Below are 51,985 nucleotides of genomic sequence, written 5' to 3' on the forward strand. Positions count from 1 at the left end.
AGCCGGGACCGGCAACTGCGCGCCTTGGAGCGCAAGGCGCGAAAGTTGGGGTTGCAGCTGGTTAAAGCGGCTTGATTTTTAAGAGCAAAAACAATGGGTTATTTTTTGTTTGATAAGAGCTGGCTTGTCGGGTCGCCGCATCGCTGCAATGCAGGCACCTCGGTGTATCAGGCACACCGAGTTGACGCATTCGCGAGCAAGCCCGCTCCCACATTTTTGATTGCGCAGTGCTTCGAAAACACCGGCAAAACCCCCGTGGCGTTGTGAAATGTTGTGAAGCGCGCGGAATGGCCCTTTGCCCATGCTAACGTCCGCGTCGGGGTATCGTCAGCTTGACGATTTCATTCGTTCCATTGAAGGAGCAGCGCCGATGTCTACTACCGTAACGCCCGCGTCTGGCGGGTCGAATACGCCAAAGTCTTCGCCTTCCACGTTCGACGACAAGTTAAACATTGCCAAGTCCAGCAAGGTGATTGCCGATTACATGCGCCAGACCGGCAAGTCGGCGATTACCAAGCAGGAACTCACGCAACTGGCCAACAACGCATCGGGCAAGGTGCCCACGGACGTGTCCGACGCTGCCAAGTACATGGAGCGCCACCCGGATGTGTTCACTGCGATCGAAACCCACGACGTGGCGGGGGCCGATAACCTCTCCGGCGTGTGGAACTTCGATTGGGCGGCCAAGGGTGGTCTCGATGGCACCTCGACCGACGCCATTGCCAAAATGCAGGACACCTTCGACTTTGCCATCGCCAAGTCCGCGCAGATCACCGAGATCTCCACGGGTAAAAAGGCTGAGCTGGACTCGACCAAGCAGCGGCCACAAAACTGAGGCGTGGGGTTTGTCAGCCACTATCAACGGTTCCCGGCGGGCTCATCGGGAACCGTAGTCGGCCGATAGGCAGTTGTGATGTGTTCAGCGCAGATTCAAGCAAGGTGCGCAACTATACCGATCAGTGAAGCAACCCTCCTCGCCACTGTCGGAGAAACCTTGATGTTTGTGACCCTCGGCGTACTTGCCCTCATTGCCCTGTGGGTGTGGTGGACCTATCCGCGGGTGGGCAATCTGTTGTTCGAGTTGATCGGTTGGGTAGAAGCGCGGCGCTCGCGTTTGAAAGCCATCCGCGTGCCCATCAAAAGCATGACCCTGGCCACCTACCAGGGCGGCGCTGCGCATGCGCCGGCGCTGCTGCTGGTGCACGGTTTCAGCGCGGACAAGGGCGTGTGGCTGGGGTTTGCGCGGCACTTTGTCGACGACTACCGGGTGATCATCCCGGACCTCGCCGGCCATGGCAAAAACACCTTCGTGGCGGGCGGCGACTACAGCATTGCCGCCCAGGCACGGCGAATGGTTGCTTTGCTGGATGCGTGCAAAATCGACAAGGTGCATGTGATCGGCAGCTCCATGGGCGCCTATGTCGCGAGCTGGCTGGCGGCCCACCATCCTGAGCGCGTGCTGTCCTTGGGCCTCATCGGCGCTGCGGGCGTGAACCTGCCGCAACCCAATGAAGTGGAAGCCTTGGTCAACAGCGGCGACAACCCGTTCCTGATGCATAACCGCGCGCAGTTCGACCGGTTTTTTGCCATGACCATGGCCGCGCCACCGTTTATTCCTGAAGTGTTGCTGGCCGCCGAGGCGCAGACCTATATCAAGCGCCGCGAAGAGCTACGCGAGATTTTTGCCGACTTCTCCGGCAGCCCGCGCATGGAACCCTGGTTGCCGCACATCCAGGTGCCGAGCCTGATCCTGTGGGGCCGGCAAGACCGCATGGTGCCGGTGGCGAGTGCACACACCTGGCAGGCCGGCATTCCCCATGCGCGCCTGGAAATTCTTGACGGCATCGGCCATCTGCCGATGGTCGAGGCCACGCAAGCCAGCGCCCTACACTGTCGCGAACTGCTCGATAAAGCCAAAGTGTATGCCTCGATCCGCCCCTAGCTGTACGGGGCGGCCAGGGCTGTAACCCACTACTGTCGCAGGCATACCACCCGTCTGGATGCCGCGCCATGTTCATGTCCACCAGCCTGTTATCCGCCTTTGTGCTGTTTGCCTTTGTGTCCTCGATCACCCCCGGCCCGAACAACACCATGTTGCTCGCCTCGGGGGTGAATTTCGGCTTTCGCCGTTCGATGCCCCATGCGCTGGGGATCAGCATTGGCTTTATGCTGCTGGTGATTTCGGTAGGCCTGGGCCTGGGTGAAGTGTTCAAGCTGTTCCCGTGGGCCTACACGGTACTGCGCTACGTGGGCGCGACCTATTTGCTTTACCTGGCGTGGAAGATCGCCACCGCTGGCGGCATGTCCGAGCACCCTGACGAGCGCGGCAAACCCATGACCTTCCTCGGCGCGGCGGCGTTTCAATGGGTCAACCCCAAAGCGTGGATCATGGCGTTGGGGGCGATCACCACCTACACACCGGCCGAGGGTTATGTGACCAATGTGCTGGTGATTGCGCTGGTGTTTGCCCTGGTCAACCTGCCGAGTGTGTGCGTGTGGGTGGGTTGTGGCAGTGGCTTGCGCAATGTGCTGCGCGAGCCGCGTTGGTTGCGGGTATTCAACGGGTCGATGGCGGGGTTGCTGGTGCTGTCGTTGTACCCGATGCTGTTTGCGTGAGGCGATTGACGGGATTTGGTCAGCTACTGCATGCTCGGCGCTGCATGGCTGGCCTGCTACTGGATGTTGCGGCACGAAGCGATTGAACCGGCCTAGGGTTCGCAGTATCGCTTCACACTCTTTTCAGAGATTCCCACACGTGAAGCGCCCACTTGTCCTTGCTGCATTGCTGGCGACCGCCGTCGCTGCGCACGCCGAAACCCCGGTCGGCATCCGCGCCATTGAAACCACCTATCATCAACTGCTCACCGAACTCGACCACAGCCGTGGTGCCCGCCCGGATGGCGCCACGCGTCAGCACATCGACGCGGCGGCCCAGGCCTTTCTGGCGGCCATGCAGCAAGACGGTGGGGCGCGCGATGACCTCAAGACCGATGTAAAGAACATCGTGGTTTCCCTCGGCGACGGCAGCTACAGCGCCGAGGGCAGCATCCGTGCCCTGCAACGCGACGCCAAGGGCAGTGTGATCGACGCCGGGCCTTGGCAGCCTGCACTGGCCGGCAACCCGCTGCCACCGCCGATCGGCACCCACCTGAACCAGACCAGCGAAGGCGACTGCGTAGGCATTTCAGTGGTCAAGGCGTTTTCCACTACCCAGGCGGGTGCGCGGATTTTGCAGCGCGGCGTCACGCAGAACCCCGATGGCAGCTACAACGTGAGCCTGCCGGGGGCGCCCTCGACGATATTCCACCTGCAAGCCGCTGATCTGGACCAGTACGGCAAGGGTGATGCACCGGCAGCGGCGGTGGTGGGCGCGATGTTCCAGTATTTCCATCTCGACCCGGCCAAGGGCTCGTTGCCGACCAACAAGGTTATGGAATTGCTGGCCGGCCAGTACGGTGATCACCAGCGCCTGGCAGACGCCCACAGCTCAGCCCAGGACATCACGCGCTTTCTGCTCAGCCACGCGAGCAACGTCGGCAGCCGGGCCGCCATCGTGTTCGGTGGCAAACCAGCGCGCAATGGTGATTGGTCCAAGGGTGACGGGCATGCGTTTGCGATTATCCGTATCGACCCGGCCAGCGGCCTGCTCAGCTACACCAACCCCTGGAACGAAGGCGTGCAGGTGCGCAGCATTGCCATCAGCGAATTGGCCGCGCAGGCGGCGGGCACCTCGGCGGACTTTGAAGTGGTGACATTCCGCTGAACCTCACACCGGCGAGATGGTTGCCAGCAAGCCGATGCCGATGGTCAGCACCAGAAAACCGAACAGGAAAAGTGCCATCTTGGTCATAAGGCCTCCGAAGGGAAGGGAGTCGACAGGAGTGTCGGGATGGCGCCCATTGTCCGCTTCGCAGGCGTTTCGATACAGACGCAGATAGCAAAGAAAAAACCGTATCAGATAGGCCCGCAGCAGCCAGGCTACGGGCCTGGGAGGCGGGCACTTTTATAAAGATCAGGCGCTGGGGATCAGCGCGTTCACACGTTCGATACCACGCTGGAACGCCGGACGAGCGCACAAGGCGTCGTACCAGCGTTGAACATGCGGCGCGTTGGAGAAATCGATGTCGGCAAACTCACGTCGCCACATCCAGCCGAAGTGCCCGATATCGGCAATGGAGAACGTGTCACCGACGACAAACTCCGAGTGCGCCAACAGGCCATTCAATAATCCAAGCGTGCGTTGGGCTTCGCTGTGAAACCGCGAGATGGCAACCGTCAAGGGTTCCGGAGCGTGCTTGAGAAAAAATCCGGCGTGGCCGAATGCTGGCCCCAGGGTGGATGCATTGAAGAATAACTGTTCGAGTACCCGCGCGCGGCCTTCACCGTTGGCGGGCAGCAAATGGCCGTATTTTTCGGCCAGGTAAATGAGGATAGCGGCCGATTCGGTCAACACCAGGGGCTGGCCATCGGGGCCGTCGGTGTCGATCAGCACCGGCACTCTGGCATTGGGGTTAAGCGCAGTGAAACTCGGGGATTTTTGTTCACCCCGGCGCACGTTGATCGCCTTCAATTCATATTCCAGGCCCAGCTCTTCCAGAGCGATAGGCACCTTCACACTGTTGGGTGTGGCAAAAGCGAGGACTTGCAGCATGGTGATTTCCTGTTCAAACAGAGGAGCCGCCACTGGCGTGGCGGCCGACGAGGTTTGGCGGATCAGCCACGCAGTGCCGCAAGCAGCTCAGAAGGGTCGGGACGCTGGGTGTAGTCCGGATTGACCTCGGCGTAGGTGATCACGCCGTCCTGGCCGATGACAAAGCGCGCCGGCATCGGCAATACCCACGCCGGGTTGTTGTTGAAGGCCGGCAGGTCGTTGCCGAAGGCTTTGTACAGGTCAATCAGGTAGTCAGGCAGGGTGAAGCGCAGGCCGAAGGCGTCGGCGACCTCGCTCAAGGTGTCGGACAGGATCGGGAAGCTCAGGTGGTTTTCACGCACCGATTTGCGGCTGTTGACGTTGTTCTGCGGCGAGATGGCCAGCAGGTTCGCACCCAGTTCACGGAATTTTGGCAGGGCTTGCTCGAGCGCCTGCAGCTCCATGTTGCAGTAAGGGCACCACACGCCCCGGTAGAAGCTGATGATCAGCGGCCCTTGGGCCAGCAGCTCAGCGGAGGAGACAGGCTTGCCTTCAGGGTTGTTGAGGGTGAACGCCGGGGCTTTGTCGCCGACCTTGAGTGCGCGTTCGGCCTGGCCGGTAGCGATCAGTTCGGCGGTCGCGCGTTTCATCACCACGTGCACCTCGGGTGGCGCGTTGTAGGGTGGTTTGCCGGCGACGAAGTCAGCGTTAAAAGCGTCGAGTTTGGCTTGCAGAGTCATGTTCAGTTCCTGGCGAGTAGGGCGGTTAATAGCGCCAGGCAAGCGTCCTCTATCGTGGCGGTGGCCAGTAGAGAGGCGCGCAGCATAGCAATTATTCTTCGCGGGAATGCGGCACGACAGCCGGCGCATTTGCCCCTAAGATAGCGGCCATTGCATCAACAATAAGAGTGGGCCAACCCTCGATGGAAAGACGCCAGTTCAGCGGTGGCATGAAAGGCAAGAACCTGCGCTACCTGAATGAAAACTTCCAGCAGCCGTCGCCGGTCACCCGCGTCGGTTTTTTGCTGCTCGAACACTTCTCCCTGCCGGCATTCACCCAGACGCTCGACACCCTGATCACCGCCAACCTGTTACGCCCCGACCTGTTTGCCACGCGCACCTTCGGGTGTGACGAGGGCGAAGTCATCAGCGACCTGGGCCTAGTGATCCGCCCGGACGCGCGCCTGGAAGCGTCGGCATTGCCGGACCTGGATTTGCTGGTGGTCTGCGGCGGTTTTCGCACCGAACTCAAAGCCGGCGAAGATTTCATCCAGCTTTTGCGCAGCGCTGCCGAACAGGGCGTGAGCCTCGCCGGCCTGTGGAACGGCGCCTGGTTCCTTGGCCGCGCCGGGTTGTTACAGGGTTACCGCTGCGCGATCCACCCGGAACATCGCCCGGCGCTGTCGGAAGTGTCCAAGGCTGCCCAGGTGACCAGCGAACCCTACGTGATCGACCGCGATCGCCTCACGGCCTCCAGCCCTTCGGGCGCGTTCCACATGGCCCTGGACTGGATAAAAAGCCTGCATGGCAAAGCCTTGGTCGAAGGCATCGAAGACATCCTGGCTTTTGAAGAATCGCGCTACCGGCGTATCAAGCCCACGGAAAACATCAGCGTCAGCGCACCACTGCGTGAAGTGGTGAAACTGATGGACGCCAACCTTGAAGAACCCTTGGAGCTGGACCAATTGGCGGTCTACGCCGGCCGCTCGCGGCGTCAGCTCGAACGCCTGTTCAAGGAGCAACTGGGCACTACGCCGCAACGCTATTACATGGAGTTACGTGTCACCGAGGCGCGGCGCTTGTTGCAGCACACCGAACTGTCACAGGTGGATGTGCTGGTGGCGTGCGGGTTTGTGTCGCCGAGCCATTTCAGTAAGTGCTACAGCGCGTATTTCGGCTATCGGCCGTCCAAAGAGAAGCGCTTGGTCAAGTAGCGTTGAGGGCGAGCACTGCCACTGTGATTGTCACGAAAACACCAAAGACCTTAAAAACGCGCCAGTCGGTAAGGGGCCGGGTCCGGCAGCGCCGTGCATTTATCAGTCGCGGCCAGCTGCGCAATAATCTCCGCCGTCACCGCCGCCTGCGTCAACCCCAAATGCTGATGCCCAAACGCGAGCAATACCTTGCCATCCGCCACCCGATCAATGATCGGCAGCGAGTCCGGCAACGACGGGCGAAAGCCCATCCATGGGGTTGCGTCCCGGGCACTCAAGTCCTGGCGAAACAAGCCCTGGCTCAAGTGGTGCAACTGCCAGGCGCGTTGCATATTGGCGGGGCGCTCCAGGCCTGCGAATTCGACCGTGCCGGCCAGGCGCAAGCCATCGTTCATGGGGGTCATGATAAATTTGCGCTCGAACGAGGTCACGGCAAAGGGCAAGCGCTGGTGTTCGTGGGGCAGCATCAGGTGATAGCCGCGCTCGGTGTCGAGCGGAACCTGCTTGCCGGTGAGTGCAGCGGTGAGTTTGGCCGAATGGGCGCCGCAGGCGATCACTACCTGGCGGGCGGTGAGAGTGCCTTGGTCGGTCAGCATCGATACGCCGTCCGATTCCAGGCGCCCATCGAGCACGCGCTGCTGAAGAAACTGCACACCGCACGCTGTGGCCGCGCTCACCAACGCGCACACCACGTTGTATGGATCAATAAAATGCCCGGTGCCTGGGAAGAACAGGCCACCCTGGATTACATCGCTCAGTTGCGGTGCAGCCTTGCGTATGGCTTCGCCCGACCAGAAATCAACTGGCACATTCTGCTGCTGCATGCGTTGGCGCAACGCGTCGATGGCTTCCCCAGACGCGGCACGCTCAAATACCAGCAACGAACCCTCGGCGTGCAATAACTGCGGCTGTTCAATGGACAGCAGCAAGCGCTGCCACGCGCCCAGGCTGGCCTCATTCAGTGCGCGAATGCCCGCCACCGTGCGCCGGTAGCTTGCCGGGCGCAGGTTGAGCAACAGCCGCGCAAACCAGGGCAGGGCGCGTGGCAGGTATTTCCAGTCCAGGCGCAGTGGCCCCATGGGATCCATCAGCATGGCGGGCAGGCGCTTGAGGATCGACACGTCGGCAATCGGGAACACTTGCTCGGTGGCCAGATGCCCGGCGTTGCCATAGGAGGCGCCCATGCCCGGCGCCTGCGAGTCGATGACCACCACGCGCTGGCCCTGCCGGGCCAATTGCAGGGCGCAGGCCACGCCAATGATGCCGGCGCCGATCACAGCGATATCAGCACGCTTGCTGTCGCTCATCGCTCAAGCCTCTCTCTGGCCGTCGAGCAAGCGCCGCAACAGCAGCGGGTTGGCGTGTTGCAGTGCAGCGGGCAGCAAGCTGTCCGGGAAGCCCTGGTAACACACCGGGCGCAGAAAGCGCAGGATCGCGGCGGTGCCGACCGAGGTGCTGCGTGAGTCGGAAGTGGCCGGGAACGGCCCGCCATGGACCATGGCGTCGCACACTTCCACACCGGTCGGCCAACCGTTGACCAGCAGGCGCCCGGCCTTGCGTTCCAATACCGGCAACAGGGCTTGGGCGCGTGTCAGGTCCGCGTCGTCCAGGTGCAGTGTGGCGGTCAATTGGCCTTCCAAATGTTCGGAAACCTGGCGTACTTCCTCGTCGTTGGCACACACCACGACCAAGGAGGCGGCGCCGAAGACTTCCGCTTGCAGATGCTCATTGTGTAAAAACGCGCTGGCCTGGGTCACAAACAGTTGCGCCTGGCCTTGATTCGGGCCTTGGGCTGCCAAGCCTTTGGCCGCAACGTGTGCGTGTTGGGCCAAGGTGCCGACGCCAGTTTGATACGCCTGGAAGATGCCCGGCGTCAGCATGGTCTGCGCAGCGCACGTGGGGAGCAACTCACTCACCGTGGCAACAAAGCGCTCGAGTGCCGGGCCTGCTACCGCAATCACCAGGCCAGGGTTGGTGCAAAACTGCCCGGCGCCTTGGGTCAACGAGGCGACAAAACCCTGGGCCAACGCCTCTGCACGTGCTTGCAACGCCGCAGCAAACAGGTACACCGGGTTGATCGAACTCATCTCCGCATACACTGGAATCGGCTCCGGCCGCGCTTGCGCCGCCTGGGTCAGGGCGATACCGCCGCTGCGTGAGCCGGTAAACCCCACGGCTTTGATACGCGGGTCGCTGACCAAGGCAATGCCGACTTCGCGCCCTGATCCGTACAACAGCGAAAACACCCCGTCGGGCAAACCACAGTCTTTAACCGCCTTGGCCACTGCACGGCCGACCAATTCACTGGTGCCGGGATGCGCGCCGTGAGCCTTGACCACCACGGGGCAACCGGCAGCGAGTGCAGAGGCGGTGTCGCCGCCCGCCACCGAAAATGCCAAGGGAAAATTGCTCGCACCAAATACCGCCACCGGCCCCAGTGCAATGTGCCGTTGGCGCAGGTCCCCACGCGGCATTGGCTCACGCGCCGGTTGCGCGGTGTCGACGCGCACATCCAGCCATTCACCGGCGCGCACCGTGCGGGCGAAGGTGCGCAATTGCGCGCAAGTACGGCCGCGCTCGCCCTGGATGCGCGGGCGTGGCAGGCCGGTTTCGGCCATGGCGCGTTCGATCAATTCATCGCCGAGGGCTTCAATGTTTTCGGCGATGGTTTCAAGAAACGCCGCGCGCGCTGCCAGCGAAGTTTCGCGATAGGCGTCAAACGACGCCCAGGCCAAGGCACAGGCCTGTTCGACATGCTCGCCATCGCCGCCAAGGTAGGCGGGCGCCAAGGGCTGGTCGGTGGCGGGATTAATGGCCTGGATCGCTTCGCGATGGCCGCAGACTGCGTGCTGACCGATCAGCATCTTGCCCGTCAGAGTCATGGGGAGTCCTTGAAAAAAGAGGGTTGGCCGCTGTGAGCACCACAGCGGCGCGCACAGCCGTCAGTCGACGTTTTGTTCAGCCGACCAGTTGGCGTACCACTGGCGGAACAGCGCGTACTGGTTTTCGGCGTAACGCTGTTGGGCGGTGCTGAGCACGTCGGTTTCGTTGAAGTGCAGGGCGTAGCCCTGGTCGCCGTTCAGCACCATCAAATGCTTGTAATACAGCACCAGGTCGCAACCCTCGTCGAAGGACGACAGCACGGCAAGCGCGGCTTCCAGCTCACGGGCCAGGCGCCGGGCCTTGGCGTCGCCTGTGGCGGCTTTTTTGCTCAGGGCCACCAGTTGCAGCACTTCGCGCGGCAGTGCGTTGCCAATACCGGTGATGGCGCCGGTGGCGTTGCAGTTGACGAAGCCGTGTACCACTTGGGTGTCGACGCCGACCATCAGGGTCACGGCATCGTCCTGGGAGGTGATGTTTTCTGCCGCGTAGCGCAGGTCGGCGCCGCCGCCGAATTCCTTGAAGCCGATCAGGTTGGGGTGTTCACGGCGCAGTTCGAAGAACAAGTCGGCGCGGGTGGCGAAGCCGTAATACGGGCTGTTGTAGATCACTGCCGGCAGGTTCGGCGCGGCCTTGAGGATCGCCGAGAAGTGCGCCTTTTGCGCGGTGGCCGAGGCGCCACGAGAGAGCACGCGCGGGATCACCATCAAGCCGTGGGCGCCGACCTTGGCCGCGTGGGCGGCGTGGGCCACCGCTTCACGGCTGTTGACCGCGCCGGTGCCGACGATGGTCGGCACCCCAGCAGCCACCAGACGGGCCACGCCTTCCTGGCGTTCGGCTTCGGTCAGCAGCGGCCAGTCACCCATGGAACCGCAATACACCACGGCGCTCATGCCGATATCAATCAGTTCACGACCCTTGGCGACCAGGGCGTCGAAGTCCGGCTTGCGCTCAGGCGTGCACGGGGTCATCAGTGCAGGGATGCAACCGGTGAAGATGTTGTCGCTCATTGTTTCTAACTCCAGCGTTCAGTTAAATAAGGCCCGGGCTCAGATGCCCCAGGCAAAAGGGTCCTGCTCGTCAATCAGCAAGGTGCTGTCGGCGGTCATGTAGGCGCGGCCGGTAATGAAGGGGCGAATGCGCTCGCCATCCCATTCATAACGGCCTTCGAATTGGCTACCGGTGATGCTGGCTTGTACCCAGGTGGCGCCGGGCGCGAGTTTGTCGTCAGCCGCCAGGCACGCGAGTTTGGCGCTGGTGCCGGTGCCACACGGCGAGCGGTCGTAGGCTTTGCCGGGGCACATCACGAAGTTGCGGCTGTCGGCGTGGGCGTCGTCGGCGAACAGTTCGATATGGTCGATCAATGCACCGTCCGCACCGTGAATGCCTTGGGTCTCCAGGGCCTTGAGCATCGCCCAGGTGTAGTCGGTGAGGGTGTCGACGTTGTCCATCGCCAGCCGGTGGCCGTGCTGCGACACCAGGAAAAACCAGTTGCCGCCCCAGGCAATATCGCCATGCACCACGCCATAGCCCGGCACGTCCACCGGCACCTGCTGGCGATGCCGGTAGGCGGGCACGTTGCGCAAGGTCACGGCGCCGTCGTCGTGCAAGGTGGCAGCTACCGGGCCGACCGGCGTGTCGATGGTGTGCACGCCGGGCGTTATGCGGCCCAGGTGGTGCAAGGAGGCAACCAGGCCGATGGTGCCGTGGCCGCACATGCCCAGATAGCCGGCATTGTTGAAGAAGATCACCCCGCAGGTGGCGCCGGGGGTGACCGGCGCGCAGTACAGCGCACCGACCAGCACGTCATTGCCACGCGGCTCCAGCAGGCAGGCGCGGCGCCATTGATCGTGTTCGCTGCGCAAGGTGTGCAACTGGTCGGCAATGGTTGCGCCGGCGAGCGCAGGGAAGCCGTCCATTATCAGGCGTGTGGGTTCGCCGCCGGTGTGGGAGTCGATAACATGCAGGCGCTTCATAACAGGCTCCATCAGTGAGTGGCCGGCGACAGTGGTGTGCTGTAATGCGCATCGCTGACGGCTTCGCTTTCGTCGTCTTCGTGTTCCAGGCGCACCCGGTGCGCGGGCACGCCGGTGGCGGCGCCCCAGTAGTAGATGCCCAGGGCGCAGAGGGCGACGACCAGCGTGTCAAACGGGTGGCTGATCACGCCGATGCCGCCGAAACTGCCGAGCTTGGACAGCAGGATGGTCACCGCGTAAAAGCCGATCAGCCAGGCCGACGAGCGCACTTGCTGCTTGATATTCAGGTGCGCGGTCGGCACCCAGCGTGCGCACAACAGGTACACCACAAACATCAGGATTTGCAGACCCAGCAACCACGACACGGTGCTCCAGCCCGACCAGTAAACAATCAGCGCGGCGATGATGAATGACAGCGGGCCCAGTACCGCCATGCCCTTGACCCGAAACGGTCGCACCATGTCCGGTGCATTGCGGCGCAGCGCGGCGACGGTCACCGGGGCCACGGCGTAGCTTAAGATCAGTGCCGCCGACACCACATTGATCAGCGCTTCCCAGGACGGAAACGGCAGGGTCCAGAACACCGACAAACCAAAGGTCAGCCACAGCGCCGGGCGCGGGATGCCGGACTTCTCATCAATGCGCGTGAAGATCTTGAAAAACGTGCCGGTCTGCGCCCAGCCGTACACCACGCGCGGCGTGGCATTCATGTAGATATTGCCGCAGCCGCTGGGCGAGATCACCGCATCGGCCACCACCAGATAGGCCAACCAGCCCACGCCCAGTGCCAGGGCGATATCGCGATACGGCAACGCCAGTTGCTTGCTGATACCGGCCCAGCCATCGGCCAGCATCTCGGTCGGTACACCACCGAGGAAGGCGGTTTGCAGCAGCACATAAATGGCGGTCGACAACAGCACCGAGAGGATCAAGGCAATCGGGATCGTGCGTTGCGGGTTCTTCACTTCACTGGCCACCGAAATGATCGGCGTGAGGCCCAGGTAGGCAAAGATCACACCGCCAGCCGACACCGCCATCTCGATGCCCGACAGGCCGAACGGGGCAAAGCCCTGGGTCTGGAAATTCGCCGGTTTGAAGAAGGTGAACAGCACACCAATCACCAGCAGCGGCACGATGAACTTGAACACGCTCACCAGGTTATTGGCGATGGCGAAAGTCTTCACGCTGCGGTAGTTGAGCACAAAGAACAGGCACAACAGGGCGAACTGCACCAGCCAGCCCAGTGTAGTCGGGTCGCTGGAACCGACCTTGGTCAGTTCGGGAAACCAGGCCGCGGCGTATTGGCGCGAGGCGACCACTTCGATTGCCACCAGGCTTGAGAACGCGATCAGCGTGATAAAGCCCATCAGGTAGCCCAGCAGCGGCCCATGGGAATACACCGGGTAACGCACCACGCCACCGGCGCGGGGCAGCGCGGCGCCGAGTTCGCAGTACACGATGCCCAGCAACAGCACGGCGAACCCGCCGATCAGCCAGGAAATAATTCCCGCCGGGCCAGCGATGGCGGACACATGGCTGGCTGCAAATAACCAGCCTGAACCGAAGATGGCGCCCAACCCGATAAAGGTCAGGTCCATCAGTGAAAGTTGTTTCTTGAACTTGCCTTGAGCAGACATGGCGGCGCCTTCTTGTGAGTTATTGGATAGGCATGCAGTGGCGATATCCTGAACCGATCAAGGGCGCTGCGATTGATGTTTTGCGTTGATGTGAATGACGAATTCGGCACAGTTTGCTGTGTTCGGTCCGGGTGGCTCATTGGACCAAATGTGGGAGCGGGCTTGCTCGCGAATGCGGTATGTCAGTCGCCAGATGTATTGGCTGATCCACCGCATTCGCGAGCAAGTCGAATCGTCGCACCGCCGCTCCCACATTCGACCGAGAAGGCCGCGACGACGTTGTGGATACTCACGCCCGCATAAGGCAATCTGCATAAAAAAACCGGAGCCCAGGCCATGTTGCCCAGTGCATTTGCGAGCTTTCTACAGGCCAGTCGCCCCACCAGCATCGAGCAGCTTTTGGCCGGGGGCGCGCAGTTGTTGCCTTTGCTCGACGTAATCCCCAACGCGGCGATTTTCATCAAGGATATCGACGCCCGCTACGTACTCGCCAACCACACCCTGGTGCAACGCTGCGGACTCAAACAGCTACAGCCGCTGCTAGGCAAGACCAGTGCCGAAGTGTTCCCCGCGCAATTGGGGCCGGGCTACACCGAGCAAGACCGGCGTGTGCTGCAGCAGGGGTTTGTGCTCGAAGACCAGCTAGAGCTGCACCTGTATGGCAGCCGCGAACCGGGCTGGTGCCTGACGCACAAATGGCCGCTGTACAACGACAAGGGCGCGATCATCGGCCTGGCGGGTATTTCGGTGGACCTGCAATCGGCCAGCGAAAAGCACCCGGCCTACCAGCGCCTGGCCGCTGTTGATGAGCACATACGCCAACATTTCAACCGCCGTGTCACCCTCGGCGAGCTGACCCGCATTGCCGGGATCTCCGTGGCGCAACTGGAGCGTTACTGCAAACGCGTGTTTCACCTGACGCCCCGGCAGATGATCCAGAAGGTGCGTCTGGAACATGCACACCGGCTGTTGCACACCGACTTGCCCATCACCGAGGTGGCGCTGCAATGCGGCTACACCGACCACAGCGCGTTTACCCGCCAGTTCAAGGCCTTGACCGGGTTTACACCCAGGCAGTACCGGCAATTGGACTAAATGCAACGAATCACGCCGCGCACTGCTCCTATGCTTACGAATAACCTTTTCACGGCAATAGGAAACAGGCTTATGACGGCGGCGGACAACGATCATGTGAACTGGCTGGTGCAACAATCCATGCTCAACGCGGCGCGCCAGCGGGCCAGGCTCTATAGCGGGCAAGGGCGCCTGTGGCAGCAGCCGTATGCGCAGACCCGGCCGCGTGATGCCACAGCGTTGTCGTCAGTGTGGTTCACCGCCTACCCGGCATCGATTGTGACCCGTGAAAACGGCACGGTGCTCGAAGCCCTGGGCGACGAAAGCCTGTGGCATGCTTTATCGAAGATCGGCATCCAGGGCATTCACAACGGCCCGCTGAAAAAGTCCGGCGGCCTCGACGGTACGCGGCATACGCCGACCATCGACGGCAATTTCGACCGCATCAGCTTCGAGATCGACCCACAGCTGGGCACCGAAGCGCAGTTGCAGGCCCTGACGCGCATGGCCGCCGCGCACAACGCGGTGATCATCGATGATGTGATCCCCTCCCACACGGGCAAGGGCGCGGACTTCCGCCTGGCCGAGATGGCGTATGAGGATTATCCGGGGCTCTACCACATGGTCGAGATCCGCGAGGAAGACTGGCCCTTGCTGCCCGACGTTGCCGAGGGGCGGGATGCACAGAACCTCAGCCCCGCGCAGGTGGATGCGCTGCGTGACAAGCATTACATCGTCGGCCAGTTGCAGCGGGTGATTTTCTTCGAGCCGGGCGTCAAGGAAACCGACTGGAGCGCAACCCCGGTGGTCATTGGCGTGGACGCCAAGCCGCGCCGCTGGGTGTACCTGCATTACTTCAAGGAAGGTCAGCCGTCGCTGAACTGGCTGGACCCCTCGTTTGCCGCGCAGCAGATGATCATCGGCGACGCCCTGCATGCCATTGATGTAATGGGCGCCAAGATCCTGCGCCTGGACGCCAATGGCTTTCTCGGCGTGGAACGCAAGCTGGACGGCACCGCCTGGTCGGAAAGCCACCCGCTGTCGATCACCGGTAACCAGTTGTTGGGCGGGGCGATTCGCAAGGCGGGCGGCTTCAGTTTTCAGGAGTTGAACCTTACCGTCGACGACATCGCCGCCATGTCCCACGGCGGTGCCGACCTGTCCTATGACTTCATCACGCGCCCGGCGTATCAGCATGCCTTGCTGATGGGCGACACCGAGTTATTGCGCCTGATGCTGCGCGAGATGCACAGCCAGGGCATCGACCCCGGTTCCTTGATCCATGCGCTGCAAAACCATGATGAACTGACCCTGGAGCTGGTGCACTTCTGGACCTTGCACGCCCACGACAGCTACCTCTACCAGGGCCAGACGTTCCCCGGCAACAGTCTGCGTGAGCATATCCGCGAGCAAATGTATGAGCGCCTGGCCGGCGAGCATGCGCCGTATAACCTCAAATTCGTCACCAATGGGGTTTCCTGCACCACCGCCAGCATCATCACGGCAGCCTTGGGCATCCGTGACCTGGAGGCGATCACGCCGGCCGATATCGAGCAGATCCGCCGGATCCATGTGCTGCTGGTGATGTACAACGCCATGCAGCCTGGGGTGTTTGCCTTGTCCGGCTGGGACTTGGTGGGCGCGTTGCCGTTGGCGGCCGATGCGGTTTCTCACTTGATGGGCGATGGCGACACCCGCTGGATTCATCGCGGCGCCTATGACCTGGTGGATTTAAACCCGGATGCCGAACTGTCCGCGGGCCAGATGCCACGGGCGAAAACCCTCTACGGCAGCCTCAACAGCCAGTTGCAAGACCCGGACTCGTTCGCGTCCCAATTGCAGAAAATTCTAGCCGTGCGCAACGCCTACGGGATCGCCGCCAGCCGCCAGATCCTGGTGCCGGATGTGGAGCATCCAGGGCTGCTGATCATGGTTCACGAGTTGCCGGCCGGGAAGGGCACGCAAATCACCGCGCTCAACTTCGGCAGTACCGCGCTGACCGAAACCCTGCACCTGCCCGATATTGCGCCAGGGCCGGTGGCGGACATTATCAATGAGCGGGTCGAGGGCGATCTGACTGCGGAGGGTGAGTTCACCATCACGTTGGACGCGTATGAGGGACTGGCGCTGCGGGTGGTCAGCCTGTCGCCGATGCTTTAGGGGCCGAAGGCGCTGATCGGCTCGTCGATCAGCGCTGATTTTGAATTGCCGGGAGCACTGATAACATGCAATTTGCGCATTATTAAATAAATGAATATGCGCTTGATGAATTTTGTCGTTCGAGCTAGCGTAGTCTCAATGGCCACGTTTGAGTACCGGCCACTGACCTGCCGAGGAATTTCCCATGCCTTTAGTTCGAATCGACCTGGCCGCCGACACCTCCACTGAAACCGCCGCTGCGATTGGTGACGTGATCTACGCCGCCATGACCAGCGTGGCCAATGTGCCTGAGCACGACAAATTCCAGATCATCAATCGTCACGCCAAGGATGAGTTGGTGTATCCGGCAGCGGGTTATCTGGGGATTACCTACACGCCGAATATCGTGTTTATCCAGGTGACGTGGAGCGCCGGGCGTAGCATCGAGGTGAAAAAGGCTTTCTATAAATTTATCGCCGACGGTATTCACGCCAGGACTGGGCTGCGCAAAGAAGATGTATGGATCAGCCTGGTGGACGTGAAGCGCGAAGATTGGTCGTTTGGCAACGGTGAGATGCAGTACGTGCCTGACGAGTGAGGCAAGCCCGCAAGCAGGCGGCGACTCAGCGATGAGTCGCCGCCTTTTTTATTGGGCGCTCAACGCCTGTAGAAACTGGGTGTGTTTCAGCGTTTGCGAGAACATCGGCAGGGTGAAATTCTCGGCGGCGTGTTGTTGCTCATCACTGAAGGTGGCGGTGCAGTCGGTCAACGTCACCACGTCGTAGCCTTTCTCATAGCCTGAACGAACCGTGCCTTCGACACAGCAATTGGTCAGAAAGCCTGCGACGACCAGGTTCTGGATGCCGTTGTTGCGCAGCACCAGGTCCAGGCCGGTGGTGGCAAACGCATCGAGGCCGCGTTTGCCCTCTACCAGGATGTCAGCCGGCTCACGGCTCAGCGCCTCGGTGATTTCGGCGCCCCAGCTGCCGGCCTGGAAGGCGCTGCCGTCTGCCACACCCTTGAGAATGCCGTAGGAGCGGTGCGTCAGTTCGGGGTAGCCATCGGCGAACTGGATCGGCATATGGATGATCGTTACGCCCAGCTTGCGCGCCTGTTGCACGGTGGTTGCAGTGTTCGCCAGCATATCGGTGCTGTGCATGACGCCTTTGACTGCGTCGTGAAACACACCACCCGCAGTGGTGAAGTCGTTTTGGAATTCAATCAGGACCAATGCGGTTTTCGTCGGGTTCATAGTGATGCTCCGTCAGGTGGTTTTTTCACTACAGCAGTTATAGGCGCCAAATCCAAGGGCTGCTCCCACATAAAAGCAGAATTGCGACCCAATGACCGCACTCATTTGGCATCGTGAAAAATGATCCCCAGCGTGTGGCGCTCTCCGCGATGCAGGCGGCTCACCCCATGACGCACGCTGACTTTGCAAAAACCACGCGCGGAACTTGCCGGGCGGCTGTTGACGGCAAAGATCAGCGCTTGGCCTTGTTCGAGGGGGACCACCTCAGCCCGTGCGGGTTTGCTGGAACCGGTGTGCGTGAGGACGAACTCACCGCCTTCGAAGTCCAGGCCCGGCTGGTCCAGCAGGAATACCACCTGGAATGGAAACACCTGCTCGCCATACAAATCCTGATGCAGGCAGGTGTAGTCATCTTGCCGATAGCGAAGCATCAGTGGCGTGGGCCGGCATTGGCCGGCCTGGTGACATAGCGCTTTGAATTGGGCATGGGTGTCTGGGAATCGTTGATTGATCTTCAACGCCGCGTGCCAGCGATTGGCGACCGGTGCGAGGCGCTCGTACAGGCGCGAGCGCAGGTTGTCGACGAGCGCCGGCAGCGGGTAGCGAAAGTATTGGTATTCACCACGCCCGAAAGCGTAACGCTCCATGACGATGCGGCTGCGAAAGTGGCTTTGATCGGCATAGAGCGCCGCCAGTTGCTGACAGGTTTGCCGAGTCAACAGTCTTGGCAGCAGCGCGAAGCCGTCGTTCATCAGGGCCGCTTCTATCGTTGGCCAATCGAGGTGTTCCAGGTGCGTGTTCATAAAGGCTGCTGACGTTTCCATTGGTGATACTCGGCCGGCATGCACACGGCGCAAGGGCGATAGCCCGCTGCAATGGCGCTGGCTTGATTGAGGAAAAACACCCGGTGCTGCACATAACCACCACGGGCGATGGCGTGCAGCGCCGCGCGGCAGTCCAGCAGGCCGTAGCGTTTGCCGCGTCGATGGCCACCCAGCGTGCCCGGTTCGGCGCTTGAGTAGGCTTGACCATCGCTGCCCAACAGCCGCCACAGGCGCTCAGCAGTCATGGGCCGCCCCAACACCTAAGTGAATGCCTAAGTGAAAACTGAGCAAAAAACCGTGCCGTTCGCCGCTTCGGACCCTGCTGATCGCATGCTTCATATTCACCCGGTAGTAACCCTTGCTGCCCTTGAACGGGCGGTGCGCCGTGGTGATGACCGCCAGATCACCGGGCTGCAACGGCACCACCATCGGCCGCGATTGCATTCTGGGGCGTTGCTCGGTGAGGATAAATTCACCGCCGCTGAAATCCTCGCCGGGTGCAGACAGCACGCCGGCCAGTTGAAACGGAAATAGGTACTCGCCCTCGGCATCTTGCCCCAGCGCCAAGTGTTCATCTTTGCGCAGGCATGTCAGCTGGGGCAGTGCTTGCTGCTGCCCGACGGCCCGACACTGAGCGTGAAAGTCAGTGAGCTGGGGAGGGAAGCGGCAGGGCAGTTGCAGGGTGTCGTTCCACTGGTTGGCAACCTGTGCCAGTGGAGGGTAAAACCCGTTCAGAAGGTGGGCGAACAAGCCTGGGACCTCCAACTCGAAGATGCCGGGAAGCACGATGAAACCTTCTCGGTCGAGTTCCAGGCCGATGGTTTGCCAATCCAGGCGTGCCAGGGCGGTGGCAAGTGGGGTCATGAAAACCTCGGTCATTGTGCTTTTGCGCCAGTGTAGGCAGGCGCCAAGTCGCCGAAACTCCGGTTCTTGCGCTGCAATTCACCCTTGGCTGACCGAAGATTGATCTCGATCAGGTAGTCCGCCTGGCAGGCCTTCTAACCTTGTGCTTCCATCAAAGGCCAGGGACGGCTCAATGCGAGCCTGTGGCCGTGCACCTCAAGGAAGAGTCTGCCATGCGATCATTGAAGATCATCTTGTTGTCCTCAGCATTCAACGGCTTGACCCAGCGGGCCTGGCTGGACTTGCGCCAGTCGGGGTTTGACCCCAGCGTGGTGCTGTTCACCGATGAAGCCACGGTGTGCCGGCAAATCGAGGAGTCCGACGCCGATCTGGTGATCTGCCCTTTCCTCAAGGACCGCGTGCCGCAGCAACTGTGGAGCAACCTCGACCGCCCGCTGGTGATCATTCATCCGGGGATTGTCGGTGACCGTGGCGCCAGCGCGCTGGACTGGGCCATCACCCAGCAGGCCCGTCGCTGGGGCGTCACCGCATTGCAGGCGGTGGAGGAGATGGACGCGGGGCCGGTGTGGTCGACCTGTGAGTTCGACATGCCCGCCGAGGTGCGCAAGTCCGAGTTGTATAACGGCCTGGTGAGTGATGCGGCGATCACTTGCATCCGCGAGGTGGTGGAGAAATTCACCCGTGGTGTGCTCCCCACGCCGCTGGATTACACGCAACCCATCGTCATCGGGCGCTTGCAGCCGAACATGAAGCAGGTTGACCGTGCTTTCAGCTGGCACGACTGCGCACGCTTCATCAAGCGCAGCATCGACGCCGCCGACGGCCAGCCGGGTGTGTTGGCCAGTATCCACGGCGAGCAGTATTACCTGTACGACGCGCATCTGGACGCACGCCGGGGCATGCCAGGCGAGATCCTCGCGGTACAGGATGATGCGGTATTGGTTGCGGCCGGCGATCAAAGCGTGTGGGTCGGCTCGCTTAAACCCATGGCCCCGCCAGGCGAGGAGACCTTCAAGTTACCGGCCCGTCACGTGTTGACCGGGCGCCTGGCGGGTGTGCCCGTGCTGGAAAGCTCAATTGCCCAGCAAGCCTTCAATGAACAGGCGTATCAACCGATTCGCTACCGTGAGTGCGGCCCTGTCGGCGAATTGACCTTTGAGTTCTATAACGGCGCCATGAGCACCGAACAGTGCCAGCGGCTGGTCGCTGCACTGCGCTGGGCCAAGGCGCGCAACACTCAGGTGCTGCTGATCAAGGGCGGGCGCGGCAGCTTTTCCAATGGCGTACACCTCAACGTCATCCAGGCCGCACCCGTGCCGGGGCTGGAGGCGTGGGCGAATATCCAGGCGATCGATGATGTGTGCCAGGAACTGCTGACCGCCCGGCAACTGGTGGTCAGCGGCCTGACCGGCAGCGCCGGCGCTGGCGGGGTAATGCTGGCGTTGGCGGCCGATATCGTCTTCGCCCGTGCCGGCGTAGTGCTCAACCCGCATTACAAGAGCATGGGCCTGTATGGCTCCGAATATTGGACCTTCAGCCTGCCGCGTGCGGTGGGCAGCGAAATTGCCCATAAGCTCACCGAAGAGTGCCTGCCGATCAGCGCCATTCAGGCACAGCAGTGGGGCATGGTGCAGGACATTGGCCCACGTTGCCCGAATGAGTTCAGTGCCTGGTTGCTGCAAGCGGCCAAAGGCGCGCTGAGTGATGAGAAATACGCCGCGCAACACGTGCGCAAAGCGAATATCGACCTTGAACCAATGGATCGCTGCCGCCAAAACGAGTTGGCCCAGATGGAACTGGACATGGTGCACAACCGCCAGCAGTTTGCCGAGAAGTGTCGCAACTTCGTGTTCAAGCGCAAAACCTGCCAGACGCCGCAACGGTTGATTGCGCCGTGGGCAGTGGAGTTTGCTGCTGGTGATCGGCCGTGGCAGCAGCGCGATGGTGCGCTGGTCTCGTTACTACGACCTTAGTGAGGCACAGCGCGAAGTGGCGACTTGAGCGGCCGGGCCAATGGATAACTCCAACGCTTGATGCTCAAGCACGCCTTTCATTCGGTCGAGACCGGCGTCCACAACATTCTCTCGCAACAAGTCATGGCGAAAATAGGGGGCAGTTCTGGTAATCCACAGCGACGTTGCGTGCGCCGATGTAAAGGGCTGTTGCGAACAGTGGGCTCAGTCATGTGAAATTAGAAAGGGGCGTAGCTCATTTAAAGCAGTGATTGCAATGAGCGTCAGCGCATCGGTAACGCCGCCATTCGCTATATGCCCCGAGAGTTCAGAAAATGTCAGCGAGTCTGTAGAAATCAATTCGCCTTCGCGCATCAGCAGTGGTGCCTTGGCGCTTGAAGTGACAATGGCACACCAGAGATGCATCGTTTCGGTAGATAACGTCGGCGCAGGGTAATACGACAGCAAGGGAAAGAGTCTCTGCGGTGTAAGACCCGTTTCCTCTTTTAACTCTCTTAATGCTGCTTCTCTCGGTGTTTCACCGCTATCGATATAACCAGCGATGATCTCAAGCGTTGAATGCCTGCCCGTGGCGAGAAAGTGCGGGACGCGAAATTGCCGAACCATCACCAGCGTATCATCGGCAGGGTCATAGCACACGACGGACACGGCATCCGGCCGCTCGATAATTGAAGATGTGAACTCGGTCGACGCGCCCTCGGCGTTGAGGTGCGCGTGTAAAGTCACAAGCCTTAAATCACCCACTGTCATTTCGTTGCGACGGATGACATTGCATTCAATAGGTGATGCGTTGAATGGCGTAGCGGCGGTCGGACGCGTCAGGCGCTGAGCATTTAACCAGCTGTCCATTTTAAGCAGTTGTCCGATAAACTCCGGCGCAAGCTTAATATCGCCTTTGTTGTAGTAGGTAATTATTTTTTGCAGTTCGGCAAACACTTTGAGTTTGAAGCTATCGTGATGCATCCAATTGCTTTGATCGACCTCGTGCAGGTCTAGATGATGAACGCGTGCTTTCCAATCAGGGAATACAGATTTGAAGGTGTTGAGTACCCGAGGTGAGGCGTAGCGCTTCATTAACAGATGAATACTGGGGGTGGGGCAAAAACGCTCAATCAAGGTTCTACTGTTTGTGATATTTTCCAGCGTGTTACTCGCTTGCGTTTCCAGGTGTATCCCGGCCAGTGGCACCCCCAAACGATGGATCGCCGCGCCAAGCTTTTCGGCTTCCCCGTTATAACCACTTATTATTATGTGGCGCAGGCCTTGTGCATGCCAGACCTCAACGGCTTTAACCGCAAGTTGGAAGGTGTGGTGGGGGCTGCCAAAAACAAGTAGGGTCGCCGCATCGACAGCGTCGCCATGACTAAAAATCCAACGGGTGATCGTATTAAAGTTAGTCATGCGTCATCCTTCGACCAGCAGGTTGTGTTTAGGCGCTGTGTGCGCCATTAAATATTGACCCAGTGCCATGAATTGAGATGTGAATCCGTCATACCCCATTGTCAAGACCAGCGTCTGAGGGGCCGTTAAATACTGAGCGATATCTGCAGGTTCATCATAGATGACGCCATGTCCGCCGCCGGCGTTGATGGCGTTACACAGGAGAAGGTCTGCGCCCACGGGTTCCAGTCCGCCGTTCACTGTTTCAAAGCCACTGGACGGCATGACAAACACAACATCGCACTTCGCCACGGCCCCGGCATAGGCAACAAGGTTTCTCTTGTTGAGCATTCCCCAAATGCCGAGTACACCGATGAGTTTGCCTCCCGAACGCATAATCCCTTTAGCTGCAGAGACGGTCATCTCCACCTGTTGAGGTAAACGCGCGTTATCATCGATCATGGTGAGGCGCTCTGATTCAATGACCCGTTCAAACCGGCGAGCGAGCGGGGTATGAACGCTCAACGCGTTACCTATGTCCGTACTACTAAAACCGAGCGTGTGACACAAGCCTAGTACAGGCGCCAGATTCCTGATGGTATGACGGCCGATCAAACCTGTTGTGTACTCTGCGACCTTCACCCCGTGGTGATAGAGCGCCACCTCACTCATTTCACTGTGCGTGTTGTACGTGCACTCGGTATACCATTCAGACGTAGGCAAGCCATAGGTCTTAATATTCGGATGCCCCGTGCGGAGCAACGGCAGGCTGCCGATATCGTCTTCAGGCAACCAAAGCGTCTCGAGTGCATGATAGTTTTGAGCGATCAAACATTCGAATGAGTGAGTCAGTTTAATTCTGTCGTATCCAAAAAAGTCCTCATGGTTGATGTGCAGGTTCAAAACGATAAGGTGCCTGGGTTTGAGCAATAAAAATTCGTTCTTGTATTCACACGCTTCGACAATTGCGTAGTCGCTATCGCCTTTTCGCGCGCCGAGGCCATAGTGGCGGGAGCGTGCACCAAGGTAAACAGTCGGTTCGGCACCGCTGGCCATGAAGCAATCGGACAGAACAGACGTGGTACTTGATTTTCCAAAGCTGCCTGTCACAGCGATCAGGTTTTTGCCCGTCAAGAGAAAGCCCAAGCATTCGGTTCTTGTCCACACCGGAATAGAGCGTTTATGAGCCTCTTGAATTTCAATATTGTCAGCGGGTACGGCAAGTGATGTAACCACCACATCAGCCCCCCAAACATTCTCCTGGCGGTGGGTATCGTATAGCTGCGTGGTTATCTCTTTGATTGCGTCTAATCGATATGATTTCGACGTGTCAGAACCGCTGACCGCCAGTCCCATGTTTGACGCAAGCACAGCGAGGCTCGCCATGCCGGAACCACCGATGCCGCAAAAATGTAACTTCATCAAATCGCCATTAATGGAAGATTAGGTTGGCAGCCGCTTGAGTAGCTAACTGCCATGCAGTGATTACAAGGTGGTGTCCCAAGACAGCGGGTCGAAGTCACCCAAAATCAACATCGAGTCGCCGTGGATACCAAATCGCATTTCAGACTTCGCAGCCTGTTCGCACGCTTCGATGACAAGCTCGCGCCCTCCAAATGCACAGGCCATGATGACGTGAGTGCCCATGGGGTTGTGCAGGTTAGTAAGTAATGAAGAGCAATATTTAAACTTGAAACCTGGCGAGATAAATATGTCTGTACGTTTTGTTTCGGCGACTGGGGGCAAGGCAAGGCTTTCCAATACCCGTGCTCCGCTCGTACCGATGCTTACAATTCGCTTTCTTTGGTTTGACGCTGACTTCAGTTGTTCAATCGAGGCGTCAGGTATAACGTACTCTTCGGCATTCATTCGATAGTCTGACAGGTTGGTATCGGGCTTTGATTGTTGCCAGCTGAAACACATAGCGAGTGAAAAATCTAATGTCGTAATTCCACGCTCCCGATACCCTTGATACATCTCGCCGGTTATCCGCCTGGCAGGTTCCGAAACATGCACAGCATTGTTTATAACCGTATTTTCGGGATTCAGTTTTTTTACGTCGAGTTTATTAAGGTCGGTATACCATGGGTGCATGAGTTTGCCACGTCCCGCCAAAACCTCCGCCAGTTCGGCCGGGCTTTGTTCAATTGTGACCAGCCCCCGAAAGCCAACATACCTGTCCCGTTCGATCCAATAGGGGCCATCAAAGTCTTGTGTTTTTCCGAGGATCTCTCCAGAAATCGAACCGTCCGCCAAGGTAAACTTGCCGAGTGTGGGGGGCCAGGATTCAGCGAGGATTACCACATCCCACAACAGACTTGTTGTCTGTGGTGAGTCGAGCATGAGAAAACACACATCAATCTCTAACCCAGTATGGGTCGTGCCGTTGAGCCGGGAAGGGCCCATGCCCACATTATTGACCGCGAGTACATCGGAGTCGTCGAAATAACTACCCACATTGCTGAACGTATCCTCGATGATCGTTTGTTTGCGGGCGTCTACCACTAACAACCTGACCTGTTCTGCACTTCTGTGTTCACCTTTGAACGAATCGGGCGTCGCACTGAAATTGTACTGCGAGAAAGTATCGCTCATGTTCTGTCCTTGATAGCTGATGGTGGTGAGGGTGGCTCGGTTTATCGCTTAAATTGACATTCCTCTGGGGCCTAACAAGTGCAGGTACACCTCTTCTAGGTTTGGCTTGGATGTATTAAGCACTGTGACCCCTTGTGAAACCAAAAAAAGCAATATCGTTTTTACCGCTGCCGAATTTGAAAGGTGGGCGCGATAGTGCCCGACCTGTATTTCATCTAATGTCGTAACGTCGGCCATGCTTCGAAGGTGGGCTGCGGTGATGGGGGTGCCGACAAAGTCAATACGGTTGGCGACGAATAGAGTATTAACCAGGCTCGCGGGACTTTCGACGGTTAATAAAACTCCCTGATTGATAAACACAACTTCGTCGCACACCGATTCTGCTTCGGCCATGTCATGTGTCGTCAGTAATATTGTTATCCCGCTCCTTTTGAGCTCATGCACGATGGTACGGAATTCACGCGCGGCCACCGGGTCCATGCCCAGTGTGGGCTCATCTAAAAATAACAATTCGGGCTGGCCGATCAATCCACGTGCAAGGTGTAACCTCTGCTTCATGCCGCGTGAATAGGTGTTGCATTTGGAGTCGCCGACATCCATGAGCCCAAATTTATCGAGCAGCGTATCGACCGTATGCTTTCGCTTGCGTCCATAGAGCCCGTAGAGTGCAGCCCAAAACAGTAGATTTTCTTTGCCTGATAAATGTGGGTACAGCCCCCGATCGCCCCCCAGTACCAGACCGATTTTAGTTCTGATTTTTGCGCTTTCAGTTTTAAGGTCGTGCCCCAGGACGCAAGCAGTTCCACTGGTTGGCGACAGAATGGTGGCCAGGACTTTAGTCAGGGTGGTTTTGCCAGCTCCGTTTGGCCCAAGCAGGCCTTTGGTTTCTCCACGTTTTACGCCAAGGTTCAAACCATGGATGCCGCGGGGAAGGCCGAGCTTGCTGGATTTTGCATACACCCGGGTCAGCAACTTTGTATTAATGGCGTCCATGGTGTGTCCCTTTGATTATAGCGACCCGACGTCGCCGACTTTCCTACCGTAGGAGTTAATTGCCAGATACATCAAATAGCTTGCTAATAACCACACACAACCGGTGCCCAGCTCAAGTGCAATGTGCTGCGCTATAACCGATGTGGGCGCGTTCGCGTAAACAGCTCTAATGGCTTCCAGCCCGTGAACCAGAGGAAATAGCTGCACGTAGGTTACGAGCGGTTCGGGCCAAAAGGTAATGGGCACACTCACGCCGCAAAATGTCATAAATATGATGTGTGCTAAGTTGCTGAGTATAATTCTTAGTCGGTAGTAAACAGTTGCAATTACTCCAATGCTTAGTGCCAGGGCATAGACACTTGCGCACGTGATGGCGAGGCACACGGCCAGCAGCAGAACCCGGTCGAACGCTGGATATACATCAAACAGCACTCCGAGCATGATAAAGGCCATCAAGGTCGTAGCCAGGCCGTTTATTAACCATACACTGGTGCGTCCGAGCATTACGCCCCAAATATTGGTGGGCGCTCCCATCAATAATACATACGTACCATCTATGCGTTCCCATGTAGCAGCGGCGATTGTCCACGTGATAGCGATTGGACCCGCCAGCGTAGCGTTGCCAATTAACAAATAGGTCGTCGTCTCATTGGACCCGAGCAATTTCCCAAGGAAAATCCAGACTGAAGCATTAGCGAGGATTCGAACGGACCAGCCAAATATCCAGGTAGGCGCTGTCCAGGCGCGTGAGAAATCAGAGACGCCTATCTTGAATCCAGCACGGATGGCCGCCCCAATCATTCGAGCCCCTTACTGCCGTCAACTAGATACTGGGTACGGCGCCTGTACATAACGCAAGCCAGCGCACCACTTATCAACGCAATAACCACGAGCGCGAAGAGGTTTTCTTTGTAACTGCTCGGCAGTTCGGCTGCATAGCACATCCTTAACAAGTCGCTGGCCCATGATAGGAATACCAACGGTGAAAAAAATTGATCCAGTCAGGCAGGTAAGTGGTAGGGACCAATATGCCCCCGACTAAAAATAGCGGGCCACTGATAACATTCTGATAGGTTCTGGGCGTCACGGTTGTGCTCAGCGCGGCACTGAGCAACAGGCCGTGATGAGCGGCACATAAAAGTGTCAACATAAGTGTCAGAAAGAATACTGCCGGATGCTGGATTGGAATATTCAAATCAAACACAGTGCTTGCGAGGGTATGGCTCTCGATAAGCCCGATGAGGCTGATGATCGAAATGACCACTGAACGTAGGTAGACGACGACCACATAGCTAGAGGGGGCTGCGAGGTGAAGTTCAAGTAAGCCAGCTTCATATTCATTGTATAGAATGTCCCCAGCGACAAACAGGATCATCTGTGTGACAGTCATCAAAAATGACGCGATCAGCGCGTAAGGCGCTAAATCCGCTCTTCCTGCGTTCAATAATATTGCCAGAGATGCGAGCGAATAAAGGGGTATCACCAGAATCGGCATGAGCTCTTCGATATTTGCCAATGCCGACTGTATTTGTAGTCGAGCCACCGCCGAGGCCATAGATACTTTCGACACTAATGAGGTAAGGCCACGACTCATGCGAATATCCATATAGGCCATCGATTCCGAGGCTGCCAAATCTAAAGGTGTTTAATGAATGCAGCTAATATTTTTAATTCATATGCTAATAAGGTATTGCATCGCCGCTTTCTGCACCACCGTGTAAAGAATAACCATAGATCAAAATATTCTTTCAATCTCAGGTTGCCAGTCGGTAGTGTGCTGTTGCTGCTGTCAAACCACATCAAGAATGGATACGTGATGAACAATCTTTCGGCACTTCGGGATGCACTTGCATTTAATAATATTGATAGCGCCAATGTCGTTCCGTTGATTGCCATCACAGAGCACACCCCAATAGTTTTGTTTGTTGGTTCTTTGCAACAAGGTTTCGGAACGCCCACATCGGACATTGATTTTTTAGTCGTTTATCCGCACGGTTGCAGTATTGTTGGGCTTGAAAGCCCATCCGTTGATGGCGCCGACTATCTGGTTGATATTTCAGCCGAAGGGGATTCTTCTTTTCCAACGGATTATTCACTGATCATCAATCGCCGCACGATCGAAAATTATAAGGTTCAGCTGACGTTGACGACGGCGACGCACATCGAGGCCATTCAACGCGTCGTGTCTGAACGCAATCAAAGTATCCTTCGCAGGGTCAATGGTGTGGCGTCGGAGCGGCAGCGTCGAGGGAAAATGCTTGACCGCCCAGCACAACTTTTGCTTCACCGTTTTTACACCGGGCTGGCATTGCAAAATGCGGAGGCGCTGCAGGTGATTCGAAATAAAGTTCCGTATCAGGTATTTATCGACAATATAGGTATACGTGAAACGTCCGCCGTACGCAGTTGGATTTCAGATGTTCATGGGTTGGCAGAGGCCAATGTTCCTTGCAAGAGAGAAACACTGGTTTTTATCACCTATCGCGTCTTGATTCATCTCAGTTCACTCGTGTTGTCTTCTGTAGGTGAAATCGCCCCGCAGGAAAAACTGCTTTTCCGTTTATTGGATCGCCATCGACAAACGATAGGCGCCGGAATTGTCGATACGTTGTTGACGGCTGCCAACGATGTTGGGGCGGTGGTCGACTCAGGTACCGATAAAATTATCGAGTTGGCCACCCAGCTCCCTCTGCTGCTCTCAGGTCTGAGCCCGTTGGTTAAACAGGAAATTGTTGATTGGGAGCAGGAGACGACCTTTAAGAAATTTGAATGACGCTTACATAACGTTGGATTTTGAAAGGATTCTGCATGCGGGCAATCATACTGGCTGCGGGGAGAGGGGCGCGGATGGGTCAGCTGACAAGCATCTTGCCTAAACCGTTAACGCTCTACTATGGAGAAACGCTTCTGGCCCGTGCTGTCAGGCATCTGAGACTGGCCGGCATTGATCGTATTGCCGTTGTAACAGGCTACAGGCAGGAACACCTGGCAAGTTATGGTACTGATCATTTTCACAACCCCGACTGGGCCGAAACCGGAATATTCTGGTCATGCCAGCAGGCGGATAGCTGGTTGAAGGCCCATGAGTGTTTGGTTGTTTACGCAGACATAGTTTTTACGCATATGGATATCCTCAGGCTTTGTAGCGATAACCATCCCATCGCACTCGGATATGATTCAAACGGCGTGGCGCTTTGGCAACAGCGCTTTGCTGATCCCTTGGAGGACATTGAGAGATTAAAACTTAGTGACGATGGCACCTTATGTGTTATTGGAGGTAAGCCTCACGATGTCAGTGAAGTCGAGGGTCAGTGGACCGGTATTTTCAAAACTACCCCAGAGGGCTGGGGCCGGCTCTTATCGGCAGCAAAGACTTTTCCTGAGTCGGAGCGTAAGCAACTGGATATGACGTCTTTATTCGGTGCAGCTATAGACGCCGGAGAGCATCTTTACGCTATTTCTTTCATTCACCCTTGGGGGGAAATCGACCGAGCCGAGGATCTGGAGGTCATGCATCGCCTTTATGATGAATGTGCATTCTTTGATAAGCCATAACGTAATCGCCAGGTGGCAGTATTGCACCGTGCTGAGGAACTGGATGCCATGCCGGAAGTGCGTTTGAACTGGGAGTATGGGTTGTCGTACAACCCTGATCGCGAGGTGGGAAGTAAGACACAGTTGGAGCTTAAAAAATCAGTAGCGTTGGGCCGATATATTGTCGCTCTGAATGAGAAATCCACGTTTATCAAGATATACGACCGTCAGCTCAGGCCGATTTTTAGTTGGCGTACAAAGCAGATTATTATTGATATTTTTTTAGCGGATAATATGCACTTATGTATTTTGACGGCTGAAAGAATATTGTTGGTCAACACGTGCTTTAGAACAATCAATATACTTGACCTTCCTGTCGGTGTGGTGCCGATACTGGGTTGCCCGTTTGAAACCGGTCATATCGCCCTGGTCCATGATGGCGGTATTCTGGCCATCAACACCCAGTCGGGCGTCAGCGCACGTCTGGCTGTTGCTTCAATGGCGTTTAAGCAGGTGACAGGTATTGATTATCACCGTGAAAAGAAAGTGTTTGGGGTAACACACGCGGCTGATAATGTTGCATTCTTGGTCTCGCCTCATGGAGAACGAGCTACTAAAGTTTTAGGTGGAGGTTTTAGTGAAGGCTCCACACAGTTGATATTACATTCCCCGCGCGGTGGTTATTTTCGAGGGGATGAGTTTTGGGTGGCCGATGCCAATAATAATCGACTGACGTGTTTTAACCTCACGCACGGCAAGATCACACAGGTGTCTATGCTTCGCGCGCGCTACGATGCGCGAAGGATCGATGCGCTATGGCGGCCGACGTCTGTCTGCAGCGTTGATAATAATGGATTACTTATTTGTGATAGCAAAAACAGAAGATTGTTGATAGTCGAGCCAGACGGTGAGCTTCGACACATGTCTTCTGCACCTGTGGTTCTAGAGAGGAAGTTAAACCTGCCGAGAGGTCTCACCGTTATCGGAGATAAACTGCTGATTGCCGACAGTCATAATAACCGTCTGCTTGAACTGAACATTAAAGATGGCGTTGAAGTGGCGACTGTTGATGGGGAAATACCCTGGCCCAGGCAGGTAGTCGATATTGCCGGTGCACGTTATGTTGTGAGCGCCTTGCTACCTTATATTCCTCGGTTACCGGGGGGCGCTGCGTCGGCTTCTACCTCTGCCGCCACTGATGAAATCGCCGCAGGATACGCACTAGCGGACCCCCATCAGTTGGTGGTCGATCCGATACATGGCTGTATCGTCGTGGACTCAGGAAATGCCCAAATTCTTGTTTTCAAACAACCGACGGATTCCGGAATCATAATAAGTGAAGTCAACAATGTGCCATTTGGAGACCCACACTCCGCAGACTTTACGTATGAGGGGGGAGTGGCTATAGCCGACACTCGAAATAACCGTTTACTATTTTCAGACAAAACGCTGAGGCGTTGGAGCGTCCTCAGAGAAGTGCATACTGCACTGAGGCGATTCACTATCAGGCAGCCGCGGTTCATTACAAAAGAGAGGGACGGCAGATACTTGTTTATTGACACTGGTTCAAGATCGGTATACTGCATTGATGTTACTGGATTTGTTTTCTGGTCCGTCGGGGCGCCTGAAGATTTGTCTGATGCCAGACTCGGGAGTTACTACTTCTGGCAGGACACTCTTTTTCACGATCCGCGATGGGTCATATCACCGAGAGAAGGTCTGTTAATTGTTGCAGATACGGGCAATAGTAGAATTGTGTCTTTATCGCTGCACGCGCACTCAATAAATTAAATCAGCGAGGCCCTGGAAGTGGATAGTTTAACTGTCTTGGAGGCACCTATTTTATTCGCTTCTAAAGCGCAGACACTCGATTATATTTCACGTGTGTTATACGGCGTCCGAGTACTCCCGATGGTGTATTTTACGGTGCGCGAGTGGGCGAGTGAACCCGATCTTGTACTGCAACGTGTGCGCTTGAGTTTTGGCGTAGAACGCTTACTGATCGTCCGGTCAAGTTCCGTATTTGAAGACACATCGTCATCATCGATGGCGGGTTGCTTTCGCAGTATCCTTGATGTTCAGGGAAACGCAGCGCTGCGAGCTGCGATAGAAGAGGTTATTGCCTCGTACGGTCACTATGCTTGCAGTACTAATGAAGTACTGATTCAGCCCATGGCCAATTCAATACGTGTCAGCGGTGTGATTACAACACCGAAGCGCTCAGACAGCCCTCAATACTGGGTGGCAAGTACGTCGACGGTGTCGACGTTTGATGTTACCAGCGGCAGTAATGTAAACGCGAACGCCGTGTTTACACGGGGTTATCGTCCGGACAAATCGCATATCCTAGGCTTGGTTTTTGAGATGGCCGATACCATTTGCACCTTGTTCGCAGAGGCATCACTGGATATCGAGTTTGGCGTTGACTCACATGGGCCGATTTTATTTCAGGTCCGGCCATTGGTCGAGAAGCACACGTGGACGACGGCTGCCAGCAGCGAAGGGCAGAAGGCGTTGGATCAGGCGAGCCTTGATGTAATGCACGCGTCTGCTGTGTACCCTCAGGAAAAAATCGCCTTCGGCGTGATGCCCGACTGGAACCCGGCTGAGATGATAGGGATAAAACCCAGGCCGTTAAGCTTTGATCTGTATTGCCTATTCATGACCGATTCCAGCTGGGCACAAGGGCGTACAAAGTTGGGCTACAGGGACCTCAGCTCGCGTAAATTAATGCATCAGTTCGCGGGCAGCCCCTACATAGATTTGAATGCCAGTTTGCTGTCGTTGCTTCCAGCTTCACTTTCCGACGACACGGCGCGCTCCATCGTTTTAAATTGCTTGAAGACACTTGAGCGAGCGCCTCATTTGCATGACAAGGTCGAGTTTGCATTGGTTCCAAACGTACTCACGCCTTTAATGATCTCTGATCCATGCAACAGTACCTTGGGCGTCGTTGATTGGCAGCACCGGTCCTCTTTGGTAGAGGCCCTACGGTTGATAAATTCTAATATATTTGATGCTGAAAGTGAGGTTGATCGCGCGATATTAGCGGTCAAGGGTTATCAGTCGATGTTGGAGGGGCTGAATGCTGGAGGCATCAATCTGGGCATTGAAGGCGTCGTAACCTTTGTCCAAAAAAATATTTCCTGGCGATTTAGTTTGATCGCACGTGCGGCCTTTGCGGCGACTGCAATTCTACGTGAGCTGGAACGGCTCGGATGCGTCCCCTCTGGTTTTTTTGATCGATTTATCTCACGCATTGAATCTATTTCTCACGCATTGGCTACCGACCATGTGGAAATGGGAGGCGAAAAATTTCTGCTGCGTTACGGTCACGTGCGCCCAGGAACTTACGATATTCGTAACTTCAGCTACAAAGAAGGTTACGAGCGTTATTTTGTCCTAGCCAACCCGCAAAGATCGGCACCACCGTCGGTGACGTCCAACGCTTGCGACAAGCCTGTGGACTCTTCAACATTGCATAACATTTTGCGGAGCATAGGGATTGAATTGCCATGGCCCGATTTTTTGGCCAAGTGTGCGGAAATGATAAAGCAGCGCGAATTCTCAAAATATATTTACAGCGGCTTCGTTTCCCATTCGTTAGATTGGATATTGCAATGGGGCAGGGGGTTTGGGTTAGACAGAGAGCAGATATCCTATCTGCAAGTCTCGGACATTATCGCTGCAGGTGAGCGTGCGTCAATGAGACCCTGGCTGATGGAGCGCATAGCGGCAAACAAGTTGCTGTGGGAGCATAACTCGAGCGTGCGCGCACCCTACTTATTATTTCGGCCTTCTGATTTATATGGGTTTGAGGAGTTTATTTCTCAACCTAGTTTTATTACCAAGGGCGAGGTTAAAGCACCCGCTGTCCAACTTGGCGTTGTCCATGGTACTGAGGTGATAGAGCTGTCTGGGCGGATTGTGCTAATAGAATCAGCCGACCCTGGCTACGACTGGATCTTTGCCCGAGGGATAGCGGGCTTTGTAACCGCTTTTGGTGGGGAGAATTCTCACATGGCAATCCGCGCAAGGGAGTTCGAGCTCCCGGCGGTGATCGGAGTGGGGGAAAGTAAGTATCGATGGCTCACTAGCGCTTCCTTTATACATATAGACTGTAGCGAGTTAAAAGTAGAACCGTGCTAATGAAAATGCTATGTATCACCATGCGCGAGGCATCGCCTGATCCTTTTGGGTATACCTATGACATGCTTGATCTGCAGTGGTATACGTTCTTTCAGCACCTCAATATCCTGTGTGTGCCACTCCCGAATGTATCCCGGGTTGTGGCGAGTTACCTCGACAGTATAAAACCCTCGGCGGTAGTTTTGAGCGGGGGAGGCGATCCTTATTGCCTTTCAGGTATCACCACTGAACGCGACAGGACTGAGAGGGCGGCCGTGAATTGGTGCGCATCTAATAGCGTCCCCGTTATCGGTGTCTGCCGTGGCATGCAAGTACTTTTATCATTGCACGGTGTTCGCTTGGTTCCAGTTGAACAGCATGTCGATTTGGATCACTTGGTGTTTGGAAGTACCAGTCGCAGCGTCAATTCTTACCATCGGTACGGAGCATACGAGGCGGGGGATTTTGAAATTTTGTCGACAAGTTCCGACGGCGTAGTTGAACAGATACAGGACTGTAGTCGCCTGCATTTTGGAATGATGTGGCATCCCGAACGAAATAGTCCTCCACATCCGCAAGACTTGGAACAGTTCGCGGCATGGATTCAACTCGCTGTCGCTGTCAGGCACCAAAGCCAGGGCTGATGTCGAAGACGCTTTGTAGGCTACTGATCTATCGAACTTTTTTCGCCTAGTACGCGTGCGGAAAACCGTGCTTTCAGCTTGCATCAAGACGCCTGGGTCTATATATTCCCAACCCTGCAACACCGCGCTACCGCCCGAATGGCGAAACTGGTAGACGCATGGGACTTAAAATCCCCCGCTCGTAAGGGCGTCCCGGTTCGATTCCGGGTTCGGGCACCATAGATATCAAGGGCTTGCATGATTCTTCATGCGAGCCCTTTTTCGTTTGTGCTCCCCAAAATTAGAAAACTCCACCGCTCGTTTTGTCGGCATGACCTGTTTGCCGATCCCTTTGCGTGTGTAGCCATCCTGACATTCCCCTGATCCTTCGCGACCTTTGCTTTTACTCAGAGCAAAGCGGCAACGCGTTGATTCTTTGCTCGGTTTTTGTAACAGATTGTTTGCGGCAAGCGCAGAAACCTATAAAGTTAACCTTTCGGTCAGCTTTGCACTGTCAATTCAAGCCTTTTGCTTCCGGCGAAAGCGCTCCTGCAAGGATCGAGATCCCCAGTACATAACTAAAAGGGCGGACCCATAACCGCCCAGAGGATGATCCATGTCCAACCGTGATATCTCCCGGCGCTCGTTCCTTCAGGGCGGGCTGGTGGCGGGTGTGAGCGTGACGCTTACACCGCTCAGCAGCCAGGCGCTGGCTGCCTTGATGGAAAACAGTGTGACCGTGCCGTCCGAGCAATGGCTCGGTAACAACGGCAAGGCGCGCTCGCGTAACGACGCCTTGTCCAAGGTCTGCGGGAGCAAGGTCTTTGCCCGCGACATCCGCGCCAAGGACATGCCGGGCTGGCCGCAGCAGCAGGGCCATGCCATGTTGCTGAAAACAACCAAGGCCGATCGCATTTACGCCGGCTACGATTTGTCGTGGCTTGGTGCCGACTTGCAACCTGACCGCATCGTCACTGCCGCCGACCTGGACAAGGACGGTATCGTCTTCCCGGAAGAACACGCGCCGGATCCGCTGCTGCCGGAAGGCAAGGTGCCGATGTTCATCGGGCACCCTGTGGCGATCCTGATCTGGAACGACTTCGAGCGTTTCCGTCAGGCCAAGGCCAAACTCAAATTCAATGACAAAGCCATCCGTTACGGCGCCCAGGTGCCGTACTACGAACGTGATCCGTACGGCAGCTTCCGCTACGTGCGCGTCGGCGGTGCGACCTCGGCGGACGAAGATGAGTTTGCCAGTCTCAAGGATTCGATCCTGTTTCCCATGCTGAAAAACCGTCGCCCAGTGTGGAATTCCCAGCCGGACCTGCACGGCAACCTGACCGAGCGCGGGCTGTTTTACGCCGACCGGATGCAGCAGCAAATCGACGCGCCGCCAGACAACTGGCTGGTGTTCGACGAGCGCTACAAAACCCCGTCGATTGAACCGGCGGCGATGGAGCCGGACAACGGCAATGGCTGGTACGACCCGGCCACCAAGACTTTGCACTTTGTGGTCGCGACCCAGTGCCCGCTGGAAGCCGCCACCGACACCGCGAAGATGATCGCGCCATCGCGCTTCGGCCTGGCGAACCTGAACATGCACCCGGGTTACACCGTCGGTTACGGCTCCAAGGACCACAACATTTTTGTCTACTACGCAGCCCTCGCCGCGTTGTACGGCGCCGGTGTCCCGGTGCGCCTGGCTAACGACCGCTATGAGCAGTTCCAGAGCGGCATCAAGCGTCACCCGTTCGACATCCGCTACCAATTGGCGGTGGACAAAAACGATCACAGTTTCCAGATTTTTCGCGCCGAGATGAACGTCGATGGCGGCGGGCGGATCAACTACAGCCCTTCGGTGGCGGCGGTTGGGGCCACGGCGGCGCAGTCGATCTACTACATGCCGCAGAACGATTTGCAGGTCACGGCCTACCATTCCCGCGCGGTTGAAGCGGGTTCGATGCGCGGTTACGGCACCCTGCAAAGCATGGCCTCGACTGAGATGATGGTCGACGAAATCGCCGGGCGTCTGGGCATCGACGCCATCGACCTGCGCAAGAAAAACGCCATGCTCTCGGGCATGAAAAACACCCAGGGCGCGGTGCCTGCCGGGGCGTTGCGCTTACACGAGATTCTCGACAAAGCGGCTGCCCACGACATTTGGAAAAACCGCGACCAGATCAAAAAGACCCGCGAAGCCGCTGACCCGGATAACTGGTATGGCGTGGGTTTTGCCATCTGCCAAAAAGACTTCGGCACCGGTTCCGAGGCGCCAATGGCCAGCATCGAGTTCACCGCCGAAGGCCACGTGACGTTGCGCCATATCGGCATTGAAATCGGCACCGGCATGTCCACCTCGCAAGCCTTGGTGGTGGCGGATTTCATTGGCATCCCGGCCACGCAAGTGAAGACCGGCGAAACCGAATGGCAAGAGTTGCAACTGATCACGGGCGGCAACCCTTACGTCATGAGCCAGGCCGAACAGGATGGTTTTCTGCGTAACCCGCGTTGGGTCGGCAAATTGGCGTCGGCCTCGTCGGCGACCAACTCGGCGTACTACTTCAGCCACGCCACCCGTGAAGCCTCCCGGGTGCTGTTCAACCACGGCTTGTGGCCGGCAGCGTTGCAGATCTGGGGCCAAGGCCCTTACGGCGGCCAGGCCAACCCGTACGTGGTGCGCCGCGAAGACGCGCATTGGGTTGACGGCAAGCTCACCGCCAACGGCATGCAGCCGCTGAGTTTTGCGCAATTGGCCAAACACGCCCACGAAAAAGGCTTGGTAACCGGCGCCACCGTGCACGGCTTCAACCGTTGGAGCTGGGCCGAGGCCGACTACAGCATCGACGGCGTGCGCGAGCGCCTGCCGCTGGACGGTCTGGCCGTGAAGTACGGCGACGGCGCGCCAAACGCGAAGAAAGCCCAGATGACCAGCAACGGTTTCCACCTGCTGGATCGCCAGAACGTCCACTACCCGGACACCCAGTTGAACAACGCGGCGGTGACTTACTACAGCCCGGTCGCGACGCTGGTGGAATTGAAAGTGAGCAAGGGCTCCGCCGACGTGCAAGTGCTCAGCCATCACTCGTGGGTCGAGTGCGGTCGGGTGCTGGTGGAAGAACTGGTCAAGGGCCAGCTTGAAGGCGGGATCGCCATGGGCATTGGCCATGCGTTGATGGAAGAGATGCCGCTGTACGAAGGCGGGCCGGGGGAGGGCGACTGGAACTTCAACCGTTACCGTCTGCCGATGGCTCGACACGTTGCGGTGTGGAACCAGACGGCTGAAATCCTGCCGCCGCTGTCGCCGAGCGACCCGTCCAAGGGCATTGCCGAAGTGGTGATGATCCCGATTGTCGGCGCCATCGGTAACGCCGTGGCCCACGCCATCGGCAAACGTGTCCGCGACCTGCCAATCACTTCTGCGCGCATCAAGGAGGCCCTCAATGGCTAACCGTCCGTTTCAACTGACCCTCAACGGTCAATCCGTCGGCCCGGTGGACATCCCTGATGACCTGCCGATGATCGACTACCTGCACGAATACAAAAACCTCACCGGCTCGCGGCTCGGCTGCGGCCAGGGCATCTGCCACGCCTGTGTGGTGATCGTCGACAACCCGGACGGCACCAGCGAAGAAGTACGCACCTGCATCACGGGGGCACACTATTTCGAAGGCAAAAAAGTCCGCACCATCGAAGGCCACGCGACTCGCGACGAGCAGGGCAAAGTCACTGAGCTGAACCCGATCCAGCAGCGCTTCGTCGATGAATTCGCCTTCCAGTGCAGCTACTGCGCGCCGGGGTTCGTCAATGCCGCGACTGTGCTGGTGGAGAAACTGCAGCGTCAGCCGATCGTCAAAAGTCAGCTGGAAAAGGTCATCGAGGACAGCCTCGGCCACCACATCTGCCGTTGCACCGGCTACGTGCGTTACTACAACGCGACCCGCAACGTGCTGACCGATCTCGGCCTGGTCAAGGAGGGTTAAGCATGAAGCAACTACTTTCCCGCCTTGCGCTGGCGGTTGGCCTGGCTGCGCCTATGTTGTTGGCGCACGCGGACGATCAAGTCAAACGCGGCGAATACCTCGCGCGTGCCGCCGACTGCATGGCCTGCCACACCGCACCGGGTGGCGCGCCGTTTGCGGGCGGTCTGCCGATTGTCTCGCCGTTCGGCACCATTTATGGCACCAACATCACTCCGAGCAAAGAGCACGGCATTGGCCTGTACACCGATGACGAATTCTTCGCCGCGCTCACCGAAGGCAAACGCCGGGATGGCGCGAATCTGTACCCGGCGATGCCGTACACCTCGTACCACCTGATGCCCCGTGCAGATTCGGACGCGATTCATGCGTACCTGAAAACCGTCGAGCCCATCGAGCGTGCGGCGCCGGTTACCCGCCTGAGCTTTCCGTTCAACGTGCGTCTGGGCCTGATGGGCTGGAACATGCTCTACGGCAAGGATGTGAAACTTGCCCCGACCGAGGGCAAAAGTGAAGCATTCCAGCGTGGCCAATACATGGTCGAGGTGCTCGGCCACTGCGGCGAATGCCACACGCCTCGGGGCTTGCCCGGCGCAATGCAGCAGGATAAACGCCTGACCGGCGGCCTGCTCAATGGCTATCTGGCACCCAGCCTGTTGGCCAATGACCTGGCCGCTCGCGGCTGGAATCATCAGGACCTGAGCACCTTTCTCAAGCACGGCATGAGTGCCCAGGGCACGATGTTCAACGAGATGTTCCCGGTGTTCCACAACAGCACCCAGGGCCTTAGCGATCCGGACCTGGCCGCCATGGCGACCTTTCTGCTGGGCGATCAACCACCGGTGGCCAAGGTGCTGAGCGAGACTTCGCTGGACGCCATGAGCCCAAGCGCCCAGCGCGGCCGCCAGGACTACCTGAACGTGTGCGCCGGTTGCCACGCGCCGAACGGCGAGGGCAAGCCGCACATCGCGGTGGCCATGCGCGGCAACACCACATTGCGCCTGGAAGATCCGCGCAACCTGTTGCGGGTGATCGAGGACGGCATCGGCGAGCAGCAATTCACTGGGTTCGAACGCATGCAACCGATGCCGGGTTTTGCCGACAAGCTCAATCACCAACAACTGACCGACCTGCTCAACTATCTGCGCCAGGGTTGGGGCGGTCAGTCGGGTGAGCTGGCGGTCAGCGACGTGCATAAGCTTAAGGCCGATGCGCCCCCCACCGAGCACAAGGCACACTGACGTGCAGCATCTGTTGCAGGATGCCGATGGGGGCCGGGTGAGTTTGTTTTGGAAACCTGTACAGGTCAGACAAATGGCTGCCCGCTGAAACCCCGTGGCAGACGCTGCAACCCTGGCAGGTCGGTGAGGCGTTGTGTCCAGGCACTGCGCCAGTCAACGGCGGTATGGGCTTTGGCCTGGCGCGCAGAGCGGCGGGCGGCATTGCGCTGGGTGCGGCGCGCTTCTTTGTAGGCGTCGGTATTGCGGCAGGTGCGGCATTTTACTCGGTTCAGCTCGGTGCTGGACGTGAGGTTGGTGCCGTGATGGCCGCAAGCCAAATGCCCGGCGACCTTGAAGTGAGTGACCATGTAAGCGTCTCCTTCTTATGGGGGTACGCGCGGCCATAAAGCAGCGGCGGCGCGTGGGCAGGGCGCGGGCAAACAACCCGAGCCCTCAGGGTTGTGACCTCGCCCGCGGCGCGGCGTTCGGTTTTATTCCACGGCGGGTTCACGCTACCCTGTGGAGCCAACAATCATTAAAAGGAGTGAGTGATGAGCGTCGAAACCTTGCCGCTGGAAGGCAGTTGCCGTTGTAACCGGGTGCGTTTCAGTGTGAGTTTGCCGCCGGTGATCACCATGGCGTGCCATTGCAGCGGCTGCCAGAAGATGACCGCCAGCGCGTTTTCCCTTAGCGCATTGATTCCGGCCGCTGGCTTTACCGTGATTCAAGGTTGCCCGGTGATGGGGGGCTTGCACGGCGTGGACCGCCATTATTGCTGCCCGCACTGCATGAGCTGGTTGTTTACACGCCCCCATGGCATCGATGAGTTCGTCAACGTGCGCGCCACCTTGCTGGATAACGCCCGCGACTACGTGCCGTTCATGGAAACCTGGACCAGCGAAAAACTGCCGTGGGCCGCCACGCCGGCGGTCGAAAGCTTTGCGCAGTTGCCCGAGCCGCAGGACTTCCCGCGCTTGATGCAGGCTTACGCCACGTTCAGTGCCGGCTGAGTTCAATCAATCAGGGCCAGCAGGTCGGTATCACCGACGTCCACGCCCGCCTGGGTCAGCAACGTAGTTGCCTGGCCCCGGTGGTGAGTCTGGTGGTTGAAAAAATGCACCAACAGCGCGAAGAACGGCTTGTGGTGCGCCACGCCGCGCATGTTGTGGTACTGCAAGCGCTGGTCCAGATCGGGCTCGCGCAGGCTGTTGGCCCAGTCGATGATCAACTGGTCCAGCCAGGCGCGGCGGGCCGCCAGTTCGCGCAGATCGGCGAAAGCCAGTTGCCTCAAGTCAGAGGGCATGGCAATCGACGTTAATGGCGCCAACTGGGCAAAGCCTGCCGGGTGCTCGGCAAATCGCTTGAGCCATACCGTATCACCCAGCGTCAGGTGGTTCAGTGTGCCAAGGATCGAGCCGAAGAAAGCCTGTCGATCCGCCGTCAACTCTGCGTCTGTAAGCCGGCCTGCGGCGTCATAGACCTTGCGGTTCATCCACTGGTTGTAGCGGGCCATCAACGTAATGTGCTCAAGACGGTTCACGTGGTTTCTCCTTCAACGTGGTGAGCCCATCATAAGGCGTGCCCGCCCGGCGGTCTTGGTGTTCCTGCGGTAGCGGGCTATGGTTGTTGAACGCTAATACTACGCTGCGGGAGAGTGACACCATGAATACCAGCAATTTACTTGAACAGCTGCTGCGCGCCAGCCAGCAAGGCGGCTCAGGCGGTGTGCAGGGCGGTGGGCTGGGTGGCCTGGGTGGTTTGCTGGGAGGTTTGTTGAACAGCTCCGGCAGCGGCAGCAACGCTGCGGCAGGTGGTGGGCTGGGTGGTTTGTTAGGTGGTCTGGGCGGATTGTTGGGCGGTGCGCCCGCCAGCGGCACTTCCCAAACACGCTCCGGCGGGATGAACTATGCGGCATTGGCCTCCTTGGGGATGGCGGCTTTCCAGGCGTACCAGGCCTGGCAACGCCAGCAGGCCAGCGCACCGCAGCAAGCCATCCAGACGGTTGACCAGCTTGACGGGCAGGAAGCTGAGGCCCATAGCCATGCGGTGTTACGCGCTCTGATTGCGGCAGCCAAAGCCGATGGCAGGATTGATGAAAACGAGCAGCAAATGATCTCAACCGAGATAGGCCGCCATACCGATGAGCCGCAGTTGAAGCAATGGCTCGACGACGAAGTCGCCAAACCGCTGAATGCCGCCGATTTCGCCGAATATGCCGCTGATCCAGGGTTGGCGACCGAGGTCTACCTGGCCAGCTTGATGATGGTCAATGACCAGGCGCCAAAAGAACGCAGCTACCTGGACGATCTGGCGGCGCAGTTGCAACTCGCACCAGAGTTGCAACTGCACCTGGAGCAGCAAGTTAAAAAAGCTTAAAACCGCACAGTTGCGCCGGTGGTCAGCCATTGGTTGTGATCACCGGTAAGGCTCTGCCCAACCACCACATCCACATCCACCAGCTTGCCCACATGGAAGCGCGGCCCAGCCTGCCACGCCTGGTCACCGCCTTCCTGGCCATAGCGTTCACCGATCAGCGTGAGCGCGTCTGCCAACTGGTACTCAAAACCGGTGCCCCAAGTGAGCCGGTGGTTTTGCTCGCCGCCGTTGTAGGCATGGGTCCAGCCGCCATTGAGGCTCAGGCGCAATGCCTGCACCGGTTGCCAGGTCAACGGCACATTAAAGTCCGCGCCGTCGAATGCATGCTGGCGGTCCAGGGCAAAGTGGCTGGTGGCAGACACCGCGATTTGCAGCCCCAATGCTTCTTGCGACCACACTTGGGCTTTTACCTGCGGGCTGATCTGCGTCTCGGCTTCACCTGCATTGCTGGCGCGCGACAGTGCTGCGCTCCATTCCACGGCAGGTAGCGCGCTGAAGGTACACGCCGGGTTAAGCGTCTGGTTATGAATATTGCCTTGATGCCGGTTGGCGGTGTACCAGGCGTCGACGCTGCACTCGCCCGGATCGTTGATCCCGCCGTCGTCGACCACATAGGAACCGCCGGCCGCCTGGGCTTTGGAAAACAGTGCGATGAGTAAGATAAGGCCCAGTGTAGTACCGATAAAGATCAGGTTACGTTGCAGCGCACGGCGTTTGGCCGGTGGCAGCAGCAACAGGGTATGGCGAGCGCCCCGGTAGTGACGTTCGCGGTATTTGGCAAACCCGTCCGGACGCTGTGGGCTGTGTTTTTTGTGCATGATGCACCTCGCTTGAATTCAGCTTTCTACGGTCAGCACCGAAATGCCGCTGGCTTTGGCCTGGCAGACCAGCTCCGAGGTGTCGTCACCACCCGGCAGGGCGATAATCACGTCGGGGCGGCTGTCGGCGAGCATGAAATGGTTGCGCTGGCGTTCGGCCTGCTTGCCGTGGCGTTGCCAGTTGGGCGGGTAGCGCACCACGTCGATGCGCATTTCCCGCGCCCATTCCTCGATGTCGCTGCCGAGGAACTGGTTGCCGCCGTGTATCAAAACCTGCACGGGGCGCAGGCGGTGGTAGGCGTCCAGCACTTGGCGGGACTTTTTGGTGTCAGCGTAATGACGACCTGCACAGATAAGCACGCGCATAGTCAGGGTCCTTGTGATGCACGGTGGCGGCCGGGCGACCGCCACCGTTTAAACGGCGGGGGTGATCAGTACCACTGCTTGAAGCGGCGGATGTAGATCGTTTTCATCAGTTGTGCCACGCAGCAGTAGGCGAGCAGGGTGCCGACCAGCCATGGGAAGTACGCCAGCGGCAACGGTTCCAGGCCGACCAGGCTGCCCAGCGGCGAGAACGGTACGTAGATCCCCAGCCCGATGACGATGGCGGTCATCATCAACACCGGCCAGGCGGCCGTGCTCTGGAAGAACGGGATCTTGCGGGTGCGCAACATGTGCACCACCAGGGTTTGCGAGAGCAGGCCCTCGATAAACCAGCCGGACTGGAACAGTGTCTGCATTTCCACACTGTTGGCGCTGAACACGTACCACATCAGCGCAAAGGTGGTGATGTCGAAGATCGACGAGGTCGGCCCGATCCAGATCATGAAGCGGCCGATGTTCTTCGCATCCCACTTGCGCGGTTTGGCCAGGTATTCCTTGTCCATCTTGTCCCACGGCAAAGCCAGCTGGGAGATGTCGTACATCAGGTTTTGCAGCAGCAGGTGAATCGCCAGCATCGGCATGAACGGGATGAACGCACTGGCCACCAGCACCGAGAACACGTTGCCGAAGTTGGAGCTGGCGGTCATGTTCAGGTACTTCATGATGTTGCCGAAGGTTTCGCGGCCCTTGAGCACGCCTTCTTCCAGCACCATCAGGCTCTTTTCCAGCAGGATGATATCGGCCGATTCCTTGGCGATATCGGTGCCGCTGTCTACCGAGATACCCACGTCGGCATCACGCAGCGCCGGGGCGTCGTTGATGCCGTCGCCGAGGAAGCCCACGGTGTGGCCGTTGGCTTGCAGGGCCTTGAGTACGCGGGATTTCTGCAGCGGCGTGAGCTTGGCGAACACTGTGCGCTCTTCCACACGGCGCAGCAGCGTGGCGTCGTCCATCGCTTCGATTTCCACGCCCAGCAGCGGCTGGCCGGGTTCGAGGCCGACTTGGCGGCAGATCTTGCTGGTGACCACTGCGTTGTCGCCGGTCAACACTTTTACCGCTACGCCGATCTGTTGCAGCGCGGCAATCGCCGGGCCTGCGGTTTCCTTGGGTGGATCAAGGAAGGTCAGGAAGCCCTGGATCACCAGGTTGCGCTCATCGGCGGTGGTGTACTGCTGGCGCGCCATGGATTTAGGGATATTGCGCGTCGCCACCACGAGGACGCGGAAGCCGTCCTCGTTATAGTCGTTGGCCAATGCCAACAGTTTTTCGCGGCGTTGATCATCCAGCGGCACGGCGGTGCCACCTTCGAGCATGTGCGTGGAGATGCTCAACATCTCTTCCACGGCGCCCTTGCACACCAGCAATTGGTCGCCGGCCGTGTCGCGCACCACAATCGACAGGCGCCGGCGCACAAAATCAAATGGCAGTTCATCGACCTTGCTGTAGGCCAGCGGCAACTGGAACTTGGGGTTCTGCTCCGAGAACTGCACCACGGCCTGGTCCATCAGGTTTTTCATGCCGCTCTGGTGGAAGCTGTTGAGCCAGGCCAGGGACAGCACTGCGTCATCACGCTGGCCGAAGGCGTTGACGTGATGCTCCAGGATGATCTTGTCCTGGGTCAGGGTGCCGGTCTTATCGGTGCACAGCACGTCCATCGAACCGAAGTTCTGGATCGCATTGAGGCGCTTGACCACCACTTTGCGCTTGGCCATGGCCGTGGCGCCCTTGGCCAGGTTGGCGCTGACGATCATCGGCAGCATTTCCGGGGTCAGGCCCACGGCAACCGCCAGGGCGAACAGGAACGCATCGCCCCAGTCACCTTTGGAGAAGCCGTTGAGGAAGAACACGATCGGCACCATCACCAGCATGAAACGGATCAACAGCCAGCTGACGCTGTTCACGCCACGGTCGAAGGCGGTTTGCACGCGGGAGCCGACAATCGCCTTGGCCAGGGAACCGAAGTAAGTGCGCGGCCCGGTGGCAACCACCACGGCCCTGGCGCGGCCGCTGACCACGTTGGTGCCCATAAAGCAGATGTTCGGCAGGTCCAGCAGGTTGCCTTGGTCGGCCGCCAGTGTAGAGGCGGATTTTTGCGTGACATCGCCGAGGGTGTCGTACTTCTCCACCGGCAAGGCTTCGCCGGTCAGCACGGCCTGGCTGATAAACAGGTCGCGGGACTCGATCAGGCGGATATCGGCCGGGATCATGTCGCCGGCAGACAGCTGCACGATGTCACCGGCGACCAGGTCGCGCATCGGCACTTCGCGCAGGATCGGCTGGCTGCCGACTTGCTCGCGGCGCAGCACCGTTGCGGTGGTGCGCACCATGGCTTTGAGGGCTTCGGCGGATTTGGCTGAGCGGTGCTCCTGCCAGAAACGCAGCAGGCTGCTGAGCAGGACCATGGTCATGATGATGATGACCTTGGTCAAATCCACTTCTTCACCGGCCTGCAATGGCAACCAGTAGTCAGTGACAAAGCTGATCCCGGCGAGGGTCAACAGTACGTAGATGAACGGGTTGTTCAGTGCCTGCAGGAACTGGATGATGGCGTGAGGTGGCTTGTCGTGGGCCACTTCGTTGTAGCCTTCGCGTTGCAGACGTGCCGAGGCGTCCAGTTCGGTCAGGCCGTCCTGGGTGGCACGTACATTGGCGAGGGTGGCCGACAGGCCGTTCTGGGCTTCACGGGCGGCACGCATCGACAGTTTGGTGTCGGGTGCGGTGCCATTTTTCTTGTGCAGAGGCGTGTTTTTTACGGCGCTCATTGTCTGTACTCCTGTCGCCAATTCTCGACAAAACATACCCGGTACTTACCTGAATACAGGCGAGCGAAAGCATGCCGAGCCGCGGACTTCGCGATCGGTTTAAATAGGCTGTTCACATAACTTCTACAGTGCCCGCTTAGTGCGCGTTAGTTAACTGGCGCGCAGCGGGCTACTACTGGATATGTTCATAACGAACTCCAGAATAATCATCAGGAAGTTGCTGTTTCCAGCTGGTTTAAGCGGCGCGGTTGCTCAGGTAAAACTCGAGCAACAGGCTGGCTTGAGCCAGGGTGGAAACCTGGGGTCTCTGCGGGTCTTGAGGGTCGGCGTGGTCCCAGTGCTGCAGCAATTGGCCGCTGGCAGGGCAGATACGCCAATGCGCCAGCGGGGGAGCTGGGCGCAGCTGATCTTTACTGGCTAGGGGAGAGGGTGCAGCAAAGGTTGAGCGCGCAGGTGAAAAGCCTACAGGCTCGCGGCACAGCTTGGCGCGCAGGGCTGCGGCCAGCGTGCGAATGTCAGGCAAAACAATCAGTTGAAAGGTCATAACACACCTCGGGACCGGACGGGCGACCGGTGAGGCAGTTACGGTGGAGCATCAAGCTCTAGCGCAGCTTACCGGACCAGGAAGGCGAGTCCTGTCATATTCTGGGTTTGGCGCCCGATGCCCGCCAATGCGGTGCTCGGACAGCGACTAGATACTGTGTCCATTGGCTTCTTTTGTGAGGTTTAAAAAAGGCCCCAGTTGTGGGCAGGGGCAATCTACTCAGCTGAATACAAAATGTCAACGCATGATTAATTAAATTACCCCGCGTTCAGAGTTTATTCAGATAAAGACCTCGGCAAGTTGCGCGATATATAACTTCATATCCCTTGGGCCGCCAGAACTGCCAGATATAACAACACTACACCGCAGGTGCCATAACTGATGCGTTGGCATACCGGTGATGCATTCTTTCGCAGCAGATTGACCAGTGCGGCAATCAGAAAGCATGACAGTACCGACGCGAGCATGAACCCTGCAAAAAACATAAAGGTTTGGCCATGGCTCGGCGTCGCGCCGACGATGCCGGACAAGGCACTGCCCAGCGCGCCCCAATAGACAATGTTCTTTGGGTTGGCGAGAGAAATCGCGGCCCCTACCGCCAGCGCATTCTGACGGGAGCTGGCCGGTGCATTATACGCTTCGGGCAAGTGCCAGGCATCGATCAGGCTGCGCACCCCCAGCCAAGCCAGGTACAGCGCACACACGACCGTCAGCGGAATGCGTACGGCGTCATGTTGCATCAGCAACGCGATGCCGGTAAGGCCGATCACCGCCCATACAGCGTCGCCTACCAGAGAACCGATTTGCACCAGCAGGGCCGGGGTAAAACCATGAAGCAAGCCACGGCGCAACGTCTCTGCCAGCACCGCGCCGGGTGAGAGGCAAAACACAAAACCGAATACCAGTGCATAAAAGAAAATCGCCAGCATGCCCGCGTCCTTTCGAGAAAGTGCGTGAGCATACGCCGAAGGGCTCGATCAAATCGACTGTTGGTTGACGCGCTGTGACAGTTCATCCGCGCTTTCCTTGCGCTCCGAGTAGCGGTCGACCAAGTCCGGGCGGTCGCGCAGCAACACGGTGAACTTCACCAGTTCTTCCATCACATCGACCACGCGATCGTAGAGCGCCGAAGGCTTCATGCGGTCCTGGTCATCAAACTCCATAAATGCCTTGGGTACCGAGGACTGGTTGGGGATGGTGAACATACGCATCCAGCGTCCGAGTACGCGCAGTTGGTTAACGGTATTGAAAGATTGCGAACCGCCCGACACCTGCATCACGGCCAAGGTCTTGCCCTGGGTGGGGCGGACGGCGCCGAGGGCCAGCGGCACCCAATCGAGTTGCGCCTTGAACACCGCCGACATCGAGCCGTGACGTTCAGGCGAGCACCACACCTGGCCTTCGGACCATTGCATCAACTCCAGCAGTTCGCGGACCTTGGGGTGATCGCTGGGCGCATCGTCAGGCAGCGGCAAACCGGACGGGTTGAAAATGCGTGTGTCGGCACCGAAGTGGCGCAGCAGGCGTGCAGCTTCTTCCACCAGCAATCGGCTGAATGAGCGCGCACGCGTGGAGCCGTAAAGCAGCAGGATGCGCGGCGGGTGGCCTGGGCCGGCAGGCAGCGGGCCTGCAAGGGCGCTGTTGAGGTTTGGCAGCGTGGTCATTGCGGTCTCCGACTACAGTTCTGCGATGCGTGCGAGTTCAGCTTTCAACTCGGCAGCGCTGAGTTGGGCGTAGGGCAAGGCCAGGAACGCCTTGCAACGCCTTTCGATGGTGCTGAGCGTGGCCTTGAACGCGGCGTCCACACGGGCCTCATCACCCTGAACATCCGACGGGTCTTCCAACCCCCAATGCGCCTTCACCGCCGGCCCGAAATACACCGGGCAAGCTTCGCCTGCGGCCTTGTCGCACACCGTAATCACCACATCCGGCGGGCTGCCCTCAAAGGCGTCATTGCCCTTGCTGTACAAACCTGCGGTGCTGATGCCCGCTGCCTGCAACGTGCTGAGGCTGCGCGGCAGCACCTGGCCCTTGGGGAAGCTGCCGGAGCTGATCGCCTCGAAACCTGGCGGCGCCAGGTGATTGAACATCGCCTCGGACAAGATGCTGCGGCAGCTGTTGGCGGTACACATAAACAGGACTTTCATAGCGGTATCTCCTTCAGAGACTCAGGCGCAAGGCGAGGGCGGCGAGGGTGATCAACAGCACCGGCAAGGTCAGCACAATGCCGACCTTGAAGTAGTAACCCCACGTGATGGTGATGCCTTTGCGCGCCAGGATATGCAGCCACAGCAAGGTGGCCAGGCTGCCGATCGGGGTAATTTTGGGCCCCAGATCGCTGCCGATCACGTTGGCGTAGATCATCGCGTCCTTGACCACGCCCGCGGCGTGGCTGGACTCGATCGACAGAGCGCCGATCAATACCGTCGGCAGGTTGTTCATCGCCGATGACAACAGCGCTGTCAGCACCCCGGTGCCCATGGCCGCGCCCCACACGCCGTAGGTGGCAAAGGTGTCGAGCCAGGTGGCGAGGTAGGTGGTGAGGCCGGCGTTACGCAGGCCATAGACCACCAGATACATGCCCAGGGAAAACACCACGATCTGCCACGGCGCTTCTTTCAACACTTTGCGTGTGGAGATCTTGTGGCCCTTGGCGGCGATCACCAGCAGCAACACGGCGCATACGGCGGAAATCGCACTGATGGGGATGCCCAAAGGCTCTAACGCGAAACAGCCCACCAGCAAGATGCCCAACACCCACCAGCCGGCGCGAAAGGTCGCACGATCATGGATGGCGCTGGCGGGGTCTTCGAGGTCGGCCGGGTCGTAGGCCTGGGGAATATCGCGGCGAAAGAACCACAGCAGTACCGCAAGGGTGGCGGCGACACTGACGAAGTTCACCGGCACCATCACCGCCGCATATTCGTTGAAACCGATCTTGAAGTAATCCGCCGAGACGATATTCACCAGGTTCGACACCACCAGCGGCAGGCTCGCGGTATCCGCGATAAACCCCGCGCCCATGACAAACGCCAGGGTCGCCGCCGGGGAAAAGCGCAAGGCCAGCAGCATCGACATGACGATGGGCGTGAGGATCAACGCCGCGCCGTCGTTGGCAAACAGCGCCGAGACCAGCGCACCGAGCAACACCATATAGGCAAACAGCCGCCGGCCACGCCCGCGCCCCCAGCGCGCCACGTGCAGGGCGGTCCAGGCAAAGAAGCCGGCTTCGTCGAGCAACAGGCTGATGATGATCAGCGCAACAAAGGTGCCGGTGGCGTTCCAGATGATGTGCCACACCACCGGGATATCCGCCAGGCTGATTACCCCGCAGGCCAGGGCCAGAATGGCGCCCATGCTCGCACTCCAGCCGACCCCGAGGCCCTTGGGCTGCCAGATGACCAGAACGATGGTGAAGATAAAAATGCCAATTGCGACAAGCATGGAATTAACGCTCCGATGGCTCAGCAGCAGGTGCTGGCCCGTTGTGGTCGGTCGCCCATGGCATCAAGACGCTGCGCGTCGTGGTGCAACCAGGGTTGGTTGGCTTGCAAGGTGGTGTCCAGCACTTGAGTGACCCAGGCGGGCAGTGCCGGGTTGATGCGGTAGTAGATCCATTGGCCCTGACGACGATCCAGCAGCAACCCGCAGCTGCGCAGTTGCGCCAGGTGACGGGAGATCTTTGGCTGGCTGTCGTCCAGAGCATGGATCAGTTCGCACACGCAAAGTTCGCCTTCGCGCAGGATCAATAACGTCAGGCGCGCGCGGGTGGCGTCGGCCAGGCATTTGAACAGGGTGGGCGGGGAGAAGAAGTCCGACATGATCAGGGGTCTTTTGCATATATGTGTATTCGAATATACGGATATTCGAATATGTAGGTCAATTCCTGAATTCGATTGATGTGGATCAAATCCTGCGCAATGCACCACAAGTGACTGAAATTAAAATGAAACACGAATGTCCTAAAGTGCCTGCCCATTGCTGATGAAGGATGAACCCGCGTGCCCCGTGCCACTCGCAACCTGCGCAAGACCCTCGATTCCGTCGCGGACAATAACGAAACCGCGGCGTTTGACCTGATGCGCGCCGTCGAAAAACTCGGCGATGAAGTGCTGCGCCAACGTCTGCTCAATACCATTCACCGACTCAATCAGGACGCCCATGAACTGCGTGAGGCGCGCGACTCGGTGGAGCAGGTGTCGGTCAAGCTCGCCTGAGTGCGCAAGATCGTTCAAGACAACCGGCTTTAAACGCTGGCATGCTTGTCGACTGTCTGTCGATGAGCCGTCTCCATGCCCACTGCCTTAGCGCATTACGCCTTCGCCCGCGGCGCCATCGCCGTCATTCCGTTATCCCTGGCCTGTGCGCCGTGGGGGCTGCTCGCCGGCTCCATGGCCATTGACGCGCAATTTACCCCGCTGCAGGCCCAGGGGTTGTCCGCCATCGTGTTTGCAGGTGCTGCGCAGTTGGTGGCCATCGGTATGGTCAAGAGCGGCGCCAGCCTGATCTCGATCGTGCTGACCACGCTGCTGCTGACTTCCCAGCATTTGCTGTATGGCATGCACATGCGCCCGACACTCTCGTCACTCAACGCCCGCTGGCGTATGAGCCTGGGCTTTCTGCTCACTGATGAGTTCTTCGCGCTGGTCAACCACTATGACCGCGAGACGTTCAATCGTTGGTACGCGTTGGGGGTGGGGCTGACGTTTTACATCGCCTGGAATCTCTTTACCCTGGCCGGCATTGTGCTCGGCAAAAGTATTCCCGGGCTTGATCAGTTGGGGCTGGAGTTTTCGATTGCCGCCACCTTCATTGCGTTGATTACGCCGGTGGTGCGTGATGTGCCGACGGTGGTGTGTGTGGCGGTGTCGTTGCTGTTTTCGGTGTGGCTGAGCTTTTTGCACTGGGAATCTGCGGTGGTGGTGTCCGGGGTGTTGGGCATGACGGCGGGGTTTGCCTGCAAGCGGCTGGGGGTAGGGCAGAAGTGATCTACATCATGATTGTGGCCATGGGCCTGGTAGTTTTCCTTAACCGTTACCTGTTTATCGAGCCGCGTTTGCCGGTGCGCCTTAACCGGGGGGCGCGGGAGTTTCTGGGGTTTGCAGTGCCGGGGATGCTGACGGCGATTTGCGGGCCGATCATTTTTCTTGCCGACCATAAGTTGAATCTGAGCCTGGGTAATCCTTACTTGTTGGCGGGTGTCTGTGCGGTGGCGTTGATGTTCTGGACCCGTAGCGTGTTGATTACGGTGCTGTTGAGCATGGGGTTGTTCTATTTGTTTCGCTGGTGGGTTTTGAGGGGCTGATAGGGGGGGCATATCCGTTGCTGCGGTAACGGCGGCCTAAGCCAGATCAAGTACAAGGTAAAAGCCTGTCTACCTGGTGTAACTCGGTCTAAATGTGGGAGCGGGCTTGCTCGCGAAGGCGGTGGGTCAGTCAATTCATCTGTCACTGACCCACCGCATTCGCG

The 51,985-nt window shown here is 58.3% G+C and carries 50 protein-coding genes and 1 tRNA gene; 23 read left to right on the plus strand and 28 right to left on the minus strand.

The window, feature by feature from the left end:
* Positions 1-370: 370 nt before the first annotated feature.
* The 4 genes from ACTD9P_RS14615 to ACTD9P_RS14630 all read left to right on the plus strand — a co-directional run bounded on the left by ACTD9P_RS14615 (position 371) and on the right by ACTD9P_RS14630 (position 3,763).
* A complete protein-coding gene (locus tag ACTD9P_RS14615; protein ID WP_017138878.1) occupies positions 371-835 on the plus strand; it encodes a hypothetical protein in 465 nt (154 codons plus the stop codon).
* 162 nt (positions 836-997) lie between these two features.
* A complete protein-coding gene (locus ACTD9P_RS14620) occupies positions 998-1,942 on the plus strand; it encodes an alpha/beta fold hydrolase (RefSeq protein ID WP_438868207.1) in 945 nt (314 codons plus the stop codon).
* A 68-nt stretch (positions 1,943-2,010) separates the two neighbouring features.
* Positions 2,011-2,616, plus strand: a complete 606-nt coding sequence (locus ACTD9P_RS14625; RefSeq protein ID WP_438868208.1) for a LysE family translocator — start codon at positions 2,011-2,013, stop codon at positions 2,614-2,616.
* Between the two features lie 139 nt (positions 2,617-2,755).
* Complete coding sequence (locus ACTD9P_RS14630) at positions 2,756-3,763, plus strand: hypothetical protein (protein WP_438868209.1); 1,008 nt, start codon at positions 2,756-2,758, stop codon at positions 3,761-3,763.
* Positions 3,764-4,012: 249 nt separating this feature from the next.
* Here the strand turns inward: ACTD9P_RS14630 and ACTD9P_RS14635 are convergent, their stop codons facing one another.
* Together ACTD9P_RS14635 and ACTD9P_RS14640 are read right to left on the minus strand one after the other, a co-directional pair.
* On the minus strand, positions 4,013-4,651 hold the full coding sequence (locus ACTD9P_RS14635) for a glutathione S-transferase family protein (protein ID WP_438868210.1): 639 nt from the start codon (positions 4,649-4,651) through the stop codon (positions 4,013-4,015).
* Positions 4,652-4,713: 62 nt separating this feature from the next.
* A complete protein-coding gene (locus tag ACTD9P_RS14640; RefSeq protein ID WP_438868211.1) occupies positions 4,714-5,370 on the minus strand; it encodes a peroxiredoxin-like family protein in 657 nt (218 codons plus the stop codon).
* A gap of 209 nt (positions 5,371-5,579) precedes the next feature.
* On the opposite strand from ACTD9P_RS14640, the gene ACTD9P_RS14645 reads away from it, so the two are divergent.
* Positions 5,580-6,563 (plus strand): GlxA family transcriptional regulator, encoded by a 984-nt coding sequence (locus ACTD9P_RS14645; protein WP_438868252.1) that lies wholly within the window; start codon positions 5,580-5,582, stop codon positions 6,561-6,563.
* Positions 6,564-6,613: 50 nt separating this feature from the next.
* On the opposite strand, the gene ACTD9P_RS14650 is transcribed toward ACTD9P_RS14645, so the two are convergent.
* Genes ACTD9P_RS14650 through ACTD9P_RS14670 form a run of 5 tightly spaced genes read right to left on the minus strand, consistent with a single transcriptional unit; the run spans position 6,614 to position 13,056 of the window.
* Entirely contained in the window at positions 6,614-7,870 is a 1,257-nt protein-coding gene (locus ACTD9P_RS14650; RefSeq protein ID WP_438868212.1) for an NAD(P)/FAD-dependent oxidoreductase, read from the minus strand.
* A gap of 3 nt (positions 7,871-7,873) precedes the next feature.
* Entirely contained in the window at positions 7,874-9,445 is a 1,572-nt protein-coding gene (locus ACTD9P_RS14655) for an aldehyde dehydrogenase (NADP(+)) (protein WP_438868213.1), read from the minus strand.
* Positions 9,446-9,505: 60 nt separating this feature from the next.
* Positions 9,506-10,453 (minus strand): dihydrodipicolinate synthase family protein, encoded by a 948-nt coding sequence (locus tag ACTD9P_RS14660; protein ID WP_438868214.1) that lies wholly within the window; start codon positions 10,451-10,453, stop codon positions 9,506-9,508.
* A gap of 39 nt (positions 10,454-10,492) precedes the next feature.
* Positions 10,493-11,419, minus strand: coding sequence for a 4-hydroxyproline epimerase (locus ACTD9P_RS14665; protein WP_438868215.1), 927 nt, complete (start codon positions 11,417-11,419; stop codon positions 10,493-10,495).
* Between the two features lie 11 nt (positions 11,420-11,430).
* Entirely contained in the window at positions 11,431-13,056 is a 1,626-nt protein-coding gene (locus tag ACTD9P_RS14670; RefSeq protein WP_438868216.1) for an APC family permease, read from the minus strand.
* A gap of 336 nt (positions 13,057-13,392) precedes the next feature.
* Between ACTD9P_RS14670 and ACTD9P_RS14675 the strand changes: the two genes are divergently transcribed.
* The 3 genes from ACTD9P_RS14675 to ACTD9P_RS14685 all read left to right on the plus strand — a co-directional run bounded on the left by ACTD9P_RS14675 (position 13,393) and on the right by ACTD9P_RS14685 (position 16,867).
* The gene (locus ACTD9P_RS14675; RefSeq protein WP_438868217.1) at positions 13,393-14,151 is read left to right on the plus strand and encodes a helix-turn-helix domain-containing protein; all 759 of its coding nucleotides are present in this window, start codon (positions 13,393-13,395) and stop codon (positions 14,149-14,151) included.
* Between the two features lie 72 nt (positions 14,152-14,223).
* On the plus strand, positions 14,224-16,290 hold the full coding sequence (gene treS / locus ACTD9P_RS14680; protein WP_438868218.1) for a maltose alpha-D-glucosyltransferase: 2,067 nt from the start codon (positions 14,224-14,226) through the stop codon (positions 16,288-16,290).
* 184 nt (positions 16,291-16,474) lie between these two features.
* A complete protein-coding gene (locus ACTD9P_RS14685; RefSeq protein WP_438868220.1) occupies positions 16,475-16,867 on the plus strand; it encodes a tautomerase family protein in 393 nt (130 codons plus the stop codon).
* Positions 16,868-16,915: 48 nt separating this feature from the next.
* On the opposite strand, the gene ACTD9P_RS14690 is transcribed toward ACTD9P_RS14685, so the two are convergent.
* The 4 genes from ACTD9P_RS14690 to ACTD9P_RS14705 all read right to left on the minus strand — a co-directional run bounded on the left by ACTD9P_RS14690 (position 16,916) and on the right by ACTD9P_RS14705 (position 19,209).
* Entirely contained in the window at positions 16,916-17,521 is a 606-nt protein-coding gene (locus ACTD9P_RS14690) for a cysteine hydrolase family protein (protein ID WP_438868221.1), read from the minus strand.
* 101 nt (positions 17,522-17,622) lie between these two features.
* Positions 17,623-18,324 carry a 2OG-Fe(II) oxygenase gene (locus tag ACTD9P_RS14695; protein ID WP_438868222.1) on the minus strand — a complete coding sequence of 234 codons (702 nt, stop codon included), beginning with the start codon at positions 18,322-18,324 and terminating at the stop codon, positions 17,623-17,625.
* Positions 18,321-18,590, minus strand: coding sequence for an Ada metal-binding domain-containing protein (locus ACTD9P_RS14700; protein WP_438868223.1), 270 nt, complete (start codon positions 18,588-18,590; stop codon positions 18,321-18,323). Before ACTD9P_RS14700 ends, ACTD9P_RS14695 begins: the two co-directional genes overlap by 4 nt.
* Positions 18,580-19,209, minus strand: coding sequence for a 2OG-Fe(II) oxygenase (locus ACTD9P_RS14705; protein WP_438868224.1), 630 nt, complete (start codon positions 19,207-19,209; stop codon positions 18,580-18,582). The genes ACTD9P_RS14700 and ACTD9P_RS14705 overlap by 11 nt, the downstream gene beginning before the upstream one ends.
* 212 nt (positions 19,210-19,421) lie before the next feature.
* Here ACTD9P_RS14705 and ACTD9P_RS14710 point away from each other — a divergent pair, with 212 nt between their 5' ends.
* Positions 19,422-21,182, plus strand: a complete 1,761-nt coding sequence (locus ACTD9P_RS14710; protein ID WP_438868226.1) for a hydrogenase maturation protein — start codon at positions 19,422-19,424, stop codon at positions 21,180-21,182.
* 204 nt (positions 21,183-21,386) lie between these two features.
* On the opposite strand, the gene ACTD9P_RS14715 is transcribed toward ACTD9P_RS14710, so the two are convergent.
* The 6 genes from ACTD9P_RS14715 to ACTD9P_RS14740 form a co-directional block, all read right to left on the minus strand.
* Positions 21,387-22,583, minus strand: coding sequence for an NUDIX domain-containing protein (locus tag ACTD9P_RS14715; RefSeq protein ID WP_438868227.1), 1,197 nt, complete (start codon positions 22,581-22,583; stop codon positions 21,387-21,389).
* A 3-nt stretch (positions 22,584-22,586) separates the two neighbouring features.
* On the minus strand, positions 22,587-23,984 hold the full coding sequence (locus ACTD9P_RS14720) for a Mur ligase domain-containing protein (protein WP_438868228.1): 1,398 nt from the start codon (positions 23,982-23,984) through the stop codon (positions 22,587-22,589).
* Positions 23,985-24,047: 63 nt separating this feature from the next.
* Positions 24,048-25,157: an S-adenosylmethionine:tRNA ribosyltransferase-isomerase gene (locus ACTD9P_RS14725; protein WP_438868229.1), complete on the minus strand. Its 1,110-nt coding sequence runs from the start codon at positions 25,155-25,157 to the stop codon at positions 24,048-24,050.
* 48 nt (positions 25,158-25,205) lie between these two features.
* Positions 25,206-26,150 carry an ABC transporter ATP-binding protein gene (locus tag ACTD9P_RS14730; RefSeq protein ID WP_438868230.1) on the minus strand — a complete coding sequence of 315 codons (945 nt, stop codon included), beginning with the start codon at positions 26,148-26,150 and terminating at the stop codon, positions 25,206-25,208.
* Positions 26,151-26,165: 15 nt separating this feature from the next.
* Entirely contained in the window at positions 26,166-26,951 is a 786-nt protein-coding gene (locus tag ACTD9P_RS14735; protein ID WP_438868231.1) for an ABC transporter permease, read from the minus strand.
* A 145-nt stretch (positions 26,952-27,096) separates the two neighbouring features.
* Positions 27,097-27,744: an ABC transporter permease gene (locus ACTD9P_RS14740; RefSeq protein WP_438868232.1), complete on the minus strand. Its 648-nt coding sequence runs from the start codon at positions 27,742-27,744 to the stop codon at positions 27,097-27,099.
* A 54-nt stretch (positions 27,745-27,798) separates the two neighbouring features.
* On the opposite strand from ACTD9P_RS14740, the gene ACTD9P_RS14745 reads away from it, so the two are divergent.
* The 9 genes from ACTD9P_RS14745 (at position 27,799) to ACTD9P_RS14785 (ending at position 39,653) form a co-directional block, all read left to right on the plus strand.
* Positions 27,799-28,923 carry a nucleotidyltransferase domain-containing protein gene (locus ACTD9P_RS14745; protein WP_438868233.1) on the plus strand — a complete coding sequence of 375 codons (1,125 nt, stop codon included), beginning with the start codon at positions 27,799-27,801 and terminating at the stop codon, positions 28,921-28,923.
* A 35-nt stretch (positions 28,924-28,958) separates the two neighbouring features.
* On the plus strand, positions 28,959-29,705 hold the full coding sequence (locus ACTD9P_RS14750; protein WP_438868234.1) for a phosphocholine cytidylyltransferase family protein: 747 nt from the start codon (positions 28,959-28,961) through the stop codon (positions 29,703-29,705).
* 48 nt (positions 29,706-29,753) lie between these two features.
* On the plus strand, positions 29,754-31,475 hold the full coding sequence (locus tag ACTD9P_RS14755) for an NHL repeat-containing protein (RefSeq protein WP_438868235.1): 1,722 nt from the start codon (positions 29,754-29,756) through the stop codon (positions 31,473-31,475).
* A gap of 18 nt (positions 31,476-31,493) precedes the next feature.
* A complete protein-coding gene (locus ACTD9P_RS14760; protein ID WP_438868236.1) occupies positions 31,494-33,833 on the plus strand; it encodes a PEP-utilizing enzyme in 2,340 nt (779 codons plus the stop codon).
* 62 nt (positions 33,834-33,895) lie between these two features.
* Positions 33,896-34,456 (plus strand): gamma-glutamyl-gamma-aminobutyrate hydrolase family protein, encoded by a 561-nt coding sequence (locus tag ACTD9P_RS14765; protein ID WP_438868253.1) that lies wholly within the window; start codon positions 33,896-33,898, stop codon positions 34,454-34,456.
* Positions 34,457-34,588: 132 nt separating this feature from the next.
* Positions 34,589-34,675 (plus strand) — tRNA-Leu (locus tag ACTD9P_RS14770).
* 376 nt (positions 34,676-35,051) lie between these two features.
* Entirely contained in the window at positions 35,052-37,883 is a 2,832-nt protein-coding gene (locus tag ACTD9P_RS14775; RefSeq protein ID WP_438868237.1) for a xanthine dehydrogenase family protein molybdopterin-binding subunit, read from the plus strand.
* The gene (locus tag ACTD9P_RS14780) at positions 37,876-38,415 is read left to right on the plus strand and encodes a (2Fe-2S)-binding protein (RefSeq protein ID WP_138817807.1); all 540 of its coding nucleotides are present in this window, start codon (positions 37,876-37,878) and stop codon (positions 38,413-38,415) included. The genes ACTD9P_RS14775 and ACTD9P_RS14780 overlap by 8 nt, the downstream gene beginning before the upstream one ends.
* A gap of 2 nt (positions 38,416-38,417) precedes the next feature.
* Entirely contained in the window at positions 38,418-39,653 is a 1,236-nt protein-coding gene (locus ACTD9P_RS14785; protein WP_438868238.1) for a c-type cytochrome, read from the plus strand.
* Positions 39,654-39,718: 65 nt separating this feature from the next.
* On the opposite strand, the gene ACTD9P_RS14790 is transcribed toward ACTD9P_RS14785, so the two are convergent.
* Positions 39,719-40,000, minus strand: coding sequence for a hypothetical protein (locus ACTD9P_RS14790; protein ID WP_438868239.1), 282 nt, complete (start codon positions 39,998-40,000; stop codon positions 39,719-39,721).
* 183 nt (positions 40,001-40,183) lie between these two features.
* Here ACTD9P_RS14790 and ACTD9P_RS14795 point away from each other — a divergent pair, with 183 nt between their 5' ends.
* The gene (locus tag ACTD9P_RS14795; RefSeq protein WP_438868240.1) at positions 40,184-40,642 is read left to right on the plus strand and encodes a GFA family protein; all 459 of its coding nucleotides are present in this window, start codon (positions 40,184-40,186) and stop codon (positions 40,640-40,642) included.
* A 2-nt stretch (positions 40,643-40,644) separates the two neighbouring features.
* Here ACTD9P_RS14795 and ACTD9P_RS14800 read toward each other — a convergent pair whose 3' ends face one another.
* Positions 40,645-41,172 (minus strand): DinB family protein, encoded by a 528-nt coding sequence (locus ACTD9P_RS14800; RefSeq protein ID WP_438868241.1) that lies wholly within the window; start codon positions 41,170-41,172, stop codon positions 40,645-40,647.
* Positions 41,173-41,294: 122 nt separating this feature from the next.
* On the opposite strand from ACTD9P_RS14800, the gene ACTD9P_RS14805 reads away from it, so the two are divergent.
* Positions 41,295-42,008: a tellurite resistance TerB family protein gene (locus tag ACTD9P_RS14805; RefSeq protein WP_438868242.1), complete on the plus strand. Its 714-nt coding sequence runs from the start codon at positions 41,295-41,297 to the stop codon at positions 42,006-42,008.
* On the opposite strand, the gene ACTD9P_RS14810 is transcribed toward ACTD9P_RS14805, so the two are convergent.
* The 9 genes from ACTD9P_RS14810 to ACTD9P_RS14850 all read right to left on the minus strand — a co-directional run bounded on the left by ACTD9P_RS14810 (position 42,005) and on the right by ACTD9P_RS14850 (position 50,337).
* A complete protein-coding gene (locus ACTD9P_RS14810) occupies positions 42,005-42,826 on the minus strand; it encodes a PA4824 family protein (protein WP_200432129.1) in 822 nt (273 codons plus the stop codon). The two genes, ACTD9P_RS14805 and ACTD9P_RS14810, sit on opposite strands and share 4 nt — an antisense overlap.
* Before the next feature lie 18 nt (positions 42,827-42,844).
* Positions 42,845-43,192, minus strand: a complete 348-nt coding sequence (locus ACTD9P_RS14815; RefSeq protein ID WP_058420367.1) for a DUF2493 domain-containing protein — start codon at positions 43,190-43,192, stop codon at positions 42,845-42,847.
* A 65-nt stretch (positions 43,193-43,257) separates the two neighbouring features.
* Positions 43,258-45,972: a magnesium-translocating P-type ATPase gene (gene mgtA, locus ACTD9P_RS14820; protein ID WP_438868243.1), complete on the minus strand. Its 2,715-nt coding sequence runs from the start codon at positions 45,970-45,972 to the stop codon at positions 43,258-43,260.
* Between the two features lie 235 nt (positions 45,973-46,207).
* Positions 46,208-46,516, minus strand: a complete 309-nt coding sequence (locus ACTD9P_RS14825; RefSeq protein WP_438868244.1) for a hypothetical protein — start codon at positions 46,514-46,516, stop codon at positions 46,208-46,210.
* A 317-nt stretch (positions 46,517-46,833) separates the two neighbouring features.
* On the minus strand, positions 46,834-47,445 hold the full coding sequence (locus ACTD9P_RS14830) for a LysE family transporter (protein ID WP_438868245.1): 612 nt from the start codon (positions 47,443-47,445) through the stop codon (positions 46,834-46,836).
* Between the two features lie 48 nt (positions 47,446-47,493).
* Entirely contained in the window at positions 47,494-48,180 is a 687-nt protein-coding gene (gene arsH / locus ACTD9P_RS14835) for an arsenical resistance protein ArsH (protein WP_438868246.1), read from the minus strand.
* A gap of 12 nt (positions 48,181-48,192) precedes the next feature.
* Entirely contained in the window at positions 48,193-48,663 is a 471-nt protein-coding gene (locus ACTD9P_RS14840; RefSeq protein WP_438868247.1) for an arsenate reductase ArsC, read from the minus strand.
* Between the two features lie 13 nt (positions 48,664-48,676).
* Positions 48,677-49,960: an arsenic transporter gene (locus ACTD9P_RS14845; protein WP_438868248.1), complete on the minus strand. Its 1,284-nt coding sequence runs from the start codon at positions 49,958-49,960 to the stop codon at positions 48,677-48,679.
* 20 nt (positions 49,961-49,980) lie between these two features.
* Positions 49,981-50,337, minus strand: a complete 357-nt coding sequence (locus tag ACTD9P_RS14850) for a metalloregulator ArsR/SmtB family transcription factor (protein WP_438868249.1) — start codon at positions 50,335-50,337, stop codon at positions 49,981-49,983.
* A gap of 180 nt (positions 50,338-50,517) precedes the next feature.
* Here ACTD9P_RS14850 and ACTD9P_RS14855 point away from each other — a divergent pair, with 180 nt between their 5' ends.
* The 3 genes from ACTD9P_RS14855 (at position 50,518) to ACTD9P_RS14865 (ending at position 51,821) form a co-directional block, all read left to right on the plus strand.
* Complete coding sequence (locus tag ACTD9P_RS14855) at positions 50,518-50,733, plus strand: hypothetical protein (protein ID WP_438868250.1); 216 nt, start codon at positions 50,518-50,520, stop codon at positions 50,731-50,733.
* A 75-nt stretch (positions 50,734-50,808) separates the two neighbouring features.
* Complete coding sequence (locus ACTD9P_RS14860) at positions 50,809-51,504, plus strand: AzlC family ABC transporter permease (RefSeq protein WP_219267822.1); 696 nt, start codon at positions 50,809-50,811, stop codon at positions 51,502-51,504.
* Positions 51,501-51,821, plus strand: a complete 321-nt coding sequence (locus ACTD9P_RS14865) for an AzlD domain-containing protein (RefSeq protein ID WP_438868251.1) — start codon at positions 51,501-51,503, stop codon at positions 51,819-51,821. Before ACTD9P_RS14860 ends, ACTD9P_RS14865 begins: the two co-directional genes overlap by 4 nt.
* The last annotated feature ends 164 nt before the right edge of the window (positions 51,822-51,985 follow it).

The sequence above is a fragment of the Pseudomonas onubensis genome (assembly GCF_965653655.1).
In the GTDB taxonomy this organism is placed as follows: Bacteria; Pseudomonadota; Gammaproteobacteria; order Pseudomonadales; family Pseudomonadaceae; genus Aquipseudomonas.

Coding starts and splice junctions, on each gene's coding strand:
- ACTD9P_RS14670 (WP_438868216.1), bottom strand. CDS start 13,056: ATGTCTGCTCAAGGCAAGTTCAAGAAACAACTTTCACTGATGGACCTG.
- ACTD9P_RS14860 (WP_219267822.1), top strand. CDS start 50,809: ATGCCCACTGCCTTAGCGCATTACGCCTTCGCCCGCGGCGCCATCGCC.
- ACTD9P_RS14725 (WP_438868229.1), bottom strand. CDS start 25,157: ATGAGCGATACTTTCTCGCAGTACAATTTCAGTGCGACGCCCGATTCG.
- ACTD9P_RS14640 (WP_438868211.1), bottom strand. CDS start 5,370: ATGACTCTGCAAGCCAAACTCGACGCTTTTAACGCTGACTTCGTCGCC.
- ACTD9P_RS14665 (WP_438868215.1), bottom strand. CDS start 11,419: ATGAAGCGCCTGCATGTTATCGACTCCCACACCGGCGGCGAACCCACA.
- ACTD9P_RS14720 (WP_438868228.1), bottom strand. CDS start 23,984: ATGAAGTTACATTTTTGCGGCATCGGTGGTTCCGGCATGGCGAGCCTC.
- ACTD9P_RS14795 (WP_438868240.1), top strand. CDS start 40,184: ATGAGCGTCGAAACCTTGCCGCTGGAAGGCAGTTGCCGTTGTAACCGG.
- ACTD9P_RS14810 (WP_200432129.1), bottom strand. CDS start 42,826: ATGCACAAAAAACACAGCCCACAGCGTCCGGACGGGTTTGCCAAATAC.
- arsH (WP_438868246.1), bottom strand. CDS start 48,180: ATGACCACGCTGCCAAACCTCAACAGCGCCCTTGCAGGCCCGCTGCCT.
- ACTD9P_RS14750 (WP_438868234.1), top strand. CDS start 28,959: ATGCGGGCAATCATACTGGCTGCGGGGAGAGGGGCGCGGATGGGTCAG.
- ACTD9P_RS14685 (WP_438868220.1), top strand. CDS start 16,475: ATGCCTTTAGTTCGAATCGACCTGGCCGCCGACACCTCCACTGAAACC.
- ACTD9P_RS14745 (WP_438868233.1), top strand. CDS start 27,799: ATGAATGCAGCTAATATTTTTAATTCATATGCTAATAAGGTATTGCAT.
- ACTD9P_RS14625 (WP_438868208.1), top strand. CDS start 2,011: ATGTTCATGTCCACCAGCCTGTTATCCGCCTTTGTGCTGTTTGCCTTT.
- ACTD9P_RS14620 (WP_438868207.1), top strand. CDS start 998: ATGTTTGTGACCCTCGGCGTACTTGCCCTCATTGCCCTGTGGGTGTGG.
- ACTD9P_RS14780 (WP_138817807.1), top strand. CDS start 37,876: ATGGCTAACCGTCCGTTTCAACTGACCCTCAACGGTCAATCCGTCGGC.
- ACTD9P_RS14650 (WP_438868212.1), bottom strand. CDS start 7,870: ATGAGCGACAGCAAGCGTGCTGATATCGCTGTGATCGGCGCCGGCATC.
- ACTD9P_RS14695 (WP_438868222.1), bottom strand. CDS start 18,324: ATGAACACGCACCTGGAACACCTCGATTGGCCAACGATAGAAGCGGCC.
- ACTD9P_RS14790 (WP_438868239.1), bottom strand. CDS start 40,000: ATGGTCACTCACTTCAAGGTCGCCGGGCATTTGGCTTGCGGCCATCAC.
- ACTD9P_RS14710 (WP_438868226.1), top strand. CDS start 19,422: ATGCGATCATTGAAGATCATCTTGTTGTCCTCAGCATTCAACGGCTTG.
- ACTD9P_RS14825 (WP_438868244.1), bottom strand. CDS start 46,516: ATGACCTTTCAACTGATTGTTTTGCCTGACATTCGCACGCTGGCCGCA.
- ACTD9P_RS14850 (WP_438868249.1), bottom strand. CDS start 50,337: ATGTCGGACTTCTTCTCCCCGCCCACCCTGTTCAAATGCCTGGCCGAC.
- ACTD9P_RS14755 (WP_438868235.1), top strand. CDS start 29,754: ATGCCGGAAGTGCGTTTGAACTGGGAGTATGGGTTGTCGTACAACCCT.
- ACTD9P_RS14815 (WP_058420367.1), bottom strand. CDS start 43,192: ATGCGCGTGCTTATCTGTGCAGGTCGTCATTACGCTGACACCAAAAAG.
- ACTD9P_RS14655 (WP_438868213.1), bottom strand. CDS start 9,445: ATGACTCTGACGGGCAAGATGCTGATCGGTCAGCACGCAGTCTGCGGC.
- ACTD9P_RS14705 (WP_438868224.1), bottom strand. CDS start 19,209: ATGACCCCACTTGCCACCGCCCTGGCACGCCTGGATTGGCAAACCATC.
- mgtA (WP_438868243.1), bottom strand. CDS start 45,972: ATGAGCGCCGTAAAAAACACGCCTCTGCACAAGAAAAATGGCACCGCA.
- ACTD9P_RS14735 (WP_438868231.1), bottom strand. CDS start 26,951: ATGATTGGGGCGGCCATCCGTGCTGGATTCAAGATAGGCGTCTCTGAT.
- ACTD9P_RS14615 (WP_017138878.1), top strand. CDS start 371: ATGTCTACTACCGTAACGCCCGCGTCTGGCGGGTCGAATACGCCAAAG.
- ACTD9P_RS14740 (WP_438868232.1), bottom strand. CDS start 27,744: ATGAGTCGTGGCCTTACCTCATTAGTGTCGAAAGTATCTATGGCCTCG.
- ACTD9P_RS14840 (WP_438868247.1), bottom strand. CDS start 48,663: ATGAAAGTCCTGTTTATGTGTACCGCCAACAGCTGCCGCAGCATCTTG.
- treS (WP_438868218.1), top strand. CDS start 14,224: ATGACGGCGGCGGACAACGATCATGTGAACTGGCTGGTGCAACAATCC.
- ACTD9P_RS14690 (WP_438868221.1), bottom strand. CDS start 17,521: ATGAACCCGACGAAAACCGCATTGGTCCTGATTGAATTCCAAAACGAC.
- ACTD9P_RS14715 (WP_438868227.1), bottom strand. CDS start 22,583: ATGACTAACTTTAATACGATCACCCGTTGGATTTTTAGTCATGGCGAC.
- ACTD9P_RS14805 (WP_438868242.1), top strand. CDS start 41,295: ATGAATACCAGCAATTTACTTGAACAGCTGCTGCGCGCCAGCCAGCAA.
- ACTD9P_RS14660 (WP_438868214.1), bottom strand. CDS start 10,453: ATGAGCGACAACATCTTCACCGGTTGCATCCCTGCACTGATGACCCCG.
- ACTD9P_RS14700 (WP_438868223.1), bottom strand. CDS start 18,590: ATGACTGCTGAGCGCCTGTGGCGGCTGTTGGGCAGCGATGGTCAAGCC.
- ACTD9P_RS14830 (WP_438868245.1), bottom strand. CDS start 47,445: ATGCTGGCGATTTTCTTTTATGCACTGGTATTCGGTTTTGTGTTTTGC.
- ACTD9P_RS14765 (WP_438868253.1), top strand. CDS start 33,896: ATGCTTGATCTGCAGTGGTATACGTTCTTTCAGCACCTCAATATCCTG.
- ACTD9P_RS14775 (WP_438868237.1), top strand. CDS start 35,052: ATGTCCAACCGTGATATCTCCCGGCGCTCGTTCCTTCAGGGCGGGCTG.
- ACTD9P_RS14645 (WP_438868252.1), top strand. CDS start 5,580: ATGAAAGGCAAGAACCTGCGCTACCTGAATGAAAACTTCCAGCAGCCG.
- ACTD9P_RS14785 (WP_438868238.1), top strand. CDS start 38,418: ATGAAGCAACTACTTTCCCGCCTTGCGCTGGCGGTTGGCCTGGCTGCG.
- ACTD9P_RS14675 (WP_438868217.1), top strand. CDS start 13,393: ATGTTGCCCAGTGCATTTGCGAGCTTTCTACAGGCCAGTCGCCCCACC.
- ACTD9P_RS14730 (WP_438868230.1), bottom strand. CDS start 26,150: ATGGACGCCATTAATACAAAGTTGCTGACCCGGGTGTATGCAAAATCC.
- ACTD9P_RS14635 (WP_438868210.1), bottom strand. CDS start 4,651: ATGCTGCAAGTCCTCGCTTTTGCCACACCCAACAGTGTGAAGGTGCCT.
- ACTD9P_RS14845 (WP_438868248.1), bottom strand. CDS start 49,960: ATGCTTGTCGCAATTGGCATTTTTATCTTCACCATCGTTCTGGTCATC.